The organism is Glycomyces mayteni (assembly GCF_042428885.1).
GTDB lineage: Bacteria > Actinomycetota > Actinomycetes > Mycobacteriales > Micromonosporaceae > Glycomyces > Glycomyces mayteni.
On the sequence record NZ_JBHMBP010000003.1, the window covers coordinates 1 to 56434 of the forward strand.

General features: G+C 71.0%; 52 protein-coding genes and 3 pseudogenes (1 of these 55 cut by a window edge). 19 read left to right on the forward strand and 36 right to left on the reverse strand.

Annotation, left to right across the window (positions count from 1 at the left end; genetic code table 11):
- The 4 genes from ACFFXY_RS12535 to rimP all read right to left on the reverse strand — a co-directional run.
- A partial coding sequence (locus ACFFXY_RS12535; RefSeq protein WP_382350651.1) for a translation initiation factor IF-2 N-terminal domain-containing protein occupies positions 1 to 834 on the reverse strand: 834 nt, incomplete at its 3' end.
- 83 nt (positions 835 to 917) lie between these two features.
- Positions 918 to 1280: a YlxR family protein gene (locus ACFFXY_RS12540; protein WP_382350654.1), complete on the reverse strand. Its 363-nt coding sequence runs from the start codon at positions 1278 to 1280 to the stop codon at positions 918 to 920.
- Positions 1255 to 2289, reverse strand: a complete 1035-nt coding sequence (gene nusA, locus ACFFXY_RS12545) for a transcription termination factor NusA (RefSeq protein WP_359953438.1) — start codon at positions 2287 to 2289, stop codon at positions 1255 to 1257. Before nusA ends, ACFFXY_RS12540 begins: the two co-directional genes overlap by 26 nt.
- A gap of 77 nt (positions 2290 to 2366) precedes the next feature.
- On the reverse strand, positions 2367 to 2828 hold the full coding sequence (gene rimP / locus ACFFXY_RS12550) for a ribosome maturation factor RimP (protein WP_382350657.1): 462 nt from the start codon (positions 2826 to 2828) through the stop codon (positions 2367 to 2369).
- A gap of 82 nt (positions 2829 to 2910) precedes the next feature.
- On the opposite strand from rimP, the gene ACFFXY_RS12555 reads away from it, so the two are divergent.
- The 5 genes from ACFFXY_RS12555 to ACFFXY_RS12575 all read left to right on the forward strand — a co-directional run bounded on the left by ACFFXY_RS12555 (position 2911) and on the right by ACFFXY_RS12575 (position 7949).
- Positions 2911 to 3309, forward strand: coding sequence for a hypothetical protein (locus ACFFXY_RS12555; protein ID WP_382350660.1), 399 nt, complete (start codon positions 2911 to 2913; stop codon positions 3307 to 3309).
- Complete coding sequence (locus tag ACFFXY_RS12560) at positions 3306 to 3719, forward strand: DUF4439 domain-containing protein (RefSeq protein ID WP_382350663.1); 414 nt, start codon at positions 3306 to 3308, stop codon at positions 3717 to 3719. The genes ACFFXY_RS12555 and ACFFXY_RS12560 overlap by 4 nt, the downstream gene beginning before the upstream one ends.
- A 119-nt stretch (positions 3720 to 3838) precedes the next feature.
- The gene (locus tag ACFFXY_RS12565; protein ID WP_382350666.1) at positions 3839 to 4420 is read left to right on the forward strand and encodes a PadR family transcriptional regulator; all 582 of its coding nucleotides are present in this window, start codon (positions 3839 to 3841) and stop codon (positions 4418 to 4420) included.
- An 8-nt stretch (positions 4421 to 4428) separates the two neighbouring features.
- A complete protein-coding gene (locus tag ACFFXY_RS12570) occupies positions 4429 to 5148 on the forward strand; it encodes an ABC transporter ATP-binding protein (RefSeq protein WP_382350668.1) in 720 nt (239 codons plus the stop codon).
- Positions 5148 to 7949 (forward strand): FtsX-like permease family protein, encoded by a 2802-nt coding sequence (locus ACFFXY_RS12575; protein WP_382350671.1) that lies wholly within the window; start codon positions 5148 to 5150, stop codon positions 7947 to 7949. Before ACFFXY_RS12570 ends, ACFFXY_RS12575 begins: the two co-directional genes overlap by 1 nt.
- Positions 7950 to 7998: 49 nt before the next feature.
- On the opposite strand, the gene map is transcribed toward ACFFXY_RS12575, so the two are convergent.
- The 10 genes from map to ACFFXY_RS12625 form a co-directional block, all read right to left on the reverse strand.
- Positions 7999 to 8895: a type I methionyl aminopeptidase gene (gene map, locus ACFFXY_RS12580; RefSeq protein ID WP_382350674.1), complete on the reverse strand. Its 897-nt coding sequence runs from the start codon at positions 8893 to 8895 to the stop codon at positions 7999 to 8001.
- 388 nt (positions 8896 to 9283) lie between these two features.
- On the reverse strand, positions 9284 to 9817 hold the full coding sequence (locus ACFFXY_RS12585; protein ID WP_359953427.1) for a hypothetical protein: 534 nt from the start codon (positions 9815 to 9817) through the stop codon (positions 9284 to 9286).
- A 200-nt stretch (positions 9818 to 10017) separates the two neighbouring features.
- Positions 10018 to 11199, reverse strand: a complete 1182-nt coding sequence (gene ispG, locus ACFFXY_RS12590; protein WP_106362138.1) for a flavodoxin-dependent (E)-4-hydroxy-3-methylbut-2-enyl-diphosphate synthase — start codon at positions 11197 to 11199, stop codon at positions 10018 to 10020.
- A 28-nt stretch (positions 11200 to 11227) separates the two neighbouring features.
- Entirely contained in the window at positions 11228 to 12499 is a 1272-nt protein-coding gene (locus ACFFXY_RS12595; protein ID WP_382350679.1) for a M50 family metallopeptidase, read from the reverse strand.
- Positions 12500 to 12510: 11 nt separating this feature from the next.
- Positions 12511 to 13695 carry a 1-deoxy-D-xylulose-5-phosphate reductoisomerase gene (gene dxr / locus ACFFXY_RS12600; protein ID WP_382351988.1) on the reverse strand — a complete coding sequence of 395 codons (1185 nt, stop codon included), beginning with the start codon at positions 13693 to 13695 and terminating at the stop codon, positions 12511 to 12513.
- Positions 13696 to 13742: 47 nt separating this feature from the next.
- Positions 13743 to 14588 carry a formyltetrahydrofolate deformylase gene (gene purU, locus ACFFXY_RS12605; RefSeq protein WP_382350682.1) on the reverse strand — a complete coding sequence of 282 codons (846 nt, stop codon included), beginning with the start codon at positions 14586 to 14588 and terminating at the stop codon, positions 13743 to 13745.
- A gap of 78 nt (positions 14589 to 14666) precedes the next feature.
- Positions 14667 to 15974, reverse strand: coding sequence for an ABC transporter substrate-binding protein (locus ACFFXY_RS12610; protein WP_382350685.1), 1308 nt, complete (start codon positions 15972 to 15974; stop codon positions 14667 to 14669).
- A 44-nt stretch (positions 15975 to 16018) separates the two neighbouring features.
- Complete coding sequence (locus ACFFXY_RS12615) at positions 16019 to 16915, reverse strand: carbohydrate ABC transporter permease (protein ID WP_382350688.1); 897 nt, start codon at positions 16913 to 16915, stop codon at positions 16019 to 16021.
- Entirely contained in the window at positions 16899 to 17888 is a 990-nt protein-coding gene (locus tag ACFFXY_RS12620; RefSeq protein ID WP_382350691.1) for a carbohydrate ABC transporter permease, read from the reverse strand. The genes ACFFXY_RS12615 and ACFFXY_RS12620 overlap by 17 nt, the downstream gene beginning before the upstream one ends.
- Before the next feature lie 233 nt (positions 17889 to 18121).
- Entirely contained in the window at positions 18122 to 20287 is a 2166-nt protein-coding gene (locus tag ACFFXY_RS12625) for an MMPL family transporter (protein ID WP_382350694.1), read from the reverse strand.
- Positions 20288 to 20457: 170 nt separating this feature from the next.
- Here ACFFXY_RS12625 and ACFFXY_RS12630 point away from each other — a divergent pair, with 170 nt between their 5' ends.
- Both ACFFXY_RS12630 and ACFFXY_RS12635 read left to right on the forward strand, forming a co-directional pair.
- Complete coding sequence (locus ACFFXY_RS12630) at positions 20458 to 21228, forward strand: TetR/AcrR family transcriptional regulator (protein ID WP_382350697.1); 771 nt, start codon at positions 20458 to 20460, stop codon at positions 21226 to 21228.
- 109 nt (positions 21229 to 21337) lie between these two features.
- Positions 21338 to 21742 carry an SH3 domain-containing protein gene (locus ACFFXY_RS12635; protein WP_382350700.1) on the forward strand — a complete coding sequence of 135 codons (405 nt, stop codon included), beginning with the start codon at positions 21338 to 21340 and terminating at the stop codon, positions 21740 to 21742.
- A gap of 48 nt (positions 21743 to 21790) precedes the next feature.
- On the opposite strand, the gene ACFFXY_RS12640 is transcribed toward ACFFXY_RS12635, so the two are convergent.
- On the reverse strand, positions 21791 to 23371 hold the full coding sequence (locus ACFFXY_RS12640) for a Rieske 2Fe-2S domain-containing protein (RefSeq protein WP_382350703.1): 1581 nt from the start codon (positions 23369 to 23371) through the stop codon (positions 21791 to 21793).
- A 129-nt stretch (positions 23372 to 23500) separates the two neighbouring features.
- Between ACFFXY_RS12640 and ACFFXY_RS12645 the strand changes: the two genes are divergently transcribed.
- On the forward strand, positions 23501 to 23719 hold the full coding sequence (locus ACFFXY_RS12645) for a DUF2631 domain-containing protein (protein ID WP_382350706.1): 219 nt from the start codon (positions 23501 to 23503) through the stop codon (positions 23717 to 23719).
- Positions 23720 to 25505: 1786 nt separating this feature from the next.
- Here ACFFXY_RS12645 and ACFFXY_RS25400 read toward each other — a convergent pair.
- From ACFFXY_RS25400 to rpsB, 7 genes and pseudogenes are all read right to left on the reverse strand, one after another.
- Positions 25506 to 25862: pseudogene (locus ACFFXY_RS25400) on the reverse strand (DivIVA domain-containing protein); the annotation flags it as partial.
- A gap of 20 nt (positions 25863 to 25882) precedes the next feature.
- Positions 25883 to 27031, reverse strand: coding sequence for a dual-specificity RNA methyltransferase RlmN (gene rlmN, locus ACFFXY_RS12660; RefSeq protein ID WP_382350709.1), 1149 nt, complete (start codon positions 27029 to 27031; stop codon positions 25883 to 25885).
- 100 nt (positions 27032 to 27131) lie between these two features.
- Positions 27132 to 28061, reverse strand: coding sequence for a phosphatidate cytidylyltransferase (locus ACFFXY_RS12665; RefSeq protein WP_382350712.1), 930 nt, complete (start codon positions 28059 to 28061; stop codon positions 27132 to 27134).
- Positions 28061 to 28618 (reverse strand): ribosome recycling factor, encoded by a 558-nt coding sequence (gene frr, locus ACFFXY_RS12670; protein ID WP_382350715.1) that lies wholly within the window; start codon positions 28616 to 28618, stop codon positions 28061 to 28063. Before frr ends, ACFFXY_RS12665 begins: the two co-directional genes overlap by 1 nt.
- A 113-nt stretch (positions 28619 to 28731) precedes the next feature.
- Entirely contained in the window at positions 28732 to 29457 is a 726-nt protein-coding gene (gene pyrH / locus ACFFXY_RS12675; RefSeq protein WP_360050231.1) for a UMP kinase, read from the reverse strand.
- A gap of 142 nt (positions 29458 to 29599) precedes the next feature.
- A complete protein-coding gene (gene tsf / locus ACFFXY_RS12680) occupies positions 29600 to 30412 on the reverse strand; it encodes a translation elongation factor Ts (protein ID WP_382350719.1) in 813 nt (270 codons plus the stop codon).
- A 32-nt stretch (positions 30413 to 30444) separates the two neighbouring features.
- Entirely contained in the window at positions 30445 to 31287 is an 843-nt protein-coding gene (gene rpsB / locus ACFFXY_RS12685; RefSeq protein WP_382350722.1) for a 30S ribosomal protein S2, read from the reverse strand.
- 387 nt (positions 31288 to 31674) lie between these two features.
- Between rpsB and ACFFXY_RS12690 the strand changes: the two genes are divergently transcribed.
- The 4 genes and pseudogenes from ACFFXY_RS12690 (at position 31675) to dprA (ending at position 35320) form a co-directional block, all read left to right on the forward strand.
- Positions 31675 to 32214: a M23 family metallopeptidase gene (locus ACFFXY_RS12690; RefSeq protein WP_382350725.1), complete on the forward strand. Its 540-nt coding sequence runs from the start codon at positions 31675 to 31677 to the stop codon at positions 32212 to 32214.
- Positions 32211 to 32579 (forward strand): annotated as a pseudogene (locus ACFFXY_RS12695) (YraN family protein); the annotation flags it as partial. The gene ACFFXY_RS12690 and the pseudogene ACFFXY_RS12695, both read left to right, overlap by 4 nt.
- Before the next feature lie 4 nt (positions 32580 to 32583).
- Positions 32584 to 34140 (forward strand): annotated as a pseudogene (locus ACFFXY_RS12700) (YifB family Mg chelatase-like AAA ATPase); the annotation flags it as partial.
- A gap of 16 nt (positions 34141 to 34156) precedes the next feature.
- Positions 34157 to 35320: a DNA-processing protein DprA gene (gene dprA / locus ACFFXY_RS12705; protein ID WP_382350728.1), complete on the forward strand. Its 1164-nt coding sequence runs from the start codon at positions 34157 to 34159 to the stop codon at positions 35318 to 35320.
- 224 nt (positions 35321 to 35544) lie between these two features.
- Here the strand turns inward: dprA and ACFFXY_RS12710 are convergent, their stop codons facing one another.
- Both ACFFXY_RS12710 and ACFFXY_RS12715 read right to left on the reverse strand, forming a co-directional pair.
- Positions 35545 to 36774, reverse strand: a complete 1230-nt coding sequence (locus ACFFXY_RS12710; RefSeq protein WP_382350731.1) for a hypothetical protein — start codon at positions 36772 to 36774, stop codon at positions 35545 to 35547.
- A gap of 81 nt (positions 36775 to 36855) precedes the next feature.
- The gene (locus tag ACFFXY_RS12715) at positions 36856 to 37887 is read right to left on the reverse strand and encodes an SIS domain-containing protein (RefSeq protein WP_382351994.1); all 1032 of its coding nucleotides are present in this window, start codon (positions 37885 to 37887) and stop codon (positions 36856 to 36858) included.
- A gap of 310 nt (positions 37888 to 38197) precedes the next feature.
- On the opposite strand from ACFFXY_RS12715, the gene ACFFXY_RS12720 reads away from it, so the two are divergent.
- Entirely contained in the window at positions 38198 to 38272 is a 75-nt protein-coding gene (locus ACFFXY_RS12720; RefSeq protein WP_374209694.1) for a 50S ribosomal protein bL37, read from the forward strand.
- Positions 38273 to 38353: 81 nt separating this feature from the next.
- Positions 38354 to 38935: a TetR/AcrR family transcriptional regulator gene (locus ACFFXY_RS12725; protein WP_382350734.1), complete on the forward strand. Its 582-nt coding sequence runs from the start codon at positions 38354 to 38356 to the stop codon at positions 38933 to 38935.
- An 18-nt stretch (positions 38936 to 38953) separates the two neighbouring features.
- On the opposite strand, the gene rsrA is transcribed toward ACFFXY_RS12725, so the two are convergent.
- From rsrA to ACFFXY_RS12745, 4 genes are all read right to left on the reverse strand, one after another.
- A complete protein-coding gene (gene rsrA, locus ACFFXY_RS12730; protein ID WP_360050223.1) occupies positions 38954 to 39250 on the reverse strand; it encodes a mycothiol system anti-sigma-R factor in 297 nt (98 codons plus the stop codon).
- Entirely contained in the window at positions 39247 to 40026 is a 780-nt protein-coding gene (locus ACFFXY_RS12735) for a sigma-70 family RNA polymerase sigma factor (protein WP_382350737.1), read from the reverse strand. Before ACFFXY_RS12735 ends, rsrA begins: the two co-directional genes overlap by 4 nt.
- Positions 40027 to 40433: 407 nt before the next feature.
- Positions 40434 to 40787 carry a WhiB family transcriptional regulator gene (locus ACFFXY_RS12740; RefSeq protein WP_382350740.1) on the reverse strand — a complete coding sequence of 118 codons (354 nt, stop codon included), beginning with the start codon at positions 40785 to 40787 and terminating at the stop codon, positions 40434 to 40436.
- Positions 40788 to 40934: 147 nt separating this feature from the next.
- A complete protein-coding gene (locus tag ACFFXY_RS12745) occupies positions 40935 to 41642 on the reverse strand; it encodes an SOS response-associated peptidase (RefSeq protein ID WP_382350743.1) in 708 nt (235 codons plus the stop codon).
- A 122-nt stretch (positions 41643 to 41764) separates the two neighbouring features.
- On the opposite strand from ACFFXY_RS12745, the gene aroA reads away from it, so the two are divergent.
- From aroA to hisN, 3 genes are read left to right on the forward strand one after another with little or no spacing between them, the layout of a single operon-like run.
- Positions 41765 to 43069 carry a 3-phosphoshikimate 1-carboxyvinyltransferase gene (gene aroA / locus ACFFXY_RS12750; RefSeq protein WP_382350746.1) on the forward strand — a complete coding sequence of 435 codons (1305 nt, stop codon included), beginning with the start codon at positions 41765 to 41767 and terminating at the stop codon, positions 43067 to 43069.
- A 3-nt stretch (positions 43070 to 43072) separates the two neighbouring features.
- On the forward strand, positions 43073 to 44098 hold the full coding sequence (gene rsgA, locus ACFFXY_RS12755; protein WP_382350749.1) for a ribosome small subunit-dependent GTPase A: 1026 nt from the start codon (positions 43073 to 43075) through the stop codon (positions 44096 to 44098).
- Positions 44099 to 44128: 30 nt separating this feature from the next.
- Complete coding sequence (gene hisN, locus ACFFXY_RS12760; RefSeq protein WP_382350752.1) at positions 44129 to 44929, forward strand: histidinol-phosphatase; 801 nt, start codon at positions 44129 to 44131, stop codon at positions 44927 to 44929.
- A gap of 54 nt (positions 44930 to 44983) precedes the next feature.
- On the opposite strand, the gene ACFFXY_RS12765 is transcribed toward hisN, so the two are convergent.
- Entirely contained in the window at positions 44984 to 45952 is a 969-nt protein-coding gene (locus ACFFXY_RS12765) for an acetylxylan esterase (protein WP_382350755.1), read from the reverse strand.
- A 166-nt stretch (positions 45953 to 46118) separates the two neighbouring features.
- Here ACFFXY_RS12765 and ACFFXY_RS12770 point away from each other — a divergent pair, with 166 nt between their 5' ends.
- Positions 46119 to 47072: a pectate lyase family protein gene (locus tag ACFFXY_RS12770; RefSeq protein ID WP_382350758.1), complete on the forward strand. Its 954-nt coding sequence runs from the start codon at positions 46119 to 46121 to the stop codon at positions 47070 to 47072.
- Between the two features lie 49 nt (positions 47073 to 47121).
- On the opposite strand, the gene ACFFXY_RS12775 is transcribed toward ACFFXY_RS12770, so the two are convergent.
- The 6 genes from ACFFXY_RS12775 to gcvT form a co-directional block, all read right to left on the reverse strand.
- A complete protein-coding gene (locus tag ACFFXY_RS12775; RefSeq protein ID WP_382350761.1) occupies positions 47122 to 48240 on the reverse strand; it encodes a Gfo/Idh/MocA family protein in 1119 nt (372 codons plus the stop codon).
- Positions 48237 to 49610: a mannitol dehydrogenase family protein gene (locus ACFFXY_RS12780; RefSeq protein WP_382350764.1), complete on the reverse strand. Its 1374-nt coding sequence runs from the start codon at positions 49608 to 49610 to the stop codon at positions 48237 to 48239. Before ACFFXY_RS12780 ends, ACFFXY_RS12775 begins: the two co-directional genes overlap by 4 nt.
- On the reverse strand, positions 49598 to 50893 hold the full coding sequence (locus ACFFXY_RS12785) for an enolase C-terminal domain-like protein (protein WP_382350767.1): 1296 nt from the start codon (positions 50891 to 50893) through the stop codon (positions 49598 to 49600). Before ACFFXY_RS12785 ends, ACFFXY_RS12780 begins: the two co-directional genes overlap by 13 nt.
- The gene (gene uxaC, locus ACFFXY_RS12790; RefSeq protein ID WP_382350770.1) at positions 50894 to 52327 is read right to left on the reverse strand and encodes a glucuronate isomerase; all 1434 of its coding nucleotides are present in this window, start codon (positions 52325 to 52327) and stop codon (positions 50894 to 50896) included.
- A complete protein-coding gene (locus ACFFXY_RS12795) occupies positions 52328 to 53644 on the reverse strand; it encodes a Gfo/Idh/MocA family oxidoreductase (protein WP_382350773.1) in 1317 nt (438 codons plus the stop codon). It abuts the gene before it with no gap.
- A gap of 78 nt (positions 53645 to 53722) precedes the next feature.
- On the reverse strand, positions 53723 to 54808 hold the full coding sequence (gene gcvT / locus ACFFXY_RS12800; protein ID WP_382350776.1) for a glycine cleavage system aminomethyltransferase GcvT: 1086 nt from the start codon (positions 54806 to 54808) through the stop codon (positions 53723 to 53725).
- Positions 54809 to 54883: 75 nt separating this feature from the next.
- On the opposite strand from gcvT, the gene ACFFXY_RS12805 reads away from it, so the two are divergent.
- Entirely contained in the window at positions 54884 to 56341 is a 1458-nt protein-coding gene (locus ACFFXY_RS12805; protein ID WP_382350779.1) for a leucyl aminopeptidase, read from the forward strand.
- Positions 56342 to 56414: 73 nt separating this feature from the next.
- Here the strand turns inward: ACFFXY_RS12805 and ACFFXY_RS12810 are convergent, their stop codons facing one another.
- Positions 56415 to 56434, reverse strand: the end of a protein-coding gene (locus ACFFXY_RS12810) for an oxidoreductase (protein WP_382350782.1). The gene runs 313 nt beyond the window's last position; 20 of the gene's 333 nt are visible here — the last part of the coding sequence; its start codon lies off the right edge, out of view; its stop codon occupies positions 56415 to 56417.

Here is a 56434-nt window from a genome sequence, read left to right on the forward strand (position 1 = left end):
GGCGCCGCCGCCGGGGCCGCCGCGACCGCCGCCGCGGGCACCGCGCGCGCCGCCGTCACGACCGCCGCCGGCCGGACGACCGGGCATCATGCCCGGGTTCGGGCGCGGAGGCATCATGCGCGGGCTGGGGCGGGGACCGCCGGGGCGCTCGGCGCCGCCGTCAGCGGGACGCGACTTCGGGGCGGGCGTGCCGCCGCCGACGCCGAACGGGTTCTTCGGGCCCGGCTTCGGCGCGCCCGGACGAGCGGCCGGGGCCGGAGCGGGCTTCGGGCCGGGCTTGGGAGCCGCCGCGGCGCGCTTGGCGGCCTCGGCCTGCTCCTGCTGGCGCTTGAGCAGCTCCTCGGCGCGCTTCTGCTCCGCGGCCACCTCGATGTCGCGGGCGGACGCGGGCTTGATCTCGGGCTGGAGCGGGGCCGGAGCGGGCTTGGGGCCCGGCTTCGGACCGGCGGCCGCACCCGGCTTCGGGGCGGCCTTCTTCGCGGCCTTCTTGGCCTCGGCCTCCGCCTTCGCTTCGGACTTGGCGTCCTTGGCGTCGACCTTGGCCTGCATGATCTTGGACGGGCTCGGCGCCGCCGGGCGCGGCTTGGACGCCGCGGGCTTCACGGGGGCGGCCGGCGTCGGGGTCTCGGTCTTCCCGGCCGACGCTGCCGGGGCGCCCTGTGCGGCGTCGTACTCCTGCCGCAGCCGACGCGCCACCGGCGCTTCGACCGTGCTCGACGCTGACTTCACGAACTCGCCCATCGAGCCGAGCTTCGCGAGCAAGTCCTTGCTCGTCGTGCCCAGTTCCTTGGCAAGTTCATGTACGCGGGGCTTTGCTGCCACTGCACTCCTCACATTCGAGGCCGTACGGGCAGCGCCCGCCGACCTCAGCCTTCCACTGACAACCAGTTCATCGGGAGAACTTCATCGCGTGGTCTTCATTCGGTCTCTACCTGCTTTTCGTGTGCGGGAGTCGGCCTCTCGGCCGACTCCGACTCGACAAGGGCTCGCACCATGGCGACGTCCACGGCTCCGTCTATCCTGAGGGCCCTGGCGAACGCACGCTTGCGAACTGCCTGGTCAAGGCAGTTCGTAGAGTGGTGCACATGGGCTCCGCGGCCGCTGAGGCGGCGCTGCAGGTCCGGAATCAAGCGATTCTGGGAACCCTCAGAGCGTTGGACGACGACGCGCAGCAGCTCGGAAGCGGAAGCGCGTCTGCGGCATCCCACACAGGTGCGGACTACCGCTGCGTCACGTTGCGATCCGTTAATAAGTCTACCTCCCGGAGCGGCGGCCGCCACCGGCCGGGCCGGTCTCCTCCTTCGTGCCGCCGGACACGTGCGCGTCGGACTTGATGTCGATCCGCCAACCGGTGAGCCTGGCCGCAAGGCGCGCGTTCTGCCCTTCCCGGCCGATCGCCAGCGAAAGCTGGTAGTCGGGGACGATCACCTCGGTGGAGCGCGTGGACTCGTCCACGACCCGCACCGACAGGGTCTTCGCCGGGGAGAGGGCGTTCGCGACGAACTGCGCGGGGTCGGCGCTCCAGTCGACGATGTCGATCTTCTCGCCGCCGAGCTCGCTCATGACGGCGCGCACGCGCGAGCCCATCGGGCCGATGCACGCGCCCTTCGCGTTGACGTCCTTCGTTGTGGCGCGCACCGCGATCTTGGAACGGTGACCGGCTTCACGTGCGATCGCCGGGATCTCGACGGCGCCCTCGTCGATCTCGGGGACCTCGAACGCGAACAGCTTCTTGACCAGGGCCGGGTGGGTGCGGGAGAGGGTGATCTGGGGTCCGCGGGCGGTCCGGTTCACCTGGATCACGATGGCGCGGATGCGCTTCCCGTGCTCGTAGGTCTCGCCGGGCACCTGCTCGTTCAACGGGAGGGTCGCCTCGATCTTGCCGAGGTCCACGGTGACGATGCCACGCTCGTTGCGCTCCCCGTGGGCCTGGACGACGCCGGTGACGATGTCGCCCTCCTTGCCGGAGTACTCGCCGTAGTTGACCTCGTCGGCCGCCTCGCGCAGCCGCTGGAGGATGACCTGCTTCGCGGTCTGGGCGGCGATCCGGCCGAAGCCCTCGGGGGTGTCGTCGCGCTCGGAGACGACCTCGTCCTCCTCGTCCAACACGGGTACCAAGACATTGGCGATCCCGCTGTCGCGGTTGACCACGACTCGTGCGCGCTCATCGGCCCCGGGGGTGTGCTTGTAGGCGGTCAGCAGCGCCGATTCGATAGCGCCGAGGATTGTCTCGAAAGGGATGTCGCGCTCGCGTTCCAGCGACCGCAGCGCGGCCAGGTCGATATGCACCCGTTCTCCTTAAGTCTTGAGTTGTCCTCACCGCGGCCGTTCAAGGCGTGCGAGCCGGTGGCGTCGCCTTCGGACGCTCATCGCAGCTCGATCTGCACCTTGCCGGGCCCCAGCTCGGCATAGGTGGCCGAACGGCGCACGCCGTCGGCCTCTAGTTCAATCCCCCGCTCGCTGGCATCCGCGATCCGCCCTTTCACGGGCTCCTCCCCGATGTTCACGGCTACCAAGCGCCCAATATTACGCCGCCAGTGCCGGGGCTCGGTCAGCGGACGGTCGACCCCCGGCGACGACACTTCCAGGGTATATGCGGTGTCCGCGAAGGGTCCTCCCGTGGACTCGGCCTCGTCCAGGGCCTTCGAGCACGCTTTCGAGACAACGGCCACATCGTCCAGACTGATCCCGCCGTCCTTGTCCACAAGGACCCTGACGAGGAGTCTGCGGCCGGCCTTGGTGACCGTCAGCCCCTCCAAGTCGTACCCCGCGGCGGACACCGCCGGGTCGAGGATCGATTCCACTTCGGCGCGCTGCTCGTTTCCCATGCGCACTCCTCTCCTATCGCCTAATTCGCCGAGATTAACCGCCCGGAGTCAGAATGGAAAGGCAGCCTGGGAAACTGGGTGTGTGTTCACGACTCGACGCGGACTCCTGGTAGGCGCGGCCGTCCTCACGGCCGCGGGCTGCACCGGTCAGACGGGCCAGATCATCACCGCAGACGCCGACCTCACCGCCGCGCTCCGCACCGCGCGCGCACTCGCGCAAGGAGCAGAAGCCTTGGGATACAACGAGATCGCCGAAGACCACCGCACACACGCCGCGACACTGGAGCGGCTGCTGCGCCCGAGCAGGGTCGCGGAGGAGGAGGAAGCGGCGGCCCTGGCCGACGCGGGCGCCCTCGCCGACGCCGAGACCGCCGGGAGCGCCGAGGCCGCCGAGGCGTGCATGACCACCCAGTCCGACTACGCCGTGCTCTTCGGCGAGATCGCCGCCAGCCGCGCGGCCCACGCGGCGGTGATCGCGTGACCGCGATCGACACCGGCCTGGCCGCCGAGTACGCCGCGATCTACGCCTACGGGGCCGCCGCCGTGCACCTCGACGGCGATCCGAGGGAGCGGGCCGAGGCCCTCGAATCCGAGCACCGGTCCCGGCGCGACGTGCTGCTGGACCACTACGCGGCCTCGGGCGCCGACGCGCCCCCGCCCGAGCCGTCCTACGACGTCGGCGTCATCGGCGACGCGGCGGCCGCGCAGGAGCTGCTGACGACCGTGGAGGAGAGCGTCGCCACCACGTGGCGGGCGGGCGTGGCCGCGTCCGACCCGGACGAGCGGCGGCTGTGCCTCGACATGTACTCGGCCGCGGCCGTCGCGCTCGCGCGGTGGCGGCTCGCCGTCGGCCAGGCCGTGGCCGACCCGTGGCCCGGACGGCCCGAGTAACCCGCTGACCTGGGATCGCATCAAGAACCCATACCGCGTATCCATCATTTGCATACCCGCTATACCCTACTGAGTATCTCTTCACGGTGAAGAGTGTCCCCAGCGATGCGAGGTTGCACATGAGTGTCAAGCACAGCCTCCTGGCGCTGCTCGAACGCGGACCCGCCTACGGGTACCAGCTCCGCTCCGCGTTCGAGAGCGCCACCGGCAACACCTGGCCGCTCAACATCGGCCAGGTCTACACCACCCTCAACCGGCTCGAACGCGACGAGCTCGTCGAGGCCCTCCCCGAGAACGACTCCGGCCAGCGCCCCTACCGGATCACCGACTCCGGGCGCCGCCACCTCGCGGGCTGGTTCGCCTCCCCCGTGCAGGCCGCCGACCGGCCCCGCGACGAGCTGACGATCAAGCTCGCCCTGGCCGTGACCACCCCCGGAGTGGACGTCGCCGACGTCATCCAGCGGCAGCGGACGGCCACCCTCCGGCTCCTTCAGGAGTACACCCGGCTCAAGGCCGCCGAGGACCAGCCCGAGCTGGCGTGGCGGCTGGTCCTGGAGTCGATGATCTTCCGCGCGGAGGCCGAGATCAGGTGGCTCGACCACACCGAGGCCGTCGTGGCCCGCACCGGCCGGCCCGAGCCCCGCCCGTTCCCCCAGCACGCCGACGAGTCCGAGACCGAAGTCCTCCAAGAGAAGCGGTGACCCCCACCATGTCCGTTCTGCAACTCCAGGGCGTCACCCGCGTCCACGGCGACGGCGACAACGCCGTCAACGCCCTCGTCGACACCGACCTGCGCATCGATGCCGGGGAGCTCGTGGCGATCATGGGCCCCTCCGGCTCCGGCAAGTCCACCCTCCTCAACCTGGCCGGGGGGCTCGACGCCCCGACGTCCGGCGCGGTCCTGGTCGAGGGCACGATCCTCGCGTCCCTGAACAAGAAGAAGCTCGCGGCGCTGCGCCGCCGCAGCGTCGGGTACGTGTTCCAGGACTACAACCTGGTGCCGAGTCTGACGGCTGCCGAGAACGCGGCCCTGCCGCTCGAACTCGACGGGATGGCCGCAGGCAAGGCGCGCACGTTGGCGCACGCCGCGCTCGAAGAGGTCGGCCTGGACGCCAAGCAGGGCGACCGGTTCCCTGACGAGCTGTCGGGCGGGCAGGCGCAGCGCGTCGCCATCGCCCGCGCGCTGATCGGGGACCGGCGGCTCGTGCTCGCCGACGAGCCGACCGGCGCGCTCGACTCGGTGACCGGCGAGGAGGTCCTCAAGCTGCTGCGCCGCCGCTGCGACGAGGGCGCCGCCGGGCTCCTGGTCACCCACGACGCCCGGCACGCCGGTTGGGCCGACCGGGTGGTGTTCCTGCGCGACGGCCGCGTCGTGGACTCGTCCGCGCCGCTCGCCGACGCCGAGACGCTCCTCGAAGGGGCCCAGTGATGTTCGCGAGCCAGCGGCTCGGATTCCGCATCGCCCGCCGCGAGGCGTGGCGCTACAAGGGCCGGTCGGCCCTGTCGATCACCCTCCTGGGCCTGCCGCTGCTCGCCGTCGCCATCGCCGCCAGCGCCTACGACACCACGGACCTCTCCGACGAGGAGACCGCCGCGCAGATCCTCGGCGAGAACGAGGCGTACATCGAGTTCGGCGTGCCCGGCGCGCCGATCGAGCAGCACAGCTGGAACGAGCTGTGGCCCTACTACGACATGGTCGACTGGGACGATCCCGGAAGGGGCGTCACCGACCAGGAGATCCTCGCTGAGCTGCCCGTCGGCTCCTGGATCGTGCCCTACACCCCCTACAACCAGTCCGGGACCTCCGTGCAGGTCGAGACCCCGGACGGGCTCGGCCAGATCTTCGGCTTCGCGTACAACCTCGGCGACTCGCTCTACGAGGACGCGGGCCTGGAGTACCTCGAAGGCTCCGCGCCGGGCCGCGGCGAGGTCGTCCTCAGCTCGGCCGCCGCGGCATACCTCGAACTCGGCGTCGGCGACGAGCTGTCGGTCGAGGAAGGCTCCGGCGCGGGGGCCCACGAGGTCAGCGGCATCGTGGAGCTGCCGTGGAACCTCAACGACCGCTACGCCATCGGCGGGATGTTCAGCGACGAGTCGAGCGGCTGGCTGGTCGACACGCCCGAGCCGCTCACGATGGAGCAGGCAGAAGCCCTCAACGCGCTCGGCATGACCGTCTGGTCGAAGTCGCTGCTGGACACGCCGCCCTCGGGCGACTACGCGGACACCGCGGCGGCCGTGAACGACTCGGAGCTGACGATCTACGGCCTCATCGTGATCGTCGTCGTCATGGAGGTCGTGCTCCTGGCCGGGCCCGCGTTCGCGATCAGCGCGCGGCGCCGCACCCGCGAGTTCGCGCTCATGAGCGCCAACGGCGCGACGCCTGCGCAGATCCGCACCACCGTGCTCGCCGGAGGCGTGCTGTTCGGGCTCCTCGCCGCCGTGGCGGCGCTGGTGATCGGCGTCGGCCTCGTCGCGGCGGGGCTCCCGTGGCTGGAGCAGCTCGTCGGCCACCGCAGCGCGGGGCTGAAGGTGATGCCCGCGCTCCAGGCGGCACTCGTGGGGGTGGCGATCGCGACGGGCCTCCTGTCGGCGCTCGCGGCGGCGGTCAGCGCCTCCCGCGTCAACGTCGTGGAGGCCCTGACGGGACGCGCGGGACGCCGCAAGGGCTCGAAGAAGTGGCTGTTCGGCGGCCTCGGTGTCCTCGCGGCGGGCATCGCCGCGGGCGTCGGCGGCGTCATCGTCTGGAACGTGCAGCTGCTCGCGGCGGCGATCGTCCTGGCGCAGCTCGGCCTGGTCGCGTGTACGCCCGCGCTGCTGATGTTCGCCGCGAGGCTCGGCAAGTGGCTGCCGCTGGCGCCGCGGATGGCGCTGCGGGAGGCGGGGCGCAACCGCGGCTCCGCGGCCCCGGCGATCGCCGCGGTGCTCGGCGTGGTCGCGGCGGGCATGGCGTTCTCAATGATCGTGACCGCGGACTCGGTGCGGCAGGAGCAGAGCCAGGAGCGGCTGCTCCCCCAGGGCGACATGACGCTGTCGCTGTACATGAACACCCCTGATCCGGAGACGATCGACTGGGACGCGGCGTCCGCCGAGGCCGAGACGCTCGTGGAGGCGAACCTCGGCGAGGTGCGCCTGGTGCCGGTGGCGATGTACTCGCCGTCCGACGGCTGCGGCGAGACCTCCGACGAGCCGGGCACGGCCGTGGACTGCCAGTGGCAGTTCGTGCGTCCCGAGGAGAACCGGTGCCCGTACTGGGAGACCGAGGTCTCGGACGACGACAGCATGCGGGCGGCCGTGGAGGCGGCGCGCGAGGACGAGCGGTGCGACGAGACGTCGGCCGACGCGGGATGGGGCTCGCTGTACAGCGTTCCCGGCTCGACCGACCCTGAGGTCGTGGCCGCCTACACCGACCTGGAGGGCGACGAGCTCGACCGGGCCGTGGCGATGCTGGAGGCCGGCGGGGTCCTGGTGGCCGACGAGCATGCGGTCACCGACGACGGCATGCTCACGATGGTGCGGTCCCTCACCGTCTACGACGAGGAGGAGGGGATCGTCGACGAGGGCACCGCGGAGACGAGCGAGCTCGCGGTCCCCGCGATGTACGTGGAGCGGGGCCAGCTCGGCTACAACCGCCTGTTCCTGAGCCCCGGCGCGGCCGAGGAGATGGGGATGACCGCGGGCCTGTGGGAGCAGAACTTCCTGGTGCGCGGCGCGGGCGAGGTGGACGAGGCCGCCGCGGAGGCGCTGGCGGCGGACTTCAGCCAGGAGCTGGCCGGCGGCGAGGTGTACGCGTACTTCTCGGTCGTGGACTACACGGACCCGTTCATGTTCTACTTCACGATCGCCGTGACGGGCCTGTGCGCGCTGGTCGCGCTGGGCGCGACGGCCGTGTCGACGGGCCTCATCATCGCGGAGCAGCGCAAGGACATGGCGACGCTCGGCGCGGTCGGGGCGGCGCCGGGGCTGCGCAAGCGGTTCGCGATGTGGCAGACGGCGGTGATCGCGCTGTTCGGCGCCGGGCTGGGCACGGTGGCGGGCGTGTTCGGGTACGCGGTGATCCGCGAGGCCCTGAACCGGCCGTACCGGTGGAGCTACCCGTTCGAGGTGATGTACGGCTGGGAGTTGCCGTGGGCGAGCTTCGCGATCATGCTGCTGGCGGTGCCGCTGGTGGCGGCCGCGGGGGCGCTGCTGTTCACGAAGGCGACGCTGCCGAGCGAGCGCCGGATCACGTAGTGCCGCAAGGAAAGTGAAGGCCCGGCCGCACATGCGGCCGGGCCTTTCGCTATGCCTGTCCGGCGGGGGTCCCCGCGGGGGCGCCCTCGGTGGGGAGGGTGAGGATCTCGAAGCCGTCGTCGGTGACCAGGAGCGTGTGCTCGAACTGGGCGGACCACTTGCGGTCCTTGGTGACGGCGGTCCAGCCGTCGTCCCACATGTCGTGGTCGGCGGTCCCGATGTTGATCATCGGCTCGATCGTGAACGTCATGCCGGTCTCGATCTCGACGGTGAGCTTCGGGTTGTCGTAGTGGGGCACGTAGAGGCCGGAGTGGAACGCGGTGCCGATGCCGTGGCCGGTGAACTGGCGGACCACGCCGTATCCGAAGCGGGCGGCGTACGCCTCGATGACCTTGCCGACGACGTTGAGCTGGCGGCCGGGCTTGACGGCCTTGATGCCGCGCCAGGTGGCCTTCCAGGTGCGCTCGACGAGGTCGCGGGCCTCCTGGGAGACGTCCCCGGCGAGGAACGTGGCGTTGCAGTCGCCGTGGACGCCGCCGATGAACGCGGTGATGTCGACGTTGACGATGTCGCCGTCGCGCACCACCGTGGAGTCGGGGATGCCGTGGCAGATGACCTCGTTGAGGGAGGTGCAGCAGGACTTGGTGAAGCCGCGGTACCCGAGCGTCGAGGGGTAGGCGCCCAGGTCGCACAGGTACTCGTGGGCGACGGCGTCGATCCGGTCGGTGGTGGCGCCCGGGACGGCGGCCTTCCCGGCCTCCACGAGCGCGTCGGCGGCGATCCGGCCCGCGATCCGCATCTTCTCGATCGTCTCGGCGTCCTTGACCTCGGTGCCGGTGAACGGGGCCGGGCCGGGCTTCCCGACGTACTCCGGGCGGCTGATCGCGTCGGGGACGCTGCGGCGGGGACTCTGCCTTCCGGGGCGCAGGGCGGGACGGGAACTCATCGGGCCATGCTAGCGACGGCCCGCGCGGGGCCCGCGGGGCGGCTGTTGCACCGTTACCGAGACGACGCGGAAAAGTGCGGTTCGCGAGGAGAAAACCTCTTGCGTTTCGAATCCCGAATGGGCATCCTGAGATCTCCGGTCCACTCCTTGAGCTGGGCCGGACCCCGCGAGGACTCTCTCCTACCGAGCCGACGCGGGGCGCTGCTCCCGCGGTAGTTCCGCCGTCCGGTTCCGACCGGGGCGGCGGTGTACGACACCTCCCGCGGTCGAGCGCCCCGCCTGTCCAACCCAGGCGGCGTGCAGTCGCCCTGCGTCGGCTCACCACTCCCCGCGAACGCCGAAGGCCCGCGTCCCCCCGTCAGGGGCGCGGGCCTCTCGGACGAAGCGGTCAGGCCGCTTCGAGCTCCTTGGTGGGCTCCTCCGCGTCGGCCTCCGCCGCCGCGGCAGCGGCCTCGGGGGCCGTGACCTCCTGCGCGAGCCGCTCCCACAGCATCCCGCCGGAGTGCGCGATCGCGCCGATGATCGAGGGCACGAACGGCAGCACCCAGTCGGCGAGGAACCCCGTGTGCGGCATGTTCAGCACCAGCATCGCCGAGCCCGCGCACAGCAGGCCCTGGAGGGTGCCGCGCCAGGCCGCGCGGGTGCCGTCGATGACGGCCTCGCGCCGCTCGGTCGCCGGGTCGTGGAACTCCGAGAGCCCCGCGGCGTCCCGGCGGCCGAGGTAGGCGCCGACGACCGCCTGGACCGCCGTGCCCGCCACGACCGCGGCGAGGAGCGTGTTCTTCGTGACGACGTAGATCAGCGCGAACAGCAGCCCGCCGCCGAGGAGCGTCAGGACGCCCCGGATCCAGTCGATCTTCTCTCCGGGGTACCAGTAGTACTTGGTGACGCCCTCGGATATCTGGCGCTCGATCTTGCCCATGTCGATGGCTCCCCTTCCACGGGTGCATGCACGACAGTCATTATGCGTGGCGCGCCGGGACGGGCAGGCGGAATCCCCCGAGTCACCAATGTGGAATTCTGCACATGATGGGCGGGATGTCCGGTTCGCACCCAGCTTGAACTGCCGCTGCTTCCCAGCGTAGGGAACCGTTCGATTGTCGGGAGTCGGCCATCCGACACTCAGTGGACCTTGACGACCGGCCCCGCGAGCTCCTTCAACTCGTCCGGCAGGTCGGCGCCCATCTCCTCGGCGAGGCGCACGGCCTCCTCGATGAGCACCTCCACGATCTGCGACTCGGGCACGGTGCGGATGACCTCGCCCTTGACGAAGATCTGGCCCTTGCCGTTGCCGCTCGCCACGCCCAGGTCGGCCTCGCGGGCCTCGCCGGGGCCGTTCACGACGCAGCCCATGACGGCCACGCGCAGCGGCACCGGCAGCCCTTCGAGACCGGCCGTGACCTGCTCGGCCAGGGTGTACACGTCGACCTGCGCGCGCCCGCACGAGGGGCACGAGACGATCTCCAGGCCGCGCTCGCGCAGGCCCAGGGACTCCAGGATCTGGTTGCCGACCTTGACCTCCTCGACCGGCGGGGCCGAGAGCGAGACGCGGATGGTGTCGCCGATGCCCTCCGACAGGAGCGCGCCGAACGCCGCCGCGGACTTGATCGTCCCCTGGAAGGCCGGTCCGGCCTCGGTGACGCCCAGGTGCAGCGGGTACTCGCACTGCTCGGAGAGCAGGCGGTACGCCTTGACCATGACGACCGGGTCGTTGTGCTTGACCGAGATCTTGATGTCGCGGAAGTCGTGCTCCTCGAACAGCGACGCCTCCCACAGCGCCGACTCGACGAGGGCCTCCGGGGTGGCCTTCCCGTACTTCTGGAGCAGGCGCTTGTCGAGCGAGCCCGCGTTGACGCCGATGCGGATCGGCGTCCCCGCGTCCTTCGCCGCCTTGGCGATCTCGCCGACCTTGTCGTCGAACTGCTTGATGTTCCCCGGGTTGACGCGCACCGCCGCGCAGCCCGCGTCGATCGCGGCGAACACGTACTTCGGCTGGAAGTGGATGTCCGCGATGACCGGGATCTGCGACTGCTTCGCGATGACCTTCAACGCGTCCGCGTCGTCCTGCGTCGGGCACGCGACCCGCACGATCTGGCAGCCCGCGGCGGTCAGCTCCGCGATCTGCTGGAGCGTCGGGCCGATGTCGGAGGTCCGGGTCGTGGTCATGGACTGGACGCTGATCGGCGCGCCGCCGCCCACCAGGACGCCGCCGACGTTGAGCTGGCGGGTCGTGCGGCGGGGCGCCAGGGGCTCGATCTCGTGATCGTGGCGCTTGGTGGGGATACCGAGGTTCACTGCGGTCATAGAGCTAGTCTCCACCCAGATTCGCTGGTCAGTTGAAGATAGTGATCGGGTTGACGATGTCGGCGGTGATGGTGAGCAGCATGAAGCCGCCCAGGAGGACGATCACAGCGTAGGTCAGCGGCATCAGCTTCAAGTAGTCCACTCGGCCCGGGTCGGGCCTGCCCCGCTTGGCGGCCACCCACGACCGGAACTTCTCGTACCAGGCGATGGCGATGTGTCCGCCGTCCATCGGCAGCAGCGGCAGCAGGTTGAACACGCCGATGAAGTAGTTCAGGACCACCAGCAGCATGAAGAACATCGCCCACTGGTCGTACTGGACCATCTCGCCGCCCAGGCGGGAGGCGCCCACGACGCTCACGGGGGTGTCCTCGGAGCGCTCCTCCCCCATGATCGCGTCCCACAGCGGCGGGATCTTCGAGGGCAGCTGGCCGAGCGCGACGAACGTCTCGCGGAACATGTCCCCGGTGTAGGAGACGGTCTCGCCGATCCCATCGATCGGCCCGGCGCCCGCGGCGGTGTAGGGGATCGCGGGGTCGACGTAGATGGTGACGCCAAGGCGCGCAACGGTCTCGACGGCGCCGTCGGCGTTCTCGGCCTCGGCGGCGTACGGGGTGACCTCGACGGTCTTCTCGGCGCCGTCGCGGTCGACGGTGACGGCCACGGCCTCGCCCGGCGTCAGGTCGGAGACGGTGGCGATGAGGGAGTCCCAGTCGGTGACGGCGGTCCCGCCCACGTTCACGATCCGGTCGCCGTCCTCGATCCCGGCGGTGGCGGCGGGGCCCTCGATCTGGCCCTCGGCGCAGTCCCCGGCGGTGCCGGTGGCCGGGTCCGAGGTGACGACGCACGGCGCCACGGTGACCGCGACGTCCTGCTCCGACTCGGCTGCGGCCGAAGCGTACGCGGGGTTGACGCCGATCCCGACGAAGGCCACGAGGATCCACAGGACGACGAACCCGAGGATGAAGTGGGTGACCGAGCCCGCGGCGAGCACGATCGTGCGCTGCCATAGCGGCTTGCGCCAGAAGACCCGCTTCTGGTCCTTCTCGTCGAGGTCTTCCTCCTCCTCTTCGAGGGGGGTCATGCCGACGATCTTGACGAAGCCGCCGAGGGGGACGCCCTTGACGCCGTACTCCGTCTCGCCCTTGCGGAAGGACCACAGGGTCGGCCCGAAGCCCACGAAGTAGCGGGTCACCTTCATGCCGAACGCCTTCGCGGTGAGCATGTGCCCGAACTCGTGGAGGCTCACGGAGATGAGGATCGCCAGCGCGAACAGGGCGATTCCGGTGATGTAAGCGGCCAACTTAGCTCCTTCTAACGCTCGGACGCTGCCAAGACTAGCCGTCGGGCGCTCGACCTCGCCCAGTTCTCCGCTTCGAGGACGTCGGCGACACTGGAGGGCCGCCCGAACTCCGGGGCGTCGTCGAGGACCCGCGCGACGGTGTCGACGATGCCGAGGAACGGGAGGCGCCCGTCGCGGAACGCCGCGACCGCTTCCTCGTTGGCGGCGTTGTAGACCGCGGGCGCGAGGCCCCCGGCGCGGCCGGCGTCCTTGGCGAGGGCGACGGCGGGGAACGCGGTCTCGTCGAGGGGCTCGAAGTGCCAGTCGGCGGCCTGGGTCCAGTCGACGGGGCGGGCCGAGCCGGGGAGGCGGTCGGGCCAGGCGAGGGCGTGGCCGATGGGCAGGCGCATGTCGGGCGGGGAGGCCTGGGCGATGGTGGAGCCGTCGGTGAACTCGACCATGGAGTGGATCACCGACTGCGGGTGGACGACCACGTCGATGTCGTCGTACGCGACGCCGAACAGCTCGTGGGCCTCGATGACTTCGAGGGCCTTGTTGACCATGGTCGCGGAGTTGATGGTGACGACCGGGCCCATGGCCCATGTGGGGTGGGCGAGGGCCTGCTCGACGGTGACTTCGGCGAGGTCGCCGCGGGTGCGGCCGCGGAAGGGGCCGCCGGAGGCGGTGAGGACGAGCTTGGCGACGCGCTCGGGCGCGCCGGAGCGCAGGCACTGGGCGAGCGCGGAGTGCTCGGAGTCGACGGGGACGAGCTGGCCGGGGGCGGCGGCCTCGGCGACGAGCGGGCCCCCGGCGACGAGGGACTCCTTGTTGGCAAGGGCCACTTGGCGTCCGGCCTTGAGGGCGGCGAGGGTCGGGGCGAGGCCGATGGACCCGGTGATGCCGTTGAGGACCGTGTGGGCCTGCCAGGCGGCGATCTCGGTCATGGCGTTCGGTCCGGCGATGAGCTTCGGCATCTTGAACCCGCCCGAGTCCCAGGCGCGCTCCTTCGCGGCGGCGAACAGGCGGAGCTGGACGGCTTCGAGGGCGGTCGCGTCGGCGACGGCCACGGCCTCGGCGCCCAGTTCCACGGCCTGCTCGGCGAGGAGGGCGGGGTTGGACCCGCCCGCGCCGATCGCGGTCACGCGGAAGCGGTCCGGATTGGCGCGGACGATGTCGATGGCCTGGGTGCCGATGGAGCCGGTGGACCCCAGGAGCACGATCTCGCGCTGCTCTTCTTTCGCGACTGTCACGCGGCCATTATCCGCTAGCGGAAAACGACCGTGGAATGCCCGTTCAGGAGAATCCTCTGATCGAGGTGGGCGGCGAGGCCGCGGGCGAGGCAGGTCGATTCGAGGTCGCGTCCGGCGGAGACGAAGTCCTCGGGGGTCATCGCGTGGTCGACGCGGGCGACCTCCTGGTCGATGATCGGGCCCTCGTCGAGGTCGGAGGTGACGTAGTGGCAGGTCGCGCCGATGAGCTTGACGCCGCGGGCGTGGGCCTGGTGGTAGGGGCGGGCGCCCTTGAAGCTCGGCAGGAACGAGTGGTGGATGTTGATGATGCGGCCGGGGAGCTTCGCGCAGAACTCGGGCGAGAGGATCTGCATGTAGCGGGCGAGGACCACGACGTCGATGTTCTCGGCCTCGATGAGGTCGAGGACCTCCTGCTCCTGGGCGGGCTTCCCGCCGGGGCCGACGGCCAGGTGGTGGAAGGGGACGCCGGAGGAGGCGGCGAGGTCGGCCCAGTCGGGGTGGTTGGAGACGACCGCGGCGGCCTCGCCGTGGAGGGCGCCGATGCGGAAGCGGTAGAGCAGGTCGTTGAGGCAGTGGCCCTGCTTGGAGGCCATGATGAGGACGCGGGGCTTGACGGCCCGGTCGGTGAGCTGCCAGTCCATGTCGTATTCGCGGGCGATCTCGGCGAAGCCGACGGCCAGTTCGTCGCGGGCGTGCTCGGTTCTGAACTCGACGCGCATGAAGAAGCGTCCGGAGCCGTGCTCGGAGAACTGCTGGGAGTCCTCGATGTTCGCGTCGCGGCGGGTGAGGAACCCGGAGACGGCGTACACGATGCCGAGGCGGTCGGGGCACGAGAGCGTGAGCACGAACTGGCTGGTCATCGCTCCAATGGTACCCGTGCGGCATGCGGGAGGGGACGGGCCGCGCCCGTCCCCTCCGGTCGTGCAGTGGTAGGGCGCCTAAGCGCCGATGGCGGTGTTGACCTGCTCGATGAAGGAGGCGGTCGACTCCTCGACGGTGGCGCTGCCGAACAGCAGGCCCTCGTAGACGCCGCGCATGATGTCGGCGGCGGCGCCGGAGCCGACCGGCGGGACCGCGGGGCCCTCGGACAGGTCGGGGGTGATCGCGGCGATGAAGTCCGCGCCGAGCTTCTGGTCGGCGGGGAGCTGCGGGAGGATGCGCTCGCGCTGGGCGATGTTGGCGGGCAGGCCGCGGTCGCCGAGCATGAGGTCGAGGGACTCGTCGCTGTTGAGCAGGAAGTCGATGAGCTCGCCCGCGGCGGCCTTGTCGGAGGTGGTGCGGGCGGCGGACCAGAACATGGCCGACTTCAGGAACAGGCCCGTCTGGGAGCCGGTGAACTCCCCCGGCGGGCGCAGCAGGACGAGGTCGGCCCCGAGCACGGTCTGGATCGCGCCGATCTGGTTGGTCCAGTAGAACTCCGAGGCGCCGGTGCCGGTCGCGAGCGGCGACTGGTCCTGGCCGGCGGCGGCGTACTCGACGATCTGGGAGGACTCGGGGATGCCCCCGGCGGCCTGGAGGTCGAGGACGAGCTGCCACCACTCGTTCATGGTGCCCTCGGTGAAGCCGAGGGTGCCCTCGTCGGTGTAGAGGCTCTCGCCCTTCTGGCGGGCGAACACGTTGAACAGGGACTCGTTGCTCAGCGAGAGGCCGGAGCTGCCGATCGCGTCGCCGCCCGCGGAGACGTCGGCGGTGAAGGCGAGGAAGTCCTCCCAGCTCCAGGCGGTGTCGTCCGGCATCGCGACGCCCGCGGCCTCGACGATCGCCGGGTTCACCAGGAGCGCGAACGCGTTGACGCCGGTGGGGATGCCGTAGGTCTTGCCGTCGAACTGCCCGGTCTTGAGGGTGGACTCCTCGATGTTCGACAGGTCGACGTCGAGTTCTTCGAGGGCCAGGAGGGCGTTCTTGTCGGCGTAGTCGCGCAGGTAGCGGTCGTCCTGCTGCATCACGTCGGGGGCGTTGTTGCCGGAGACGGAGACGTTGAGGGCGTCCCAGTAGGCGTCGAACTCGTTGGGGCTGGGCTTGATCGTGAGGCCCTCGTTCTTGGCGAGGAAGGCGTCCACGATCTTCTGGGTGTACTCGTGGCGGGGGTCGGAGCCCCACCACCAGAAGTCCAGCTCGCCGTCGCCGTCGTCGCCGCCGCCGCCGTCGTTGCCGCAGGCCGCGAGGAGGGGTGCGGCCGCCGCGCCGAAGATCCCGGCTTTGGCGAGCGTCCTCCGCGAGACGCCCGAGGGGTTGGGTTTGCGCATTCTTCCGTCCTTTCAGGACTATGTGAGGGAATGTATGCCGGATGTTACTTGATGCCGGTCGTGGCGATCCCCCGGACGAGGTACCGCTGGCCGGCGAGGAAGAACCCGAAGATCGGGCCCAGCGCGACGATCGACATCGCGAACAGGGCGCCCCAGTTGGTGGTGCCGGTGGAGTCCATGAACAGGCGCAGCGCCAGGGGCACGGTCTGGAGGTCCACGTCGCGCAGGTAGATCAGCTGCGAGTAGAAGTCGTTCCACGTCCAGATGAACGTGAAGATGGCGGTCGTCGCGAGCGCGGGCATGCACAGCGGCATGATGATCCGCAGGTAGGTGCCCCAGTAGCCGCAGCCGTCGATCGAGGCGGCCTCGTCGAGCTCGCGCGGCAGGCCGCGGATGAACTGGACCATGAGGAACACGAAGAACGCGTCGGTGGCGAGGAGTTTGGGGACGATGAGCGGCCAGAACGTGTCGACCCAGCCGAGGTTGTTGAACAGGATGTACTGCGGGATGATGACGACGTGGATCGGCAGCATGATCGTGCCGAGCATCACCGCGAACAGCATGCCGCGCAAGGGGAACCGCAGCCGTGCGAAGGCGTAGGCGGCCATCGAGCAGGACACCAGGTTCCCGACGATGGAGCCGGCCACGATGACCATCGAGTTCCAGATGTACTTCTCGAACGGGTGCGGCAGGGCGTTCCAGCCCTCGGAGTAGTTGGACCACACCCAGGTCGAGGGGAGCAGGCCCGGGTCGGCGAAGATCTCGTCGATCGGCTTGAAGGACGCCGAGAGCATCCACAGCAGCGGGTAGATCATCACCATCGCCGCGATGGTCAGGAGCAGGTGGAAGACGAAGCGCTTCAGGCCGATCGCGGGGCCGCGCTCGGCGCGGCGGCGGGCCGGGGCGGCGGGGGCCGCCGTCGTCTCAGTCGTTGTCGCCATAGAACACCCAGAATTTCGACATCAGGAAGTTGAGCGCGGTGAAGATCGCGATGATGGCCAGCAGGAGCCAGGCGATCGCGGAGGCGTAGCCCATGTCGAACTGGGTGAAGCCCTGGTCGTACAGGTAGAGCGTGAGGAACATCGTGGAGTCGGCCGGGCCGCCCTTGCCGCTGGAGATGATGAACGCCTGCGTGAACGACTGGAACGAGTTGATGATCTGGAGCACCAGGTTGAAGAAGATGATGGGCGTCAGGAGCGGGATCGTCACGCTCCAGAAGCGGCGCAGCGGCCCCGCGCCGTCCACTTTGGCGGCCTCGTAGTACATCTGCGGGATCTGGCGCAGCCCCGCGAGGAAGATGATCATCGGCGAGCCGAACGTCCACACGTGCAGGATGATCAGGGTGCCCAGGGCGTAGTCGGGGTGGGAGACCCAGCCCTCGCCCTGGACGCCGAAGATCGCCAGGACTTGGTTGACCAGGCCCTCGGTGCCGAAGATCTGGCGCCACATGATCGCGATCGCGACCGAGCCGCCGAGCAGCGAGGGCAGGTAGAACACCGAGCGGTAGAAGCTCATCCCGCGCAGGCCCCGGTCGAGGACGATCGCGAGGAGGAGCGCGGCGGCGAGCTGGAGCGGCACCGACACGAAGGTGTAGACCGCGGTGACCTTGACGGCGTTGGCGAGCCGCGGGTCCTCGAACATCCGGGCGTAGTTCTCGCCGCCCACCCATTCGCCGTAGCCGAGGCTGTAGTCGGTGAACGAGAGGTAGAACGAGGCGACCATGGGCCCGATGGTGATGGCCAGCAGGCCGATGATCCACGGGGACATGAAGCTCAGGGCGGCCCAGCGTTCGCGCGTGCGGATCGTCCCGCGGCCCTTGTTCGGGGCCGGGGGCGGCGCGGGTGCGGCGGTCTCGGGCGGTGGGCCCGAGCTGCGCCGCTTCGGGCGCACCACAGCGACATCGTTGTCGGTCATAGGGTATTGGGACCTTTCGGAGGGGGTTGGCTCCTAGATCACATCAATCTATGCAACCGCTTGCCTAAAGTCAATGGCTCAACTTAAATTCTTGGATATTGTTCGATGCCCCCTCTAGCAGGGGTGCGAACCGGGACGAGCAGCGCGTACGCCACTCCCGCAACGCGAACGGGCCCGCCCGGATCGCTCCGGACGGGCCCCTGGTTCCCTTGTGGTTCAGGCTTGGGCGGCGCTCACACCTTGACCGGGGTCCGCTCCTCGGCCGACGGGGCGGCCTCGTCGGACTCCTTGATGCCGTACTTGGCGTACAGGCGGCCCAGCGGGCCCGGGACCCACCAGTTGGCGCGGCCCAGCAGGCGCATCGTCGCGGGGACGAGGAGCATCCGGACCACGGTGGCGTCCAGGAGGATCGCCACGGCCATGCCGAGCCCGATCATCTTCATGAACGTGATGCCGCTGAATGCGAACGCCCCGACCACCACGATGAGGATCGCCGCCGCGGCGGTGATGATCGAGCCGGTGGACTGCATGCCGCGCAGGACGGCGGTCCGGTTGTCGGCCCCGCGGTCCCACTCCTCGCGGACCCGCGACAGCAGGAACACCTCGTAGTCGGTGGCCAGCGCGAACAGCAGCGCGATCATGAGCAGCAGGTTCGACGGGTCGATGTACCCCGAGGGCGTGAAGCCCAGGAGGTCCGAGAGGTGGCCCTCCTGGAAGATCCACACCACGACCCCGAGGGCGGCGCCCAGCGAGACGGCGTTCATCAGGACCGCCTTGATCGGCAGCACGATCGAGCCGAACGCGAGGAACAGCACGACCATCGTGACGATGACGATGTACCCGAGCATGTACGGCAGGCCGTCGCCGATCGCTTCGAGCATGTCGACGCGGTCGGACGCGCCGCCGGTGACGTACAGGTCGACCCCGTCGGCCTCGATGGCGCGGGCGTCCTCGATGAGGCCGCGGGCCTCGGCGCTGAACGGGTCGAGGTCGTAGAGGACCTCGAAGAGCATCGCGTCGGCGGTGGGCTCGGCGGCGGGCCGCACGCCGTCGACGAGGTCGAGGGCTTCGAGCTCGGTCTGGACCGCGGCGACGGCCGCCTGGTCGCCGACGGCCATGACCTGGAAGGTCTCCTCCTCGCCGCCGGGGAAGTCCTCGGCGATCGTCTCGGTGACCACGCGGGACTCGGCGTCCTCGGGCATGTCGCGCTCGTCGACGCCGCCGAACTGCATGTCGAGCATGGGGCTCGCCAGGAGCGCCATGAATGCGAGGACGGGGAGCAGGACGAGCACGGGGCGGCGCATGACGCCCGCGGCGAGGCCGTGCCAGAAGCCGGTGTCGGTCTTCGGGGCGGCGTTGCGCCGCCACGGCAGGCGGCCCTTGTCGACGTTGTGGCCCAGCAGGTACAGGACCGCGGGGAGGGCCACGAGCGCGGCGACCATGGCGACGCCGACGGCGGACATGACGCCGTACGCGATGCCGTGCAGGAACGGCACGTCGACCAGGAGCAGGCCGCCCATCGACAGGACGATGATGAGGCCCGAGACCATGACGGTGCGCCCGGCGGTGGCGACGGTGTTCATCACGGCGGTGCGCTTGTCGCGTCCCTGCGCGAGCTCTTCGCGGAAGCGGCGCAGCACGAACAGGGAGTAGTCGATGGACATGCCGAGGCCGATGATGGTGATGACGTTGGCGGCGAACACCGAGACGTCGGTGAACTCGGTGATGACGCGGGTGATCGCGAAGCCGCCGAGGATCGACATGCCGCCGATGAGCAGCGGCAGCGAGGCGGCCACGAGGGCGCCGAAGACCAGGATCATGATGAGCAGCAGGATCGGCATGGAGATCATCTCGGCGATCTCCAGGTCGTGCTGGACCTGCTCGTTCAGGTCGGCGAAGATCGCCGCGCCGCCGCCGAGCCGGACGTCCAGGTCGGCGGTGTCGCCCGCGTCGCGCAGCTCCTGCTCGATGCCGGAGAAGACGCCGGCGCGCTCCTCGTCGGAGGCGCCCGCGAGGGTGACCGGGACGAACGTGGCGTGGCGGTCCTCGGAGACCCAGCCCTCCTGGCCGGTCTCGTAGTAGGAGGCGGCGGTGTCGACGTCGTCGATGCCGTTGATGTCGGCCACGGCGCTCTGGACGGCGTCGGCGAAGGCCGGGTCGTCCACAGTAAGGGTGTCGGAGGAGTACAGGACCACGACTTCGGCGCCGATGGAGCCGAACTCCTCCTCGATGGCCTCGGCGTCGAGCACGGAGCGGGACTCCTGGGAGACGTACCCGCCGTCGGTGAACTCGTCGAAGACGCCGAGGCCCCAGGTCGCGCCGATGGCGAAGACCGCGGCGACGCCGGCGAGGATCGCCCAGCGGGTCTTGATGACCGCCCGGCCTAGCAGGGAATACATGAGGTTTCTCCTATGGGTGTTCAGCGGAGAGGGAGGCTGCGACCGCTGGTGCCGGAGGTCCGGTCGGCGGTACGATGGTAAGCGTTGATCATTTAGCTAACGCCGTTTACTCTAATGAACGCCCCTCATTGAGTCAACGCCGTTCACTAAAACGTAATTCGAGGAGAGCAGTGACTTCCAACACCGCGGGTGGCCCGACCCGTCGCGAGCGCATGCGCGCGGAGACCATCGCCGAGATCAAGGCGAGCGCCCGGCGCCAGCTCCAGGAGCACGGTCCGAGCGGGATCTCCCTCCGCGCCATCGCCCGGGAGGTGGGAGTCACCCCGGCGGCGCTCTACCGGTACTTCGACAACCTCGACGCGCTGCTCATCGCCACCTGCTGCGACCTCTACGACGAACTTATCGCCGAGACCCGCAAGGCCATGGACGCCTCCCCGCCGGACGCCCACCTCGAACGGATGAAGTCCTGGATCTGGGCGTTCCGGGCCTGGGCCGTGGGCAACCGGCGCGAGTTCGAGCTGATGATCTCCTACCCCGAGGCCAACAGCGCCATGTCGATCAACGGCGTGCGCCTGGAGCAGTCCCCCGAGAACGTCGACCCGGTGACCCTGAAGTCCCTGGAGCACTCGCAGCTGTGCGGGCGCGAGATGGCCGCGTTCTACCGCAAGACCGAGAACGGCGAGCTGCCCCCGGCCGGGCCCGTCGAGATGCCCGAGATCTCCGAGGGCCTCCAGAGCGAGCTGATGGACAAGTGCTCGGCGTTCATCGTGGGCGAGCCGCTGCCGCTGTCGTGGATCTTCACGTTCACCTCGGCGTGGGTGCGGGTGTTCGGCCTGGTCGTCATGGAGGCGTTCGGGTCCCTGCCGGTGCAGGACAACGTCGACGAGTTCTACAAGACCCAGATCCTCGCGATGATCCGCGAGTTCGGGATCGACGGCTAGCCGGTCCGATATCGGACAGCCCCCGCTTCGCCGACCGCCTGCGGCCGCATCGACGAGTCCCCATCATGGGACGGGGCCGGCGCTCGCCGGCCCGGGAGGGGATTTCATCATGCGGCAGGGCATCACAGGCAGGGGCACGGCGGCCAGGGCCGGGCTCGGCGTCGCGGCGGTCGGGGCGGCGCTGGTCTTCACGCTGTTCTCCGGCGGCGCCGCGGGCGCCGCACCGGCGCCGGAGGCGGAGGCCGCGCCCGCGGCCGTCGCCGAGGCGAACCCGCAGTGCGAGGCGATCGGATCGGTCACGACCCTGGCGGGCGTGAACCTGCGGCGCGAGCCGAACACGAACGCCCCGATCGACGGGATCATCCCGCAGGGCGTCTCCGTGCCCTGGTGCGGGATCGTCGAGGGCGGGCCCTACACCGTCTGCGGCGTCCAGGGCTGGACCTACTGGGACCACGTCAACTGGAACGGCCAGTCCGGCTACGTGGCGGGCGCCTGCACCACGCTCGACGAGTAGGGAGCGCGAAGGGCTCGGACCGAGCGGTCCGGGCCCTTCGCCGTGCGTCTAGGACCTGTCCTGCGAGGCCGCGGGGGCCTCGTCGGCCGGACAGGACCTGATGTCGTGTCCGACGGAGGTCATGCACTTGCCGGACTTCAGGTTCCACTTCCAGCCGTGCATCTGGCAGGTGAGGACGCCTTCCTCGATCTTCCCGAAGACCGACAGGTCGGCCTTGAGGTGCGGGCAGCGGCGCTGGAGCTGCCACCCGTTCATCGTGATGTCCTCGTCGTCGGGGCGCTGCTCGGCGTACCAGCCCTCGGCGTACTGGAGGCGCTCCTCGCTGAGGCACTTGAAGAACGCGTACACGTACTCGTTGTACTGGCCGATGCGCGCGGCCGTGAACCGGCACGACAGGAACAGCGAGTTGACCCAGTCGACCTCGCGGATGTGGAGCAGGTGCTCGATGAGGCGCCGCTCGGTGCGGAACCGGTAGCGGACCTTCCCGCCGTCGTCGTGGTGGATCTTCCGCTCCAGGAAGTCGAACACGATCGACTCGACGACCTGGTCGGAGTCGGGCGCGGTCAGGTCGAAGCGCACGGGGCCGCCGATGCCGGTGGCGATGTGCTCGGCGGACTCCATGAGCGGCTCGATGCGCTCGCGCAGGGTCTCCAGGACGTCGATCTCGGGGTGGGACCAGGACGCCTTCTCCGCGGCGATGCGCGGCTGCATCCGCTCCTTGAACTCGTCGAGGTGCTGCTTCTTGTTCTCGAACCAGACCTTGATGTCGTCCACGGGGTGGGCCACGGACCCGGAGCCGTCGGCGAGCACCTCGGCGACCGAGCCGGGCAGCAGGATGAGGTTGTTCTCGTGCCCCTGCCGCTCCAGCCACTCCACGTAGGACATCTGGTCGGGGAAGATGTTGCCCTCGTCGCCGAACACGTCGTTGAACTGGTACAGCGAGTCGTCCAGGAAGCAGGGCGGCCCGGCGATCGGGAAGACCCAGTCGCCCTTGACGTCGTCGATGTACCGCAGCGAGCGGTCGAACCCGCGCTCGCGCTTCTGCTTCCCGAAGGCGCGCTTGGCGTTGTCGGGCAGCTCGTAGACCATCGGGAACCAGATCGCGCCGGAGAACTGGAGCAGGTGGGCGTGGATTCTGCCGTGCTGGAGGAACACGCTCATGTCGGTGGGGCGGGCGTCGTTCTGGTTGAGCAGGCGCGTGCCGTCGGCGTCCTCGACCCACAGCGAGGAGTCGCCGATGGGGCCGTCGGTGGGGCTGGTGAGCGCCTGGATCATGACCTTGACGCCGCCGGGGAGCTCCACGATCTCCTCGGACACGGTCTTGATGAACTTGTGGAAGCCCAGCGCGCGCAGCTCGGACTCCAGTTCGGAGGTGGGGTACTCCGGCAGCAGGACCGTCGTGTCCTTGCTGATGTGCTTCGTGAGGTTCTCCTCGTCGAAGTGGTCCCGGTGGAGGTGCGAGACGTACAGGTAGTCGGCCTGCCCCAGCTCGTCCCAGTCCAGCTGCGAATTGTCGGGGAACGGGAACCACGACGCGAAGTACGCGGGGTTCACCCAGGGGTCGCACAGGATCGAACCCGCGGCGGTCTCGATGAACATGCTGGCGTGGCCGGTACCGGTGATTCGCACGGTTACCCTTCCGGACATGGGGACGACGACGCCTCAAGACTACAAGTCACAGCTCCGGCGGGGGCCGGGCGGCGGTGCTTGTGGCGTGGGAGACTGTGCGGGATCAAACGAACGGTTGGAGGAACCCGCATGGCTGCCGAAGAGCAGATTCTCTCGCCCGATCAGCGCAAGCCCACCAGCCGCAAGGCCCTCTACTCGGCGCTGACCGTCGCGATCGTCATCAACCTGGCGTACCTGTTCGGCAACCACCAGGGCTGGGTCGAGGACGCGTTCATCCTCATCACGGTCGCGGTCCTGCTGGCCGTCATGGTCACCGACGCGGCGCTCGTCAAGGCGGGCCTGCGCTAGCGCTTGAGACACGGAGAAGGGGCGGGGCCGCGTTCGCGGCCCCGCCCCTTCTCCGTTGCGTCTCAGCGCCTCTGCATCAGTGCATCATGCCGCGGCGGGCGAACATCTCGCGGACCTCGCGGAGCGCGGAGTCCACTTCGGCCTCGAAGTAGCCGCCCTGCACGAGCGAGAACTGGCTGGTGTCGAGCTCGCGGTCCGAGAGCGGGACCGGGTTGCGGCCGGTCATCGCCGCGGAGACGGCGTCGAACATGCCGTCGACCTGGGCCGGGTCGTACCCGGAGCCGAAGCGGCGCGGCTGGAAGGCGCGGCGGAGCTGTTCGAGGCGCTGCACGTCGTCGGGCGTGAAGGGGGAGTCCGACGCCCGCATCTCCGTGGTCATCTCCTCGCGGCCGTGGCGGCCGGGGGCCTCGAAGGCGCCGCGGCCCTCGTAGGGGTTGCGGCGGCCGAAGTCCGGCGGGGTGGCCGCGCCGCGCGGGCCGGGCCCGGGGGGCGGACCGGCGGGAGCGCCGCCGAAGCCGGACGGGTCGGGGCCGGGCGGCGGGCCCGCGGGGCCTCCGAAGCCGCCGGTGGGCTCGTGCTGCTGCGGACCGCCGAAGCCGCCGGTCGGCTCGTGCGGGGACCCGAAGCCGCCCTGGACGGGCGGGCTGGGGACGCCGCCGCGGCGGCCGTACCCGGTGTCCTCCTGCTGCGGCGGTTGGGAGCCGAAGCCGCCCTGCTGCCCGTACTCGCGGCCGCGCGGGGCCCCGTAGGGCTCGGGCTGCTGCGGTTCGGGACGGCCCATCGGGCCGCCCTGCTGCATGCCCTGGACCAGGTTCTGCGGAATCGCCTGGGTCGGGGCCGCGGGCGGCATGGGCTCGGGTTCGGGCTGGCCGTAGCGGTCGGCGCGCGGGATCGCGCCGGTCTGGTGCGGCGGCTGGCCCAGGGGGCCCTGCTGCATCGGCGACTGGTGCGGCGGGGCCGCGCGGCGGCTGCCGGTGTCGCTGAACTCGTCGTCGTAGGCGGCGCCGAACCCGGGGGGCGGCGGCTCGGGGGCGCCGCGGCGCGGGCCCTGGCCGTACACGCCCGGCTGGTCGGCGGGGCCGAAGCCGCCGCGGCGCGGGTCGGACTGGAGCGGGAGCTGCTCGGTGGCGCCGTGCGGGGGCCCTGCCTGGGGGCCGTCGTGGCCGCCCGCGCGCGGACCGGCCTGCGCCGGGGGCGCGAAGTCGCCGCGCATCGGCTCGGGGCCGCGCGGCGAGCCGTACTCGCCTCCGCCGCCACCGCCGCCGTAGACGCCCGCCTCGGGGCCGCCGCCGCGGGGGCCGTACCCGTTGGCGCCGTTGGGGCCGCGCTGCGGGAACTCGTCGCGGCCGAAGTCGTCGCGGGGTCCGGGCCCGAAGTCGTTCTGGGGGCCGCCGAAGTCGTCGCGCTGGGGTGCGAAGTCGTTCTGGGGTCCCCCGAAGTCGTCGCGGGGGCCGCCGAAGTCGTCACGCGGGCCGAAGTCGTTCTGCGGGCCGCCGAAGTCGCCGCGCCCGCCCTGGCCGCCGAAGTCCTGCTGGCCGCCGCGGGGGGCGCCGCCGCGCTTGGCGAACGGGTCGTCGTAGTCGTCCCCGGGAGGGCCGGCGAGGAAGCCGAAGCCCTCGTCGTCGCCGCCGCGGAGGTCGCCGAAGCCCTCGTCGTCGGGCGGTCCGGCGGCGGCCCTGACGGGTCCGCGGCCGCGGCCGACCGGTTCGGGGGCGGGCGGCGGGGGGGCCATCTCGCGGGCGGCCATCATCTCCTGCGCGGGGATGACCTGCGTCGCCTGGACCTCGGGGGCGCGTCGCGAACCCGGGCCCTGCTGCATCGGGGGCTCGTCGAAGCCGCGGCCCTGGGCGGCGGACTCGGGCTTGCCGTAGTCGGGGGCGGGGGCGGACCCGAGGACGCCGCGCTCCTCCAGTTCGGCGAGCTGCCGCGCGACCCGGTCGAGGTAGACGTCCACCTGCCACTCGTCGTATCCGCCGAAGCGGACCCTGAAGACGACGTCGTCGACCTCGTCCGCCGAGACGGGACTGCCCACCGGCTCACCGGCGAGCGTCGCCTCAACGCGGTCAAGGAACGCGTCGACCTCATCGACCTTGTAGCCCCGGCTCAACGCCCGGCGCCGGAACCGGTCACCATGACTCGCCACTACCAAGCCACCCTTTCCGCCTACTCCGCGGCGCCGGAGGCGCCGGGCGGCTCGGCAGCGGTGCGGCCGGGCGTACCGGCCTCCCGTACCGAAGCGGCCAGCTGCCCGCAAGCGCCGTCGATCTCTTGGCCGCGCGTATCGCGCACCGTCGTGGAGACGCCCGCATCCCGCAGCCGCCGCACGAACTCCGCCTCAACCGGCTTGGGACTCGCGTCCCACCGGCTCCCCGGCGTGGGGTTCAAGGGAATCAGGTTGACGTGGACCAGTCTGCCCTTCAGGAGCTTCCCGAGCAGGTCGGCCCGCCACGGCTGGTCGTTCACGTCCCTGATCATCGCGTACTCGATGGAGACGCGACGTTTCGTCACCCGAGCGTACTCCCAGGCCGCTCCGAGGACCTCGGCGACCTTCCAGCGGGTGTTGATGGGGACGAGCTCGTCGCGCAGCTCGTCGTCGGGCGCGTGGAGGGAGACCGCCAGGCGCACCGGCAGGCCCTCCGCCGCGAGCTTCTCGATGGTCGGCACCAGGCCGACGGTGGACACGGTGACGTTGCGGGCCGAGATCCCGATCCCGTCGGGCACCGGCTTGGTGATGAGGTGCAGGGCCGCCTTGAGGCGGTTCCAGTTCGCGAGCGGCTCGCCCATGCCCATGAACACGATGTTCGAGAGGCGGCCCAGGCCGCGCTCCTCGGCGAGGCGGGCGGCGTTGACGACCTGGTCGACGATCTCGGCGGTCGTCAGGTTGCGGTCGAGGCCGCCCTGGCCGGTGGCGCAGAACGGGCAGGCCATGCCGCATCCGGCCTGCGACGACACGCAGGCGGTCACCCGGTCGGGGTAGGCCATGATGACCGATTCGACCAGCGCGCCGTCGTACAGGCGCCAGACGGCCTTGACGGTCCGCCCGTCGTCGCACGAGTCGACGCGGATCGGCTGGAGGAGCCGCGGGAGCAGCGCCTCGCCGATGGCCTCGCGGGCGGCGGCGGGGAGGTCGGTCATCTGGGAGGCGTCGCCGACGTGGCGGCCGAAGTACTGCTGGCGCAGCTGCTTGGCGCGGAAGGCGGGCTGCCCGATCTCGGAGAGGACGGACTGGCACCCGGCCAGGTCGAGGTCGGCGAGGTGCCGTGGCGCGGCCTTGCGAGGGCGCGGTTCGGTCAACGTGAGTGCTACAGACATGTCACGACCTAGTCTCGCATGACAGGCCCGCGGCCCGCCAACCCCGGATCGTCGAATTCACCCCGGGCCCTCCTTCACCGGATACACCAATCAGGACACATCACCCGAGCAGGTAACGGAACCACACATAGGCCACCGGGGCCACCATGAGGATCGAGTCGAGCCGGTCCATCACCCCGCCGTGGCCGGGGATGAGATTGCTCATGTCCTTGATGCCCAGGTCCCGCTTCAGCAGCGAGACCGACAGGTCCCCCAACGTAGCGGCAAGGGCGACGCACACGCCGAACGCCACGCCCAGCGGGAAGGACACGCCGAAGAACGCCCAGAGGGTGATCGAGGCGCCGAGCGCGGCGGCGACGACGGACCCGGCCAGGCCCTCCCAGGACTTCTTGGGGCTGATGCGCGGCGTCATCTGGTGGCGGCCGAAGAGCACCCCGGCGGTGTACCCGCCGGTGTCGGACATGACGACGGCGAACAGGTAGATGAGGACCTGCGCGGCGGCGCCGTCGATGAGGCGGGCCTCGGAGGCCTCGGAGGTCGCCAGGAGCATCACGAACCCGGCCAGGAACGGGACCTGGATGAGCACGAGGGCCGCGGCGGGCACGTCGGTGCGGTAGCCGGTGGCGCCCTCGGAGAGCCGCCACACGTACAGGGCGGCGACGCTGACGGCGGTGCCCAGGAGCAGGCCGGTGGCCCCGCCGAACCAGGCGAGGACCACGATGAGGACCCCGGCGGCCGCGAGCGGGATCACGGGGACGTTCTTGCCGCCCTTGCGCATCGCGGTGCCGGTCTCCCAGCAGGCGACGCCGACGGCGACGACGGCGAGGACCAGGAACGCCATCGGCTGGATGAGGACCGAGGCGATGACGACCGCGGCCATGCCGAGCCCGGCGCCGATCGCGACGGGGAGGTTGCGTCCGGCCTTGGGCCGGGACGCGGGGACCGTCTCGGCGGTGCCGGGCCCGCTCCCGGGCCCGTCAGGCGACGGGTGGGGGCGACGGCCGGGCGAACCGTCGGGAATCGTGCTCATCAGATCTCAAGCAGCTCGGACTCTTTGGCGCTGACGAGGTCGTCGACGTGGCCGGTGAAGCGGCCGGTCAGGTCGTCGAGCTCCTTCTCGCCGGAGCGGCCCTCGTCCTCGGAGACCTCGCCGTCCTTGACGAACTTGCCGATCTCGTCCTTGGCCTTGCGGCGGACGTTGCGGATGGCGATCTTGGTGTCCTCGCCCTTGGTGCGGACGACCTTGATCATCTCGCGGCGCCGCTCCTCGGTCATCGGGGGCAGGTTCAGCCGCAGCTGGGTGCCCTCGTTGGAGGGGTTCACGCCGAGGTTGGAGTTGCGGATCGCGTCCTCGATGTCCTTCATCTGGGAGGCGTCGAAGGGCTTGACGATGACCATGCGCGGCTCGGGGATCGCGATGGAGGCGACCTGCGGGATGGGCGTGGGCGCACCGTAGTAGTCGACGGTGATCCGGTTGAACATGGCGGAGGAGGCGCGGCCGGTGCGGACCGCGGCGAACTCCTCCTTGGCGTGCTCGATGGCCCGCTCCATCTTCTCCTCGGCTTCGAGGAGGGTGTCGTCAATCACGGTTCTACTCGCATTCTCTCGCGGCCTGACAGCACTTCTGACCGTACCGTCCCGCCATGGGTCCTCGGTGGCGCGGAGGTCCCCGGGCGCGGGGTTCGCCGCTTCTGCTGGGTTCAGTCCTCGGCGGCGTGGATGAGGGTGCCGATGGGGTCGCCGACGATGGCGCGCCGCAGGTTCCCGTCGTCGTCGGCGCCGAAGACGCGCATGGGGAGGGAGTTGTCCTTGCAGAGGCTGAAGGCGGCCTGGTCGACGACCATGAGCTCGCGCTTGAGGGCCTCGTCGAAGGTGATGTCGTCGAGCCGCTGCGCGTCGGGGTCGGTGCGCGGGTCGGCGGTGTAGACGGCGTCGACGCCGTTCTTGGACACCAGGACCTCCTGCGCGCCGATCTCCAGGGCGCGCTGGGCGGCGACGGTGTCGGTGGAGAAGTACGGCATGCCGGCGCCGGCGCCGAAGATGACGACGCGGCCCTTCTCCAGGTGGCGGATGGCGCGCAGCGGCAGGTACGCCTCGGCGACCTGGGCCATGGCGATGGCGGTCTGGACGCGCGTGTCGACGCCTTCCTTCTCCAGGAAGTCCTGGAGGGCGAGGCAGTTCATGACGGTGCCGAGCATGCCCATGTAGTCGGCGCGGGCGCGCTCCATGCCGCGGCGCTGGAGTTCGGCGCCGCGGAAGAAGTTCCCGCCGCCGACGACCACGGCCACCTGGACGCCCGCGGCCACGCCCGCGGCGATCTGCCGGGCGACGCCCTGGACGACGTCGGGGTCGACGCCGACGGAACCGCCGCCGAAGGACTCACCGGACAGCTTCAGCACGACCCTGCGGAACGTGGCTTGACTCATGGGCTCTCCCCTGCTCTGTCTTTCCTCGCGGCCGGCCGGCCCGCTGTGGTGGTGCGGACATGGAACGAGGCGGCGGCCTGCGCCGCCGCCCCTTCCATGCTTACGGCTGGAGCCAGTGTAGTCCGCTCCCGCGGACTGCCTGCTACTCCTGGCCGACTTCGAAGCGGATGAAGCCGGTGACCTCGGTGCCGGCGTCGGCCAGCACCTGTCGCACGGTCTTCTTGTTGTCGAGGACCGAGGTCTGGTCGAGGAGGACGAAGTCGCGGTAGTAGGCGTTGACCTTGCCTTCCACGATCTTGTCCCAGGCGCGCTCGGGCTTGCCCTCTTCCTTGGCGGTCTCCAGTGCGACGCGCTTCTCGGTCTCCACGATCTCGGCCGGGACCTCGTCGCTGGTGAGGTACTTCGGACGCATCGCGGCGGCCTGCATGCCGGCCTGGCGGGCGGCCTCGGCGTCACCGGTGTAGGAGACGAGGATGCCGACGGCCGGCGGGAGGTCGGCGGCCTTGCGGTGCATGTACACCGAGACCTCGCCCTCCAGCGAGCCGACGCGGCCCAGGGCCAGCTTCTCGCCGAGCTTCACCGACTCCTCGGCGATGACCTCGGCGACGGTCTTTCCGTTGAGCTCGCTCTGCGCGAACGCGTCGCCGTCGGCGGCGCGGACCTCGTCGGCCCGCTCGACCAGGGTCTGCGCGAGCTCGATGAACGCGCCGTTCTTGGCGACGAAGTCGGTCTCGCACAGCAGTTCGAGGATGGTGTTGCCCGACTGGGCCACCAGGCCCTGGGCGGTGGTGCGCTCGGCGCGCTTGCCCACGTCCTTGGCGCCCTTGATGCGCAGGGCCTCAAGCGCGGTCTCGTAGTCGCCGTCAGCCGCTTCGAGGGCCTTCTTGACGTCCATCATCCCGGAGCCGGTGGCTTCCCGGAGCTTCTTGACGTCAGCCATCGTGAAGTTGGCCATTGCTCCCCTTCTTACTTCTCGTCTGGGATCGGTTACTCGGCGGAGGGCTGCTCGGTCGCCTCGGGCGCCGCAGCGGCCTCGGGCGCGGCGGCCTCGGCGGCCGGGGCCTCGGCCGGCTTGTCCTCGACGAGGAGCTCCTTCTCCCACTCGGCGAGGGGCTCGCCCTCGGCCTTCTCGCCGGTCTGGCCGCCGGAGCGGGCCAGCAGGCCCTCCGCGGCGCCGTCGGCGATGATCTTGGTCAGCAGCGCGACGGAGCGGATCGCGTCGTCGTTGCCGGGGATCGGGAAGTCGACCTCGTCGGGGTCGCAGTTGGTGTCGAGGATCGCGACGACGGGGATGCCGAGCTTGCGGGCCTCGTCGACGGCGATGTGCTCCTTCTTGGTGTCCACGATCCAGATCGCGGCCGGGGTCTTCTCCATGTCGCGGAGGCCGCCGAGCGTGCGCTCAAGCTTGTCCTTCTCGCGCATGAGCTGGAGCATTTCCTTCTTGGTGCGGTTCGCCGCGCCGTTGGCCTCGATGATCTCCAGCTCCTTGAGGCGCATGAGGCGCTTCTGGATGGTCTGGAAGTTCGTGAGCATGCCGCCGAGCCAGCGGTGGTTCACGAAGGGCATCCCGACGCGCTGGGCCTGCTCGGAGACGGCCTCCTGGGCCTGCTTCTTGGTGCCGACGAAGAGGACCTCGCCGCCCTCGGCGACGACGTTCTTGACGAAGTCGTGGGCCTTGGAGGCGTAGTCGACCGTCTGGCGCAGGTCGATCACGTAGATGCCGTTGCGGTCGGTGAGGATGAACCGCTTCATCTTCGGGTTCCAGCGACGGGTCTGGTGACCGAAGTGCACGCCGCTTTCGAGGAGCTGGCGCATGGTGACAACCGACACGGTTGTGTTCCTTTCGTTCCCTGGTTCATTCGCGGGAGCCGCCCGAAGTCCGGGCGTCCCGCGCCTGGCGAACGTCTCCGGCGATCCGCAACCGGGAAGGACCCGGACCTGGGGGATCGCGAGGGCCGGACCGCGCCACCGCAGTGCTCGGACACCGAGCGGGCGATGGAGGTCGGGCCGCGACGAACGCGCGAAGTCGGTTCGGCGCACAGTGGTGCCGTACCGCTTTGATCAGTGTACTTGGACCCGCGACCACCCCGTCGAGGCGGTGGACCGCAGTGACAGACGCAATGCGCCGACAGCGCGAACAAGCCGGGACGAACGAGTTATCCACAGGCCCAAAAGATTTTTCTGGACGATTCCGGGCACCCGCTCCAACCTTGAGTCATGCGCCAACTACACCACGCGATCATCATCGGCCTCATCACCACCGTGATCCTCGCCGGGGCCGCGCCCGCCGCCGCGGACCGGCCCTCCGCCTCCTGGGTCCCCCCGACCGGGACCCTCGACCTCCGCACCGGCTTCGACCCGCCGCCCCTCCCCTGGCTCCCCGGCCACCGCGGCGTCGACCTCGCCGCGGCCGACGACCGGACCGTGCTCGCCGCCGGGCCGGGACACGTCGTCTACGCGGGCGACCTCGCCGGACGGGGCGTGGTGAGCATCGCCCACGCGAACGGCCTGCGCACCACCTACGAACCGGTGGAACCCGCCGTCGCCGCGGGCGAGACCGTCACCGCGGGCCAGCCGATCGGCGCCCTCCAGCCGGGCCACGCCTCCTGCGGCGCCGCCGCCTGCCTCCACCTCGGCCTCAAACGCGGCCTCCGCTACCTCGACCCGATGCTCCTGTTCGGCAACGGCAAGGTCCGCCTCCTCCCCCGCCCCGGCCGCCCCCACGCCGCGCCCCTCACCGCGGGAGCCCAGTCATGACCGCGACCACCACAGGGACCGACCTGCACCGCCTGCGCCCGCACGAACTCGGCCGCCTCGGCGAACGGCTCGCCGCCGCCCACCTGCAACGCCACCGCATGCAGATCCTCGCCCGCAACTGGCGCCACCGCACCGGCGAACTCGACCTCGTCGCCCGGGCCGCCGACACCGTCGTCGTCTGCGAGGTGAAGACCCGCCGCTCCGACCGCTTCGGCGGCCCGCTCGGCGCCGTCGACGGCGAGAAGCTCCACCGCGTCGAACGACTCGCCCGCGCCTGGCTCCGCGAGCACTGCCGCCCCGACCAGCCCTGGCGCATCGACCGGCTCGCCCTCACCGTCACGGGCGCCGCGCAGCTCGCACTCGAACACCGCAGAGGAGAACGCCGTGGGTTACGCCCGAACCAACACCGTCTGCACCATCGGCGCCGCATCGGTCACCGTCACCGTCGAGGCCTCGGTCTTCAAGTCCTCCTCCAAGGGAGCCGACACGGTCCGCATGTCCGGCCTCCCCGACAGCGTCGTCAACCAGGCCCAGACCCGCGTCCGCTCCGCCATGGCGAACTCCGCGCTCCGCTTCCCCGACAAGTCGATCAGCGTCAACTTCGCACCGGCCTCGGTCCCCACCACCGGCTCCGCCGCCGACCTGGCCCTGGCCGTCACCATCATGTGCGCCGACGACCTCCTGCCCGTCGAACGCCTCGCCGACACCGTCCTCCTGGCCGAACTCGGCCTCGACGGCAGCCTCCGTCCCGTTCCCGGCACGCTCCCCGCGCTCATGGAGGCCCGCCGCAGCGGACTGCGCACCGCGATCGTCGCCCCCGCGAACGCCGCCGAAGCCTCCATCGTCGCGGACCTGACGATCCTCGCCCCGCCCGACCTCGCCACGCTCGTCGCCTGGATCTTCGGCCAGACCCCCCTCGACCCGGTCCCCCGCCCGCCCGAGCCCGCACCGCCCCGCCTCCCCGACCTCGCCGACGTCCGCGGCCAGCCACTCGCCAGGCGCGCCCTGGAGATCGCCGCCGCCGGAGGCCACCACATGTTCCTCGTGGGTCCGCCCGGAGCAGGAAAGACGATGCTCGCCGAACGCCTCCCGTCGATCCTGCCGCCGCTCACCGACACCGAAGCGGTCGAGGTGACCTCGCTCCACTCGCTCCGCGGCCGGTTCACCGGCGGCCCCGCCGCACTCATCCGCCACGCCCCCTTCGAGGCCCCGCATCACTCGATCACCATGCAGGCCCTGGTCGGCGGCGGCACCGGCGTGATCGGACCGGGCTCGCTCGCACTGGCCCACCGCGGCGTCCTCTTCATCGACGAGGCCCCCGAATGGCCCCGCTCGGTCCTCGACTCGCTCCGTCAACCGCTGGAGAGCGGGGCGGTCCACATCCGGAGGGCGAACACCGCGATCCGCTACCCGGCCAAGGTCACCCTCGTGCTGGCGGCGAACCCGTGCGCGTGCGCGCCGAACAAGCCGGTCGACTGCACCTGCCCGCCGCTGAAGCGCCGCGGCTACTTGGCGCGCATCTCCAGGCCGCTCCTCGACCGGATCGACCTCCGGGTGCACCTGCCGCCGGTCCCGCCCTCGGCGATCCTGACCGAGATCACGGAGGCGGAGCCGTCGGGCTCGGTGGCGAAGCGGGTCCTGCGGGCCCGCGAGGCGGCGGCCGCCCGCTGGTCGGAGGCGGGCGAGTCGTGGGGCCTGAACAGCGAGGTCCCGGGCCCGATCCTCCGCTCCGCGCAGTGGCGGCTCCCGGCCCCGGTCCGCGGATACGCGGACGACCTGCTCATGAAGGAGCGGATCACGGCCCGCGGCTACGACCGAATTCTCAAGCTGGCGTGGACGATCGCGGACCTGCGCGAACACGACAGCCCGACCGCCGACGACGTGGCCGAGGCGAGCGAACTGCGCCTGGGCTATCCCATCCGCTGACCGACGAGGAGGAACAGTGACCAACCTGCCGAACGACGACCGCCGGGCGCTGATGATGCTGTCCGAGCTCATCGAGCCCGGAGACGGCGAGCTCGACGACCTCCTGGCCGAGGTCGGCCCGATCGAGGCGGTGAAGCGCATCTGGGAGGGCGACGTCCCCGAACGCCTCCACCGGCTCACCAGCGCCTCGGTCTCCTGCACCCCGGACCCGGCCGCCCGCGCCGACCAGATCGCCGCCGCCACGGAGGCCGCCGGGGCCCGGGTCCTGATCCCGGGCGAACCGGGCTGGCCGGAGCAGCTCCGCGACCTCCAGACGGTCTGCGACGCCGACGAGCCGCACGTGCGGCCGCCGCGCTGCCTGTGGGTCAAAGGCCCGCACGACCTCGCGGAGCTCTGCGCCCGCTCGGTGGCGATCGTCGGGTCGAGGGCCGCGAGCGAGTACGGCCAGCATCTCGCCGACGACCTGGCCGCGGACCTGACCGCCTCCGGCTGGACGATCGTCTCCGGCGGGGCCCTGGGCATCGACCGGGCGGCCCACCTCGGCTCCCTCGCCCGGGGCGGGGCCACAGTAGCGGTGCTCGCCTGCGGCCTGGAGATGCCGTACCCGAAGGCGAACCACTCGATGTTCAACATGATCGCCGAGCAGGGCATGCTCCTCTCCGAGTGGCCGCCGGGCTCCACCGCGATGAAGCACCGCTTCCTGACCCGCAACCGGGTGATCGCCGCGCTGACGGCGGGCACCGTGGTGGTGGAGGCGGCCGACCGCTCGGGGGCGAGGAACACGGCGCGCTACGCGGCCGAGCTCGGCCGGGTCCTGATGTTCACCCCGGGCCCGGTGACCTCGTCCCAGTCGATCGGCGTCCACCGCCTCGCCCGGGAGCCGTGGGAGGCCCGCCTCGTCACCTGCGCCGAGGAGGTCATCGAGGACGTCACCGGCATCGGCGGCCCGCTCGCCAGCGCCCCGCCGCCGCAGCGCCGCCCGCTCGACCGCCTCACGGAGATCGAGGCCCGCCTGGTGGAGTCCCTCCCCCGCGGCTACGTCGTGGACACCGCCCGCCTCGCCGCAGCGGCCGGCCTCCCGACCGATCTCGCCTCCGAGACCCTCCACCGCCTCCAGCGCATGCGCTGGGTCGACCGAATAGACGACCGCTGGCGCCTCGCCAGGAACCCGCGCCCCTGACCCGCCGACAGCTTGCGACAGAAAGGAGTCCGCCATCACCCGAATCCGAGCCCCGCCCCGAGGGCCGCGTCAGGTCCCCGGCCGCGGTCCGGAGGGCCCCTGACGGTCGCGGCCCGACCGAACGCGCAAAAGCGCGGTTGGCAACCAGCGCAGTGCACTGCGTCCGAAAACGATGGGTGGGAGGGGTGGGGGCGGGGGGAGGGGCCCCCAAAGATGTTTCGCGTTTAGGGGATCGGCGGGGACGGGGGGACGGGGTATTCGGTGAGGATCGTGCGGGGGTCTTCGAGTTCGGCGAGGGGGGCCCAGCATTCGTAGACGCCGCGTTCGACGCAGGTGGCGTCGGCGGCCATGATCGCCTCGATGTCGGGTTGGCTCAGGCGCAGGCGGACCCAGTCCTCGTTGCGGCCGAGGGCGAGGACCTCGGTGTCGCGCCAGCGGGCGCGGGTGTGGAAGCGGCGCGGGGCGGTGATCGGGCTGCGGCTGGCGGCGCCGCGGGCGTAGGCGTGGAAGCCGTGGCCGGGGTCGGCGGTGATGGGGACGCGCTCGCCTTCGTGCTCGCCGGTGAGTCCGGCGTGGACGGAGGGGTTGACGCGGAAGAGGGTGCGGCCGGTCTCCAGGCCGGGGATGCGGTTGACGAGGTCGCGGTGGCGGGCGCCGGCGACGCGGTTCCACACGTTGGTCTGGGGCTGGTACTGGAACAGCGCGATCTCGGCGCCGTCGGGCGTGTACGCGAGGATCTCGGCGCGGGCGCTCAGCGGCAGGTCGGCGAGCCCGGCGGTGGCGTATTCGGGGATGAGGTGGGTGCCGCTGGGGAGGAAGCCGGTGCCGAGGACCATCGAGCCGCGCCGCTCGCGGCCGGGGATGCCGACGAGGCCGGGGAAGTTGACGAGTTCGCTGCTGGTGTAGTCGTCGGGGCCGATGGCGCGCCAGCGCAGGCCGAAGGCGATGTCGCGGACGTCGTCGGGGTCGCCGGAGAGGACGATGCGGTCGCCGGGGAAGCGGAGGTGGGCGACGTCGAACTCGCGGAAGCACAGGCCGCTGACGAGGGGCGCCGAGGTGAGCTGGCGGGAGACCTGGTGGCGGCTGAGGGGTTTGACCATGCGGGTGCCGGGGGTGATGAAGGCGGTGGCGCGCGTGGCGGAGACGAGGGCGCGTTCGGCGGGGCCGATGCGGGGGTTCTGGCTGTACTGGTGCACTGTGGACGCGGTGATCCCGGGCATGACCGGGATCGCCAGCGGTGCGACGCCGGCGAGGAGCATCTCCCCGCCGGAGCTGGTCACTTCGGAGGCGTGGACGAACCGGTGGAAGGTGGCCCCGGCGGGTTGGAACCCGGGTTCCGAAGTGTCCGAATAGATCTCGAATGCGGCGCCTCCGGCGGCCGCACGGGCCCGGTATCGCCTGTCATGCCAGACGATCTCGGTGATGCCGGTCTGCGCGGCAGGTGGGGCCTGCATGACGCTGAGTGTACGGAGGCGGGTGAACGTCTCGGTGAACCGAAGGTGAACAGCAGTTTGTGCACGCCTTCGGAGCTGGGATCACACCGTCTCCGTGACCTTTTTGAGACCCCTTGGGGCGTCGGGGTTCTCGCCCCGTTCAATTGCGAGGTGGAGCGCGAGGCGTTGCAGCGGAAGGATGTCGAGGAGGGACGCGATGCGCTCGTCCACGGCGGGGGTGGCGAGGCGGGCGGTCTGGCCGGGGACGTCGGCGGCGCCGACGATGACGACGTCGGCGCGCTGCTTCTCCAGGCGGGTGAGGACGTTCCACATGGCGTGGCCGCCGGGGCCGGAGCCGACGACGGCGAGGACGGGGACGCCGGGGTCGGCCATGGCGAGGGGGCCGTGGAGGAGGTCGGCGCCGGAGAAGGCGAGGGAGGGGAGGTAGGAGGTCTCCATGAGTTTGAGGGCGGTCTCGCGGGCGGTGGGGTAGGCGTAGCCGCGGCCGGTGGTGACGAAGCGGGAGGCGAAGCGGTAGCGGCCGGCGAGTTCGGCGGCGCCGGGGTCGTCGAGGACGCTCTGGGCGAGCTCGGGGAGCTTGTCGAGGGCGGCGGCCTCGGCGGCGTCGAGGCGGCCGGTGCCGGTGCGGATGCCTTCGATGAGGAGCAGGAGGGTGAGGAGTTCGGCGGTGTAGGTCTTGGTGGCGGCGACGGCGCGCTCGTGGCCGGCGCGGACGTCGAGGTGGAGTTCGGCCTCGTTGGCGAGGCGGGAGCCGGGGTTGTTGGTGACGGCGAGGGTGAGGGCGCCTCCGGCGCGGGCGGCGGCGACGACCTGGGCGAGGTCGGGGGAGCCGCCGGACTGGGAGACGGCGATGACGAGGCTGTCGGACCAGTCGGGGCGGGCGTCGTAGACGGTGACGACGGAGGGGCTGGCGAGGCTCGCGGGGAGGCCGAGGCGGATCTCGGTGAGGTAGGCGGCGTACAGGGCGGCGTGGTCGGAGGTGCCGCGGGCGGTGAACACGATCGAGCGCGGGCGCCGCTGGGCGATGAGGGCGGCGATGCGGGCGATCTCGGCGGCGCCGTGGTCGAGCACGTCGGCGTAGACGCCGGGCTGCTCGGCGATGTCGGCGGCCATGCCGACGCCGGGCTGCTCGTCGCCGGTGGGGTCGAGGGCGCCGGCCTGGGGCTGGTTCACGGGTCGCTCCTTGTCGGGTGTGTACCGCCTGGGTACCGCAGTAAATATTAAACAAACCTTCAAAATGAAGCCTAGTCCACGCGCGCCAGGGTCGTCCACCGCCGCCGGGGCTTCCCGCGGACCGGGCGGGAGCCCTTCGCACACCCCCCAAGGGTCCGTCGATTTCACCCCGTCGTCAACGCCCTCCGGACGGTCGCGCAGGTACCGGTAAGGTTGACCCACTGAATTCCCGACCACCGAGGAGGAAGCCATGGCGAAAGCAGCTCGCAAGCGCAAGTCGCGTAAGAAGAAGGCCGCGAACCACGGGAAGCGGCCGAACAGCTAGCGCTTGGCGGGGCAGGCGGCCGTGGCCGCGACTGCCCCGCGATGGCACTGGCCGAACCGGACAAGAACGAGACTTGCCCACATGACCGAGTCGCCGCGCGAACCGCGCGAGCAGAACCAGCCGAGCACCCGCGAGCGCATCCAGCAGACCGCGATCGCGCTCTTCAGCGAGCACGGCTACGAGCACACCTCTCTCAGGGAGATCGCCGAGCACCTCGGCGTCACCAAGGCCGCGCTGTACTACCACTTCAAGACGAAGGAAGACATCGCGGCGAGCTTCTTCGAGTCCTACGCGAACGACCTGGACGGCATCTGCGACTGGGGCGACACCCAGCCGAGGGTCCTGGGCACCCGCACCGAGCTGCTGCGCCGCTACGCGGAGGTCATCCGCGCGCACGTGCCGGTGCTGCGGTTCATGCAGAACAACCAGGCCGCGCTCACCCGCCTCGACCGCATGTCGGTGTTCCGGCTGCGCCAGCGCCGCCTCCACGGGCTGCTCGTCGACGGGGACGCGCCGCTGATCCACCGCATGCGCGCGTGGGACGCGATCACGACCCTCTACAGCAACTGGATCACGTACCCGCGGGTCGACGACTCGGAGGACGAGATCAGGGAGGCGTCGCTCCAGATCTCGATCGGGATGGTCGAGGCGAACGCCGCCTGAGCGGGGTGCGCCGGGCGGTCAGCGATCGCGCTCGGCGACCTCGCTGAACAGCTCGCTGACCTGCTCGATGGCGTGGAGCTTCTGGCGGAGGCGCTCCTTGACGTCGTCGGGGGCGACCTCCTTGGAGCAGCAGCGGTGCACGATGGCGCGCACCTCCTGCTCGATGCCGTACTCCGAGAGGCACGGCGAGCACTCTTCGAGGTGGTCCTTGATGACGCCGCGGCGCACGTCGGAGCATTCCTCGTCGAGGTAGAGGTAGACCTCTTCGAGCACCTCGCGACAGTCGAGGTGGGGCTTGTCCGCTTCGCTGGTCACGACTGGCCCTCCTGTGCGGGCGAGAGGCCGCGGTCGGCGGCGTAGGAGCTCAGCAGCTGGCGGAGCTGGCGCCGTCCGCGGTGGAGGCGGGACATGACGGTGCCGATGGGCGTGCCCATGATGTCGGCGATCTCCTTGTAGGAGAAGCCCTCGACGTCGGCGAGGTAGACGGTGAGGCGGAAGTCCTCGCCGAGGCGCTGGAGGGCGTCCTTGACGTCGGAGTCGGGCAGGTGGTCGAGGGCCTCGGTCTCGGCGGAGCGCAGGCCGGAGGCCGAGTGGGACTCGGCGTCGGCGAGCTGCCAGTCGGTGATCTCGTCGGTGGGCGAGGTGAGCGGCTGGCGCTTCTTCTTGCGGTACGAGTTGATGTACGTGTTGGTGAGGATCCGGTACAGCCACGCCTTGAGGTTGGTGCCCTCGCGGAACTGGTGGAACTTCGAGTAGGCCTTGAGGAAGGTCTCCTGGACGAGGTCCTCGGCGTCGGCCGGGTTGCGCGTCATGCGCAGGGCGGCGCCGTAGAGCTGGTCGATCAGGGGCATCGCGTCGCGTTCGAAACGCGCGCGCCGCTCCTGGGCGGTCTCGCTTCCTGCCTCGGTCACCGTCTCCCTCTCGTCGGCCTCAGAAGCCGAGCCTACGGCAGGGCCCTGGGCGGGGACGGCGGAAATACCTGCGGCGGTGACGCCGCCGACGGGATCGGACCCGTAGGCGGGGGACCATTCGGGTCCGCTCAGGAGAGCGGCCAGGCGCTCGTCTTCGCGGCCGCGGACGGTGGTGGTCATATGCGATGCGCTCCTTACAGCGAGGTCGGAGACTCACCGGGCTCAACAGCGGCGGGGGCGGGTTCATTCCGCCGGGAGCGGAATGCGGGAGTCGGATCGGCCACACTGCGGGAGCTGGGGCGCCGGGGCGGGGCGAAGCGGGGGAAGTGTTGAGGAACCATCCGAAATGATTACTTTGTGGATTGAATCGGTAACTTTCGGTGCGCGCGGTCGTTAACGACAGTGGGTCCGGAAGGGCCTTGATCGCCGCGGCGCGAGCCGGGGTGTGAACTCCCAGTACCTGCCCCGGGCCGGCGGACCAGACACCGCCGCCGGTCCGGGGAGGTTTCTCCCCCTTGCCCGGAGCAGCGAAATGGCCGCGACGGTCGCCCTGGGGCGGGGCGGTCGCGGCCGTTCGGGCCGGGGCGCTAGGCGCCGACGGCCAGGGGGTTGATGTCCTTCCAGACCTCGATCATGGCGCGGCGCTCGCGGGGCGCGGTGGCCCCCCAGACGCCGTGGCGGTCGCGGGCTTCGAGGGCGCGCACCAGGCAGGGCGTGCGGACCGGGCAGGACGCGCACATGGCCAGGGCCTCGTCGATGGGCTCGCGGGGCTCGGGGTACATGACGTCGGGCTCGGCCTCGGCGCAGTTGCCTCGGCGGAGCCAGTCGTCGCCGCTCATCCGGTACGAGCCCCCGAGGGACTCGTTGCGGTATTCGGCGGCGTCGAGCAGCCGGGGGTCCTTCCGGGCGCGGGCTACTTCCTCGGGGCGGATTCGCCGCATTGCTGCCTCCCTATTTCACTTGCCGCCGCAGCCCTTCCGGGCGTCTACGCCGAGACGCGGGGAAGCGTTCCCTTCAGCCGGCGACGGCTTGTACACGAAAGACCGACGAGTTGTGGTACAGATACCAATGCACTACTGTGATTGACTTCACAATCCAGGAAGTGTGGACGGCCCCTCCTCGCCGTCGGCCGGGCGGATCAGTTCCGGCCCGTCGTTCGAGGCGCGGCCGACGCCGCGGCCGACCTTCCGGATCTCCAGGTCCCCGGGCAGGGACGGGAGCGGACCCGCGAGGAGCTCCCCCTCGTCGGCGTCCTCCTCCCCCAGCCAGGCGGTGAACCGCTCGGGCGGGAGGACGTAGGGCATGCGGTCGTGGATGGTCTCCATCGCCTCGCCCATGGCCGGGCACGTGAGCACCGTGAAGGTCAGCAGGGTCAGGTCTCCGTCCTTCCAGGTGTCCCAGAGCCCGGCGAAGACCACGCCGCCGGGGCGGGTGAAGAAGTAGGGCTGCTTGCCGCCGCCGGGGAGCTTGCGCCACTCGTACCAGCCGTCGGCCGGGACGAGCGCGCGCCGCGTCGCGAACGGCCGCTTGTACGCGCGCGAGGACGCCACGGTCTCGATGCGCGCGTTGAACATCCGCGCCCCGATCGCCGGGTCCGAGGCCCACGGCGGGACCAGGCCCCACCGGGCCAGCTCCACCACCCGCTCCTCGCGGGACTTCGAGCGGCGGACCACCGGCGCCTGCACCGTGGGCGCGATGTTGAAGCTCGGGGTCCACGCGCCCGCGATGAGGTCCTCGGCGTCGAAGAGCGCCGCCATGCTGGGGCTCGACTTGCTGTTCGCGTACCTTCCGCACATGCCCGTACCGTAACCCCCGCCCCCGACAATCCGGCTCCTCCATTTCTGCCGGGACCGCGGGACGCCACCCCCGGCCCGGCGACCACCCGGTTCCCGCACACCGGACCACTAGACTGGCGGGCGTGAACGCAACCGCCGCCCCCGAGAAGCGCCGCTGGGAGGCCCCGTACGCGGAGGCCGAGCTCGACGCGGTCGTCCGCGTGCCCGGCTCGAAGTCGATGACGGCCCGCGCCCTCGTCCTCTCCGCGCTCGCCGCCGGACCCAGCACCATCGAGCGCCCTCTCATCGCCCGCGACACGCTCCTCATGGTCGAGGGCCTGCGGGCGATCGGCGTCGGCGTCGACACCGCCGACGACGACGCGTGGACCGTCGCACCCGGCCGGTTCAAGGGCGGCACCTCCGTGGACTGCGGGCTCGCAGGGACCGTCATGCGGTTCCTGCCGCCGGTCGCCGCGCTTGCCGACGGGCCCGTGGCCTTCGACGGCGACCCGCACGCGCGCAAGCGCCCCAACGACGGCGTCATCAAGGCCCTGCGCGACCTCGGCGTCGGCATCGAGGACGGCGGGCGCCTCGCCCTGCCGTTCACCGTCGAGGCCACCGGGAGCGTCCGCGGCGGCGCCCTCGAAGTGGACGCCGCCAAGACCTCGCAGCTCGTGTCCGCGCTGCTCATGGCCGCGCCGCGGTTCACCGAGGGGCTCGACCTGCGCCACACCGGCGACCGGCCCGTGCCCAGCCGCCCCTACCTCGACATGGTCGTCCACATGCTCCGCCAGGCCGGGGCCGACGTCGACGACTCCGAGCCGAACCGCTGGCGGGTCGCCCCCGGCGAGCTCCAGGGCCGCACCTGGACCATCGAGCCCGACCTCCAGAACGCCGCCCCGTTCCTCATCGCCGCCGCCACGGCGGGCGGCACCGTCACCGTCGAGGGCTGGCCCACCGAGACCACCCAGGCCGGGGACGCCGTCCGCGACCTCCTCGCGCAGCTCGGCGCCCGCGTCGAGTGGAGCCGCGGGGGCCTGACCGCCGTCGGCTCCGGCGAGCCGATCCCCGGCGAACTCGACCTCGCCGACGCCGCCGAACTCACCCCCGCGCTCGCCGCGCTCTTCGGCGTCAGCCAGGGCCCCTTCACGATCCGCGGCGTCGCCCACATCCGCGGCCACGAGACCGACCGCGTCTCGGCCCTGGTCACCGAGCTGCGCAAGATCGGCGCCGACGTCGACGAGTACGACGACGGCTTCCGCGTCAACTCCGGCGGCCGCGGCCCCGGCGGCACCTGGAGCACCTACGCCGACCACCGCATGGCCCATGCCGGGGCCGTCGCCGGACTCGTCGTCCCCGGACTCGTCCTCGACGACGTCGCCTGCACCTCCAAGACCTGGCCGGACTTCGCCGAGGTCTGGGAGCAGGCCGTGCGCGGGAAGGAATAGCCGTTGCCGAAGCCGGACTGGGACGTCGACCCCGACGACGATGACGAGGAGTGGGACGAGGACGACGTCAAGGTGCGCGCCTCCCGGCGCTCCCGCCCCCGCACCAAGATCCGGCCCAAGCACGCGAACGCCAAGGAAGGCTTCGTGACCGCCGTCGACCGCGGCCGCTACACCTGCCGCGTCGGCGAGACCACCGTGACCGCAATGAAGGCCCGCGAACTCGGCAAGCAGTCCATCGTGGTCGGCGACCGCGCGGGCCTCGTCGGCGACCTCACCGGCAGCCCCGGGACCCTCGCGCGCATCGTGCGGATCGAGGAGCGCCACGGCGAGCTGCGGCGCTCCGCCGACGACGAGAACGCCACCGAGCGCGTCGTCGTCGCCAACGTCGACCGCCTCGTCGTCGTCGCCTCCACCGTCGACCCGCCGCTGCGGTACGGGTTCGTGGACCGGTGCCTCGTCGCCGCCTACGACGCCGGCGTCGCGCCCATCCTGTGCCTCACCAAGAACGACCTCGCCCCCACCATGGTCGAAGAGGTGCGGGCCTACTACTCGCAGCTCGACCTCACCATCGTCGCCACCGAGCCCGACAGCCCCCTCGACGAACTCGTGGACCTCCTGCGCGACAAGGAGAACGTGTTCTTCGGGCACTCCGGCGTCGGCAAGTCCACCCTCGTCAACCGGCTCGTCCCCGGCGCCGGGCGCGCCGTCAGCGAGGTCCGGTCCATCGGCAAGGGCTCCCACACCTCCACCAGCACCGTCTCCTTCGAGCTGCCCGGCGGCGGCTGGGTCATCGACACCCCCGGCGTCCGCTCCTTCGGCCTCGCCCACGTCACCGCCGACTCGATCCTCAAGGCGTTCCCCGAACTCGCCGAGGTCGCCCGCGACTGCCCCCGCGGCTGCACCCACACCCCCGAGATCGGCGACTGCGCCCTCGACGCCGAGATCGGACCCGACGACCCGCGCGCCGGACGACTCGCCTCCTTCCGCCGCGTCCTCGCCTCGCTCCACGAAGCGGACTCGAAGAACTGAACACGGGGGCCGGGTCAGTAGGATGAGCCCATGCCCTCTTCCAGCTACAACGACGATCTCGGCCTCGCGCATCTGCTCGCGGACTCCGCGGCCCAGATCGGCACGAGCCGGTTCCGCTCCACGGACCTGCGCGTCTCGTCGAAACCGGACATGACCGAGGTCACCGACGCCGACACCACCATCGAAGAGGTGCTGCGCTCCACGCTCGGACGCGCCCGCCCCCGCGACGGCATCTACGGCGAGGAGTACGGCGACAACCCGGGCGCCTCCGGCCGCAAATGGGTCATCGACCCCATCGACGCCACCCGCAACTACGTGCGCGGCGTCCCCATCTGGGCCACGCTCATCGCCCTGTTCGACCGCGGCGAGCCCGTCGTCGGCGTCGTCTCCGCCCCCGCCCTCAACCGCCGCTGGTGGGCCATGAAGGGCGCCGGGGCCTTCGCCGGACGCGACCAGCGCGCCGGGAAGCGCATCAGCGTCTCCAAGGTCGGCAAGCTCGCCGACGCCTCCGTCAGCATCTCCTCGATCACCGGCTGGGCCAAGGTCGACCGCCAGGGCGCCATGCTCGGCCTCCTCCACGAGGCCTGGCGCGAACGCGGCTTCGGCGACTTCTACTCCTACTGCCTCCTCGCCGAGGGCGCCGTGGACATCGCCGCCGAACCCGAAGTGGCCCTGTGGGACCTGGCCCCGCTCGCCCTCATCGTCGAAGAGGCCGGCGGGACCTTCACCGACCTGCGCGGACGCCCCGGCCCCGACGGCGGGTCCGCGCTCGCCACCAACGGGCTCCTCCACGACGAGGCGCTGGAGCGGCTCAAGATCCGCGAGGCGTAGCGAAAGGGCGGGACCCGCAGGTCCCGCCCTTCCCCGTCTTCCGCCGCGGTCCGGCTAGCGGCGCTCGGCGAGGAACTTCAGGTGCTCGCCGCGCTGGTGGACGCCGCCGCCCTCGTGCTTGTTCCAGGGCCACACGGTGATCCGCTTCTCCCCCTGCCAGCGGTTGTACGCCGCGAAGACCGTGGACGGCGGGCAGACGTCGTCCATCAGGCCCACCGAGTACAGCGCGGGCGCGGTGCCGCGGGCCGCGAAGTGCAGGCCGTCGAAGTAGTTGAGCGTGGCGAAGACCCGGTCCTCGCGCAGGCGCTGGCCCGAGAGGAACTCGACGATCTCCTGGTACGGGAACGCGTCGGTGATCGTCACGGCCCGCTGGAAGTGCGTCAGGAACGGCACGTCGACGATCGCGCCCGCGAGGTCGGAGCGCAGGCCGCCCACGGCCTGGGTGATGCCGCCGCCCTGACTGCCGCCCGCGACCACGATCCGGTCGGGGTCGATCCCGTCGAGGCCCTTCGCGACGTCCACCGCGCGGTACGCGTCGGTGAAGACCCGCCGGTAGTAGTAGTGCTCGGGCGATTCGAGGCCCTGCGTCATCCACCCCTTGTTCGTGGGGCCGGTGGTGCCGTAGGGGTCGGCGGTGTCGCCGGGCTGCCAGTTGCCGTAGCCCTGGCCGCGGGTGTCCATGACGAAGTGCGCCCAGCCCGCCGCCGGGAACACGGTGTGCGCCCACGGGTAGGAGCGGCCGCCGGAGTAGCCGATGTACTCCACGACGCACGGGAGCGGGCCCTCGGCGCCCTTGGGCTTGACCAGCCACGCCTTGATCGGGTGGCCGCCCCACCCGGCGAACTCGACGTCGAGGACGTCGAGGCCGGGGAGACCGGCGTCGTACGGTTCGAGCCGCACGTCGAGGCCGAACCCGCCGGCCTCGCTGAGGGTCGTCTTCCAGAACTCGTCGAAGTCGGCCGGTTCGGGCACGTCGGGGCGGTACTCGCGGAGCTGTTCCAAGGGGAGGTCGAAAAGAGCCATGGGGAGTTTGTAGCACGACCCAACATTCCCGCCTACAGCAACCGGTTGCCGAACCGGGAGATCTGGGACGGACCCCTTGCAAACGCTGTCCGTTCCGGCTTACCGTGAGAAATAGACGCATATCGATATGTTGCGTCTCCCTCACCAACGAAAGGATGGTTCGTCAATGTCGACGATCGTCTCCCTCACGGCCAGACGGGTCCTCGGACTCGTCGCGGCGCTGGCGCTCGCCGCGCTCTCGGTCACCGCCTTCGACCCGGCACCCGCGTTCGCCCAGACCGGCCTCACCGGCTGGGCCACGCAGAACGGCGGCACCACCGGCGGCGCGGGCGGGCCCACCACCACGGTGTCCACCGCCTCGGCGTTCACCTCCGCGGTCGCCTCCAGCAGCGCCAAGATCGTCCGCGTCAGCGGCACGATCGCCCTGTCCGGCATGGTGAACGTCGGTTCCAACACCACCATCATCGGGAACTCGGGCGCCACCTTCACCGGCGGCGGCCTCAACTTCGACTCCGACCGCAACGTGATCGTGTTCAACATGCGGTTCAACAACTGGTCCGACGACGCGATCAACGTCCAGGACTCGTCAACGAACCTGTGGTTCGACAACAACACCTTCGGCACCGGCTACGACGGCGCGCTCGACATCAAGCGCGGCTCCGACTTCATCACCGTGTCGTGGAACCGGTTCAACGGCACCGACAAGACGATGCTGCTGGGCCACTCCGACTCCAACGGCGGCCAGGACATCGGCCACCTGCGGGTCACCTACCACCACAACTGGTTCAACGGCACGAACCAGCGCACCCCGCGCGTGCGGTTCGGCGAGACCGTCCACGTCTACAACAACTACTACTCGAACATCGGCTCGTACTGCGTCGCCACCACCGAGAACGCCGGCGTCCTGTTCGAGGGGAACTACCTGGAGAACGCCGACGACGCCGTCCACATCGGCGAGGGCTCCTCGGACCCGGGCCGGATCGTCTCCAGGAACAACTACCTGGTGAACACCTCGACGCCCGCGTCGAGCGGCTCGGTCGGCGGCGTCCCGTACGGGTACTCCCTGACCACGCCCTCGCAGGTGAAGTCCGTGGTCACCGCGTCCGCGGGCGCAGCGTGACCCTATGAGACGCGGGCCCCCGGGATCGTTCCCGGGGGCCCGTTCCCGTTCAGGCCCAGGGGAGGTCGAGCTCGCTGAAGAGCTTGCCCCGGGTGGCGGCGTCGACCACGGCCCGGTCGACGCCCTTGAGGATCGTCACGGGGTCGTCGCCGACGCGTTCGAGGTGCTTCTCGTCCACCAGGCGCGGGACGGGCGAGGTGAGGACCTGCTCCAGGACGCCGGTGAAGGGCTTGGCGCGGCGCAGGCCGGAGATGAGGCCGACGCCGCGGCGGCGGTGGGCCAGGAGGTTGTCGAGGAGGTTCGTGGTGCCGTACTGCTTGGCCTCGGTCTCGCCGGGGAGGCGCAGGAGGTCCTCGCGGAAGCCGTACCAGGCCTCGCCCTCGGTGCCCTTGATGTAGATGTCGCCCTCGACCTTCTCGTCGCCGCAGAGGGTCACGGCGACGGTGATGCGGACGCCGTTCTTGTTCACCGCGCGCCAGGCGGCGGTGTCGTCCACCTGGATCGACTCGCGGGTGCGGAGGCGTTCGAGCTCGACGGGGCCGTGGAGGGGCCAGTCCCCCGCGAGGGCGATGGCCTGCTGGGAGGCGTGGGCCCACGGGTTGGCGAGGGCGCCGTCGGCGACGAGCGTGCCGTTCAGCTCGCGCTTCCCAGCCCAGGCGGAGCGGCGGTAGTAGGAGTCGGGGCGCTGCCAGGACCCGGCGACGCCGATCGACTCGATCTCGCCGAAGCGGCCGGCCTCGATGGCGTCGCGGACGGCGTTGAACGCGTGGGAGCCGAGGGCCTGGAAGCCGACCTGCACGTTGCGGCCGGTCTCGGTCATGACGTCGTAGAGCTTCCGGTACTCGTCGAGGTTGGTGACCGGGGGCTTCTCCAGGTAGATGTCGGCGCCGTGGCGCATCGCGTCGCCCGCGATCGGCAGGTGCGAGGGCGGCGGGGTCGCGATGATGACCACGTCGGGGTCGGTGGCGTCGAGCATCGCCTTGTAGTCGTCGAAGACGGGCGTGTCGCCGATGAGGGCGCCGGGGCGCTCCTGGATCTCGGCGGTGTCGCACATGCCGACGAACGCGAGTTCGCCGCGTTCGACGCGGGGGGCGAGGTTGTGCTCGCGGTGGTGGAGGCCGAAGCCGTTGGCGCCCACGAGGGCGACGCGCGGGATGCTCGTTGTCACAGGTGCTCCAGGGTGGTGGCGACGCCGTGCCGGTCGAGTTCGCGCAGCCATTTGGCGGCGGCCCGGCGCAGCTGGTGGTTGTCGGCGAGGGGTTCGGGGACGACCTGGCGGATGCCGAGGATCGCGTCGATTCTCGCGGCCGGGTTCGGACCGGCGGCGGCGAGGCTCTGGCGCAGCACGTCGCGCAGCGGGTCGTCCAGCGGCAGGTCGGCGCCGTCGTCGGCCTTCCCGGCGCAGAAGCGCGTCCAGGCGGCGAGCGGCAGCGCGATCAGGTCGAGGTCGATCCCGGCGGCGGCGAGGTCGCCGATGGTGGCGAACAGGCGCTGCGGGAGCTTCTGCGAGCCGTCCATGGCGATCTGGATGCAGCGGTGGCGGATGCCGGGGTTCGCGAACCGCTCCAAGACGCTGTCGCCGTACGCGACGGTGTCCTGCCCGTCGGGCGGGGTGAACGAGGGCGCGATCTGCTCGGCGACGAGCCAGCGCGCGAAGTCCTCGGCGCCCGGGAGCGCGAGGGCCTCGGCGACGGTCTCGGTCCCGGCGAGCGCGCCGAGGTACGCGAGGGTGGAGTGGACGCCGTTGAGGGTGCGCAGTTTCAGGCGCTCCCATCCGGCGACGTCGGCGGTGTAGGTGGCGTCCCAGCCGGGGCGGGGCCCGGCGAAGTCGTCCTCGATGACCCACTGGGAGAACGGTTCGGCCTCGACGGCGGCGAGGTCGGTGACGCCGAGGACGCTGAGGGCGCGCTCGTAGGTGGCGCGCGTGGAGGCGGGGACGATGCGGTCGACCATGCTGGAGGGGAACGTCACGTGCGTCTCGGCCCAGGCGCGGGCGGCGTCGCCGAGGAGGGGTTCGACGGCGGCGCGGGTGGTCTTCCCGTTGTCGGGGAGGTTGTCGCAGCACAGGATCGTGAGCGGCGGGCCGTCGTCGGCGGCGCGGCGGGCGATGCCGTCGGCGAGGAGGCCGGGGACGCCGTGCGGGTCGCGGTAGGCCTTCTCGGTGACGGTGAGGGTGACGACGTGCGTGGCGGGGTCGGCGACGAGGCTGACGGCGCGGTCGCGTTCGGTGGCGATGTGGAGGGTGTCCACGATCGATCCGATGACGCGGAGGTCGGCGCCGCTGTCGTTGCCGGAACTGCGGCCGAGGGTGGCGACGGAGTAGAGGCCGTCCTGGGCGGCGAGGGCGTCGATGACGTCGCGGGAGCGCGGGGCGGCGACGGTGACGCCCCAGTCGGTGTCGTCGGTGTAGACGGCTTGGTGGGCGCGGTGGAACGCGCCGGCGCCGAGGTGGAGTATCCCGGAGCGGTCGGGGCGGTCCCCGGGGACGGTGACGTCCCCGGGGAGCCGCTTGAGGACTTCGTCGCTTAGGCGCTCCACGCCGGTCCGTCCGGGTAGGAGAACTCGGCGATGGACTCGGCCTTGAGGGTGACCGAGTAGCCGGGCTGCGTGGGGAGCCGGTAGCGGCCGTCCACGACGGTGACGGGGTCCGTGTAGTGCTCGTGCAGGTGGTCGACGTACTCGATCATGCGTCCCTCCAGGGTCTTCCCGATCCGAAGGTATTCGAACATGCCGAGGTGCTGCACGTATTCGCAGAGTCCGACTCCGCCCGAATGGGGGCATACGTCCACGCCGTGCTTGGCGGCCATGAGGAGGGTGGCGAGGACTTCGGGGATGCCGCCGACGCGGCAGGCATCGATCTGGCAGACCTTGATGGCCTCGGCCTGGAGGAGCTGCTTGAAGATGACTCGGTTGGCGGCGACTTCGCCGGTGGCGACGCGGATCGGGTCGACGGCCTTGGCGATCTTGGCGTGGCCGAGGATGTCGTCGGGGTGGGTGGGCTCCTCGATCCAGTAGGGGTCGAACGCGGCGAGCTGGCGCATGTTGTCGATGGCCTCGGGGACGGACCAGATCTGGTTGGCGTCCATCATGAGGAGCCGGTCGGGGCCGAGGACGTCGCGGATGATGCGGGCGCGGCGCACGTCGTCGGCGACGTCGGGCGAGCCGACTTTCATCTTGGCGGCGGTCCAGCCGTCGGCGACGGCCTGCTCGGTGAGGGCGCGGACCTTGTCGTCGGAGTAGCCGAGCCAGCCGACGGAGGTGGTGTAGGCCGGGAAGCCGTCGTGCTCCAGGACTTTGAGGCGGTCCTCGTAGCCGATGCGGCCTTCGTCGAGGATCGCGACGGCCTCGTCGTAGGTGAGCTCGTCCTCGATGTGGCGGTAGTCGACCTGCGCGGCGAGTTCGGCGGAGTCCATCTCGGCGAGGAGGCGCCACATGGGTTTGCCTTCGAGTTTGGCGCGCAGGTCCCACACGGCGTTGACGATCGCCCCGACGGCCATGTGGGTGGCGCCCTTCTCGGGGCCGAGCCAGCGGATCTGCGGCTCCTGGACGAGGGAGCGGGAGAACTCGACGGGGTTCGCGAAGATCGCTTCGACCGTGCGGCCGACGACGAGGGGCGCGTAGGCCTTGACGGCTTGGACGCAGATCTCGGTGCCGCGGCCGCCGGTGAAGGTGAAGCCGGTGCCGGTGGGGCCGCCGTCGGTGAACAGCTCCACGTAGCAGGCGGAGTAGTCGGCCCGGTTGATCGAGTCCGAGCCGTCGCCTGCGGTCGCGGTCGGGAACCGGACGTCGTGGACTTCGAGGCGTTCGATTCGAGTCGGCACTTACTGTTCCAATCCGTAGATCTTGCGGGGGAGGTGGTAGGCGAGGTCGATCGCCGTTTCGGCGGCCTCTGCGTCGGTCATGCGGTGCTCGGCGACGAGGCGCGCGAGGTAGGAGGCGTCGATGCGGCGGGCCAGGTCGTGGCGGGCCGGGATGGAGCAGAACGCGCGGGTGTCGTCGACGAACCCGGCGGTGTTGTAGAACCCGGCGGTCTCGTGGATCGCCTCCCTGAAGCGGCGCATGCCTTCCGGGGAGTCGAGGAACCACCAGGGGGCGCCCGCGAAGACCGCGGAGTAGCCGCCCGCGAGGGGCGCGATCTCGCGGCTGAAGACCGTCTCGTCCAGGGTGTAGAGGACGATGCGGAAGCGCGGGTGGTTGCCGAAGGCGTTCAGGAGCGGCTTGAGCCCGATCGTGTAATCGTTGGACGAGGGGATGTCGCCGCCGACGTCGCGGCCCCAGCCCTCGTAGAGCCACTTGTTGTGGTTCCGGTCCGCGCCGGGGTGCAGCTGCATGACCAGGCCGTCATCGACGCTCATGCGGGCGAACTCCACGAGCATGAGCGCGGGGAACTCCCACAGCTCACCGAAGTGGGCCTTCCCTTCGAGCGCCTTGTGGAAGATCTTCGCGGCCTTGGCGGGGTCGTCGATCGTGATGGCGGTCCGGTTGCCGTGGTCGGTGCAGGTGGCCCCGGCGGCGATGAAGTCCTGGCGGCGCTTGCGGAGGGCGGTGAGGAATCCGTCGAAGGTGGAGGTGTCCTCGCCGGTGATCTCGCCGAGCCGCTCGACGCGCTCCTTCCAGCCGGGCCAGTCGGGTTCGACCAGGTTGTCGGGCCGGAACGTGGTGACGACCTTGCCTCCAGGCCCGCCCCACTTGCGGCCGCCCGCCCCCGGGAGGGCTTCGAGGGCCGCGTGGGCCTCCAGTGAGTCCACGGGGGACTCGGTGGTGGCGAGGACTTCGATGTTGAACTTGTCGAACAGGGCCCGGGGGCGGAACGCCGGTTCGGCGAGGCGCGCGGAGAGGTGGTCGTAGAACTCGTCGGCGGTGTCGGGGCCGAGGTCCTTGTAGATGCCGAAGACCTCGGCGAACGTGTAGTCGAGCCACAGTTTCGAGGGCGTGCCGCGAAACAGCTTGTAGTGCTCGGCGAAGCGCCGCCAGATCGCGCGGCCGTCTACTTCGGAGGGTTCGCCGGTCGCGGAGGGGACGCCGAGCTCGTCGGGGCGCACGCCTTGCGCGTAGAGCATCCGGGTCAGGTAGTGGTCGGGGACGACGAACAGGCGGGCCGGGTCGGGGAACGGCCGGTTCTCCGACATGAGTCGCGGGTCGACGTGCCCGTGGGGGCTGACCAGCGGCAGGTCCGCGGTGTTGCGGTGGATCTCCCGCGCGATGGCGCGGGTGCGCTCGTCGGCGGGGAAGAGGCGGTCGGGATGGAGCGTCATCTACTCCCCCAGCTTGAAGAGGTCGGAGACGGCAACCGATTGCCCAGTGCGGATCGACTCGTTGGACGCCAGGCCCGCGGCCAGCGCGTTCACGCCGTCCTGCGCGTTCGCGGAGCGGTCGTGCGGGTCGGTGTCGCCGTCGAAGAGGACGCCGAGCATGCGGGTGTCGCCGCCGCCGTGCCCGGCGCGGTTGTACTCGCCGAGGTCGATCTTCTCGGGCTTGGCCCAGAACGGGTGGACCGTGAGCTCGTACCAGCCCTCTTCGGCCGCGGCGTGGGTGCCGTGGATGCTGGCGCCGTTGGGGCCCTTGAGGGCCGGGTTGACGTGGTCGTTCTCCACGACGAGGAGTTCGAGCCGCCCCTGGGTGCCGTTGAAGTGGACCCGGTAGCCCTCCCAGGGCGAGTAGGCGGTGAGCCGGTAGGAGAGCGTCACGCCGGAATCGTAGTCCACCAGGGACATCATGTCGTCGTAGATGGTGATGCCCGGCGCGAACACGGACTGGTCGCGGACGTAGCCGTCCTCGTCCTCGGCGTCGAGGTACAGGGCCTTGAGGGTCGGGTTCTCGGCCATGTGGAGCGCGAACGGGTCGTCCTTCGCGGCCTCGGCGCCGTGGACGCGCGCGTAGCCGAGGTCGTGGCCGTTGACCTTGCCGTTCTCGCCGTAGAACGCGAGCTTGCCCTTGGCGAAGGCGCGCACGGGGGCGGCGTCGAGCCACCAGTTGACGAGGTCGAAGTGGTGGCCGGACTTGTGGACGAGCAGCCCGCCCGAGTTGGCCTCCTCGCGGTGCCACCGGCGGAAGTAGTCCGCGCCGTGGCGGGTGTCGAGGAGCCAGTCGAAGCCCACGGAGGTGATCTCGCCGATCGCGCCCTCGCGCAGGAGCTCGGCGACCTTCTCGTGCAGGGGGTTGTAGCGGTAGTTGAAGGTGACGGTGACCGTCCCGGCCGAGTTGCGCTCGGCTTCGAGGATCTGCGCGGCGTGCTCGGCGGTGGTGGTCAGCGGCTTCTCGGAGATGACGTCCTTGCCCGCGGCGAGCGCGGCGAGGATGTACTCGTGGTGGGTGGCGTCGACCGAGGTGACGATGACGGTGTCGGGGTCGGTCTCGGCGAGGAGGCGCGCGAAGTCCGCGGCGGCGTAGAGCGCCGGGGCGGGCAGGCCCGCCTCGGCGACCGCGGCGGCGTGGTGGGCGATCCGCTTCGGGTTCGTGTCCGCCAGCGCGACGAGCGCGGTCCGGTCACCCCGCTCGATGATGGCCCTGACGTACATCGTGGCGCGCGATCCGGTCCCGACGATGGCATAGCGATGCGGGGTGCCTGACATGTGACTCCTTCGTCTGCGAGGTTCTGGTAAACGCTATCTGAGAACGTCGCGCCAGGCAAGGTCAGGGTTGGTCGCGGTCTATTTGGGAGTGGCTTTCGTGAAGGGGGGCTTGACGACCCGCACCGGCAGGCGCCGCCCGCGGACGTCGAGTTCGAGCTCCGCGCCGGGCTTGTACGCGGCGTCGAGGAGCGCGAGCGCGACCCCCTTCTTCAGGGTCGGCGCGTGGGTGCCGGAGGTGGTCTCGCCGACGACGGCGTCGCCGTCGAGGACGGTCATGTGGGCGCGCGGGACGCCCTTGCCGGTGGCCTCCAGGCCCCACAGGCGGCGGCGCGGCCCGGCGGCCTTCTCGGCGTCGAGGGCGGCCTTGCCCCAGTACTCGGGCTTGTCCCAGCCGACGGCCCAGCCGAGGCGGGCCTGCACGGGGGTGATGTCGAGGCTCAGGTCCTGGCCGTGGAGCGGGTAGCCCATCTCCAGGCGCAGGGTGTCGCGGGCGCCGAGCCCGCACGGGGCGGCCCCGGCGACGAGCATCGCGTCCCACAGGTCACCCGCGGCCTCGTTCGGGACGACCAGCTCGAAGCCGGTCTCGCCGGTGTAGCCGGAGCGGCAGACGATGACGTCGGCGTGGTCCACGAGGCGCTCGCGGAAGCTCATGTAGTCGTGCTCGTGGGGCAGGCCGAGGTATTCGAGGATGCGCGGCGACTCGGGGCCCTGGACGGCGATCACGGCGAAGGACCGGTGCACGTCGCGGACCTCGACGCCCTCGGGGGCCGCGGCGGCGAGACGGCGGGCGACCTCGGCCGTGTTGGCGGCGTTGGGGATCAGGAAGACCTGGTCGTCGCCGAAGCGGTAGGCGATGAGGTCGTCCACGACGCCGCCGGACTCGTCCAGGCACAGCGTGTACTGCGCGCCGCCGGGGCCGATCCGGTCAAGGTCGTTCGCGAGGCAGCGGTTGACGAACGCCGCGGCGCCCTCGCCGGTCACCCAGACCTTGCCGAGGTGCGAGACGTCGAAGACGCCGACCCCGGTGCGCACCGCTTGGTGCTCGGCGAGCACGCCGCTCGGGTACTGGAGGGGCATGTCCCAGCCGGCGAACTCGGCGAACTTGGCGCCGTGTTCGATGTGGCGGGAGTGCAGCGGTGAGGTGAGCAGCGACGGTTCGGACATGGGACAGAGCCTATCGTGCGCGTCCCAGTGGCTAGGATCGGAGCATTTGGTCCCCGAAACAGCTAAGGAACGATCGTGACTGATCTGCTGAGCGCCTCCGGCGACGCCGCGAACGCGGACGTCGAGGTCCTCGTCGTGGGCGTCTTCTCCGGCGAGGACGCGCCCGTGCTCCCCGAGAGCCTCTCCGGCGTCGACGCCGAGTTCGACGGGCGCCTCGCCGCGCAGCTCGCGGCCCTCGGGAACACCGGGGCCGCCGGGTCGCTCACCCGCCTGCCCGCGCCCGAGGGTCTCCACGCGGGCCTGGTGTACGCGGTGGGCCTGGGCGACGCCGACGACCTCGACGACGAGACGCTGCGCCGGGCCGCGGGCACCGCCGTGCGAGCCGCGTTCGGGAAGGCCACCGTCGCGATCGCGTTCGAGGGCGACCCGGAGGCGACGGCCACCGGCGCGGTCCTCGGCGCGTACAAGTACGAGGGCTTCAAGACCGACGGCGGCGGCGACGCGGCCCCCGAGTCGATCGCGGTCTACGGCGCGTCCGAGGCGGCCGCGGCGCGGGCGCGGGTCCTCGGCGAGAGCGTCGCCCTCGTCAAGGACTGGGTGTCCTCCCCCGCGAACCTGCTGCGCCCGCCGACGTTCGCCGTCGAGATCGAGCAGGCCGCCGTCGCGGCGGGCCTGGAGGTCGAGATCCTCGACGCCGAGGCGCTCTCGGCGGGCGGCTACGGCGGCGTGCTCGCCGTCGGCGGCGGGTCGGCCGCGGAGCCGCGCCTGGTGCGGCTGTCGTACCGGCCCGAGGGCGCGCGCAAGCACATCGCGCTCGTCGGCAAGGGCATCACGTTCGACTCCGGCGGCTACTCGATCAAGCCGGCCGCGGGCATGTGGGAGATGAAGTACGACATGGCCGGGGCCGCGGCCGTCGTCGGCGCGACCGTCGCCGCCGCGAAGCTGGGCCTGAACGTGAACGTGACGTGCACCGTCGCGCTCGCGGAGAACCTCGTCTCCGGCTCGGCCTACCGCCCCTCCGACGTGCTCACCATCCGCAACGGCATGACCGTCGAGGTCCTCAACACCGACGCCGAGGGCCGCCTGGTCCTCGCCGACGCGCTCTCGCGGGCCGTCGAGGACGAGCCCGACGCGGTCTACGACGTCGCCACCCTCACCGGCGGGCAGCTCATCGCGCTCGGCCGCCGCACCATGGGCCTGATGGGCACCGACTCTGAGACCGAGCGGGTCCGCCGCATCGGCGAGGAGACCGGCGAGCACGGCTGGCCCATGCCCTTCCCCGACGACATCGTCAAGCTCATGGAGTCCTCGATCGCCGACGTCTCGCAGTGCGCGGCGGGCCTCAAGCGCGACGGGCACATGATCCAGGGCGGGATCTTCCTGTCGAAGTTCGTGCCCGAGGAGATCCCGTGGGCGCACCTCGACATCGCGGGCCCCGCCGACTCGGACTCGGCGCACGGGTACACGGCGAAGGGCGCGACCGGGGTGCCGGTGCGCACGCTCGTGGCGCTCCTGGAGGAGCACGCCGCCTAGTTCACCGTCAGATGGCGGGACAGTGCGCGAGAATTCACGAACGGCCGGTCCGCGAGGGTCGGCCGTTCCGCGTCTACTGGCGGCGCTGCCGCT

Excerpts from the sequence above, each read along its gene's own strand:
- ACFFXY_RS12565 (WP_382350666.1), top strand. The coding sequence starts at position 3,839 with ATGAGTGTCAAGCACAGCCTCCTGGCGCTGCTCGAACGCGGACCCGCC.
- ACFFXY_RS12645 (WP_382350706.1), top strand. The coding sequence starts at position 23,501 with ATGGCTGCCGAAGAGCAGATTCTCTCGCCCGATCAGCGCAAGCCCACC.
- ACFFXY_RS12615 (WP_382350688.1), bottom strand. The coding sequence starts at position 16,915 with ATGGCGACAACGACTGAGACGACGGCGGCCCCCGCCGCCCCGGCCCGC.
- map (WP_382350674.1), bottom strand. The coding sequence starts at position 8,895 with ATGAGTTCCCGTCCCGCCCTGCGCCCCGGAAGGCAGAGTCCCCGCCGC.
- ACFFXY_RS12740 (WP_382350740.1), bottom strand. The coding sequence starts at position 40,787 with ATGCGGCGAATCCGCCCCGAGGAAGTAGCCCGCGCCCGGAAGGACCCC.
- hisN (WP_382350752.1), top strand. The coding sequence starts at position 44,129 with ATGCCCTCTTCCAGCTACAACGACGATCTCGGCCTCGCGCATCTGCTC.
- ACFFXY_RS12575 (WP_382350671.1), top strand. The coding sequence starts at position 5,148 with ATGTTCGCGAGCCAGCGGCTCGGATTCCGCATCGCCCGCCGCGAGGCG.
- ACFFXY_RS12735 (WP_382350737.1), bottom strand. The coding sequence starts at position 40,026 with ATGACCACCACCGTCCGCGGCCGCGAAGACGAGCGCCTGGCCGCTCTC.
- ACFFXY_RS12635 (WP_382350700.1), top strand. The coding sequence starts at position 21,338 with ATGCGGCAGGGCATCACAGGCAGGGGCACGGCGGCCAGGGCCGGGCTC.
- rlmN (WP_382350709.1), bottom strand. The coding sequence starts at position 27,031 with ATGTCTGTAGCACTCACGTTGACCGAACCGCGCCCTCGCAAGGCCGCG.
- ispG (WP_106362138.1), bottom strand. The coding sequence starts at position 11,199 with ATGACCGCAGTGAACCTCGGTATCCCCACCAAGCGCCACGATCACGAG.
- ACFFXY_RS12625 (WP_382350694.1), bottom strand. The coding sequence starts at position 20,287 with ATGTATTCCCTGCTAGGCCGGGCGGTCATCAAGACCCGCTGGGCGATC.
- ACFFXY_RS12610 (WP_382350685.1), bottom strand. The coding sequence starts at position 15,974 with ATGCGCAAACCCAACCCCTCGGGCGTCTCGCGGAGGACGCTCGCCAAA.
- ACFFXY_RS12665 (WP_382350712.1), bottom strand. The coding sequence starts at position 28,061 with ATGAGCACGATTCCCGACGGTTCGCCCGGCCGTCGCCCCCACCCGTCG.
- ACFFXY_RS12715 (WP_382351994.1), bottom strand. The coding sequence starts at position 37,887 with ATGGCCGCCGACATCGCCGAGCAGCCCGGCGTCTACGCCGACGTGCTC.
- tsf (WP_382350719.1), bottom strand. The coding sequence starts at position 30,412 with ATGGCCAACTTCACGATGGCTGACGTCAAGAAGCTCCGGGAAGCCACC.
- ACFFXY_RS12770 (WP_382350758.1), top strand. The coding sequence starts at position 46,119 with ATGTCGACGATCGTCTCCCTCACGGCCAGACGGGTCCTCGGACTCGTC.
- ACFFXY_RS12585 (WP_359953427.1), bottom strand. The coding sequence starts at position 9,817 with ATGGGCAAGATCGAGCGCCAGATATCCGAGGGCGTCACCAAGTACTAC.
- ACFFXY_RS12710 (WP_382350731.1), bottom strand. The coding sequence starts at position 36,774 with ATGCAGGCCCCACCTGCCGCGCAGACCGGCATCACCGAGATCGTCTGG.
- uxaC (WP_382350770.1), bottom strand. The coding sequence starts at position 52,327 with ATGACGCTCCATCCCGACCGCCTCTTCCCCGCCGACGAGCGCACCCGC.
- ACFFXY_RS12725 (WP_382350734.1), top strand. The coding sequence starts at position 38,354 with ATGACCGAGTCGCCGCGCGAACCGCGCGAGCAGAACCAGCCGAGCACC.
- rimP (WP_382350657.1), bottom strand. The coding sequence starts at position 2,828 with ATGGGAAACGAGCAGCGCGCCGAAGTGGAATCGATCCTCGACCCGGCG.
- ACFFXY_RS12690 (WP_382350725.1), top strand. The coding sequence starts at position 31,675 with ATGCGCCAACTACACCACGCGATCATCATCGGCCTCATCACCACCGTG.
- ACFFXY_RS12570 (WP_382350668.1), top strand. The coding sequence starts at position 4,429 with ATGTCCGTTCTGCAACTCCAGGGCGTCACCCGCGTCCACGGCGACGGC.
- pyrH (WP_360050231.1), bottom strand. The coding sequence starts at position 29,457 with ATGAGTCAAGCCACGTTCCGCAGGGTCGTGCTGAAGCTGTCCGGTGAG.
- ACFFXY_RS12620 (WP_382350691.1), bottom strand. The coding sequence starts at position 17,888 with ATGACCGACAACGATGTCGCTGTGGTGCGCCCGAAGCGGCGCAGCTCG.
- ACFFXY_RS12745 (WP_382350743.1), bottom strand. The coding sequence starts at position 41,642 with ATGTGCGGAAGGTACGCGAACAGCAAGTCGAGCCCCAGCATGGCGGCG.
- ACFFXY_RS12795 (WP_382350773.1), bottom strand. The coding sequence starts at position 53,644 with ATGTCAGGCACCCCGCATCGCTATGCCATCGTCGGGACCGGATCGCGC.
- gcvT (WP_382350776.1), bottom strand. The coding sequence starts at position 54,808 with ATGTCCGAACCGTCGCTGCTCACCTCACCGCTGCACTCCCGCCACATC.
- ACFFXY_RS12765 (WP_382350755.1), bottom strand. The coding sequence starts at position 45,952 with ATGGCTCTTTTCGACCTCCCCTTGGAACAGCTCCGCGAGTACCGCCCC.
- purU (WP_382350682.1), bottom strand. The coding sequence starts at position 14,588 with ATGACCAGCCAGTTCGTGCTCACGCTCTCGTGCCCCGACCGCCTCGGC.